We start from the raw sequence: 57,458 nt of genomic DNA on the forward strand, positions 1-57,458 counted from the left end.
ATCCGCGGTAGTCGAAGGCCGCGCTGTCGTCGAGAGCGCAAGAACCCGATAGCGCTCGTGCAGAATGATCCCGGCGTTCGACGGCAGATCGCCCACGTCGTCACCGCAAAGCAACGCCGCGGCCAGCCGTCGACGAGCTTCGTTCGCGGGACCGAAGATCGTCTCCTGGACGTCGACGTAGGTCTGGGTCATCGCGGTACTGAGCAGTTCGATGTATTCGATCAGTTGATCGCCGAACGCAGCGAGGTCGGCTGTGTCCTCAGGTCGAGCGGAAGCAGCGACGATGCGCCAGATTCTCCGCGTTCCACTGAACAAGGCGGAAGCGAGAGTCTCGAAGGGAATCATTTCTTCGGCGCGTCGTGTCGCGTATTCGACAATGGCCTCGACCTCCGCCGGGTCGAGGGACCCTTCAGCGATGAACGACTTCACGAATCCCGCGCAGACCTGCACCACGGCGGGGAGTATCTCCTCGGCGAGTATCTCTGGAGGGATGTGTGCATAGGCAGGCACCGCCGCCACCGTGTCCGCCATCGCGATCTCGGCGATTTCCGTAAGACGCGGCAGCAAGCGTTGCACGATCGGAGCATCGAGGGACAGACGCGGAAACGGTTCAGTCATCCTTTCATTGTCACAAGAGACAAGGTTCGACACACAACTTCTCGCTCTCGTGCAGTGACCGCTGCCTCGTTTGCGTTGATACTTGTCGAATGCCCAAAAGGGGTCGCGTTCCTCTTTCCCCGGTCGAGAACGCTGCGCTCGGCTCCTCGTTCGGCGCAGCCGTTGCGCTCGCCGGTCGATTGGATCCACCGCGGTGAAGTGATCAGCGGTCTGTTCAATATTCGCCCGTACAACCGCGCACCCGCGTAAGAACAAGCATGTCGACTACCTCTTGTGCCCGTTATGGAAGGCCGTTCGTATGACGCCCATTACCCCGACTCCGACAGCTTCGACGAAGCCGTCGCCCGGGCGTGTTCTTCGGGACAATTTTTCCGAGACAGTTGTGTCGAGTCTGCGTACGTTCGGTCGGGCTGTGGATGTTGCGATCGAGACTGTCACCGGGACTGTGGCCGATGTTGCGCGCGGCAAGTTTCAGTGGAAAGAGACGTTGCATCAGAGTTGGTATCTGCTGACGGTGACGGCTATTCCGGCGATTTTGATGGCTGTGCCGTTCGGTGTAATCGTCTCGATCCAGGTCGGCAATCTCATCCACACCCTCGGCGCGGATTCGTTGCTCGGCGCGACCGGTGGTCTGGGGGTGATCAAGCAGGGCGCGCCGATGGCGACGGGGTTCCTGCTCGGCGGTGCCGGCGCGGCTGCGATTGCGGCTGATCTGGGTGCCCGCACCATCCGTGAAGAGATCGACGCATTGAAAACGATGGGCATCAGCCCGATCAGTCGACTCGTTATTCCGCGCGCGGTGGCGATGCTGATCGTCGCCCCGCTGTTGAATGTGCTGATCATCTTCGTCGGCGTGCTAGCGGGCTATGCGATCGCGATCGGCGGACAAGGTGTCACTCCGGGTAGCTACTGGGCGACGTTCGGCTCGTTCACCACGGTGATCGACGTCTGGATCTCCATCGTCAAGGCGATGATCTTCGGCTTCCTCGTTGTGGTCATCGCCTGTCAGCGTGGCCTCGAAGCGAAAGGCGGCCCTCGCGGGGTGGCCGACGGCGTCAACGCCGCTGTGGTGCTGTCGGTCGTGTCGATTGTCGTGGTGAATCTGCTGATCACCCAGGTGACGACGATGTTCGTCCCGACGAGGCTTGCCTGATGACCGCGGCACCGCACACACCACGCGGCTTCGGTTGGGCGGGGCGACTCTACGTGCGCAGGCGCGGGCTCCTGTCGCCGTTCGAGTCGTTCGGGTTTCTGCTCGGCTTCATGTGGCAGGTGCTGTCGTCGATACCCTTGACGCTCAGTCGATATCGCGCCGAGACCATGCGGACGATCACCAACATGACGTGGGGTCGAGGGTCGATCATCGTCGGCGGCGGGACTGTGCCGATGCTCGTCGTGCTTGGTTTGGCGATGGGTGCCTCGGTCGGTGTGGAATCGTTCGCGACGCTCGACATGATCGGGATGGGTCCCGTCACCGGAATCGTCTCGGCCTTCGCGACGACGCGTGAGCTTGCCCCGATCGCTGCGGCGATCGGCTTCGCGGCGCAGGCCGGGTGTCGTATGACCGCCGAGATCGGGTCGATGCGGATCTCGGAAGAGATCGATGCCATCGAGTCGCTCGGGCTGCGGTCGGTGCCGTTCGTTGTGACGACACGGGTGATTGCCGGTGCGATCGCGATCGTTCCGACGTTCCTGATCGCGCTGATCCTCAGTTACATCTCGTGCCGCACCTTGATCACGGTCGTGCACGGTCAGGCCGCAGGCGTGTACGACCACTACTTCTTTCAGTTCGTGACCGGTGCCGACATCATCGCCGCCGTCATAAAGGTGATGATCTTCGGAATCGTCGTGATCATGATCCATTGCTACCACGGCTTTTTCGCCTCGGGCGGACCCGAAGGTGTGGGGATCGCCTCCGGTCGCGCAGTTCGCGCAAGCTTTGTCGCGATCATCGCCATCGACATGGTGATCAGCATGGTCGTGTGGGGCTTCAACAACGCAATCAGTTTCACCGGATAGCCGCGATGCCAACTTACGGAATGCCTGGAGTCGAATCCGATCGCGGGAAGTCGCTGCGCACTGGCATCGTCGCGGCCGTCGTTGTTGCCGTTGTTGTTGCGGGCTGGTCGATCTACAGCAGCACCCGCACGGACGACCGCCTCGAGATCGCCTTGCAGACCGAGCAACTCGGCGACGGCATCACCGACACAACGCAGGTGCGACTCGACGGAGTTCAGGTCGGAAAAGTTACCGACATCGAACCGGTCGGCGAGGGTCTGCAGCGAATCACCATGAGGCTGAACAAATCCCAGCTATTCGGGATCGACGACAGCCTCGCTGTCGACTATGCGCCTGCGAACCTGTTCGGTATCAGCGAAATCGAGCTGAAACGTGGGAAGGGTGGGTCGCCGCTGGTCGACGACATGGTCATCGACCTGACGGGTTCGCGCGCGGACGATGTGTACGACGCGACCATGGGTAGCCTGCTCCGCAGTCTTGCTTCGGTGAGTAACGATGTGCTGACGCCGCAACTGTCGACCGTGCTCGAGAAGCTGGCCACGAACGTCAAGGCGTTCACCCCGCTGTTGCAGGCGATCATCACCGGCGCGCGGACCGTCTCCGAGCAGCAACGCTACGAATTGTCATTCCTGTTCGGCGAATACGGATCTGCGCTGAGCGGGGCCGCGCCGTTCGTATCCTCGACCATCGACGTACTCGATCGGGTCAACAACATCGACGTGTTGCGCACCGACCGTGCTCATTTCGATGCCACGATCGCCGCGGTCATCAACGACATTTTCCCGGCGTTGAGCGGAATGTTGTTCAGCGCGCGTGACGCCCTGGGTGCCTACGCCGACATGTTCACGCCGTTGCTCGGTGCACTTGCGCAGACGGTGTCCACACCGCAGCAGTCGAGTGCTCAACTGCGGGAGATCTTGGTGCGACTCGGTTCTGCCATGCAGGACACGCCCGATGGTCCGGTTCTCAACCTGGCAATCGATTTGCGCGGTGTGCCGGGCCTCGCAGTGCCGTTGCTGGCGGGGCTGCCCGTGACCTATCCACAGGAAGGGCCGCGATGAAGTCCGTTCTGAAGTCTGCGGTGAAGCTGAGCGTTTTCGCACTGGTCATGGTGCTGTGCCTCGTGGTCATCATCTCCGCGATCAAGCGACCGGTGTCCGGTGACACCGAGTCACACCTGGCGTTGTTCACCGACGCGAACGGGCTCAAATCCGGTGACGACGTCCGTATGTACGGTGTGCAGGTCGGCAAAGTCGAGTCGGTGTCGCTGGAAGACAATCTGGCGAACGTCCGTCTCGTGGTTCAAGATTCGCACGCGATCTACGAGAACAGCGAACTTGCGATCCGGTACCAAACGCTGACTGGCCAGCGGTACTTGGACATTCAGCAGCCGCCGATGCCGACCGAGCGGATCGAAGACGGTGCGACGATCGGTACCGATCGTACGATCCCGTCGTTCGATGTGACGTCGCTGTTCAATGGACTCAAACCCGTTCTCGCGAACCTTTCACCCGACGACCTCAACCGTTTCGCAGAAAGTTTGGTTGCGGTCATCGAGGGCGACGGCAACGGAATCGGCCCAGCACTCGATGCCATCGGCACCCTCTCCAGTCATGTCAAGGACAGGCAAGCGGTGATCGCCACCCTGGTTCGCAACCTGTCGGAGATTCAAAACCAAATCGGTGGCCGCTCACCGCAACTGGTTGTCCTGCTCGCGAAAATCGCCGACGTTTTCGAAGTGCTGCAACAGAAGATCGATGGTCTCGTCGTCTTCGCGCTTACCGCGCCGGAGGTGTTGACGCCGCTCGACAATCTGTTGGACACGTTGGGACTGACCCGGTCGTCGAACCCCGATATCGACAACATCGTAGCCAAACTGTTTCCCAACCCTGGCGAAGCTGTCGAGGTACTGTCCCGGCTGCCTGGACTGCTCGATTCCCTGAACGCCGCTATCCCACAGAATGTTTCGGGAGTCGAATTGACCTGTTCCCGCGGTAACGCCGACCTTCCGCCGGTCGTGTCCGTTCTTCTTTCCGGACAACGGATTTCGATATGCAACTGACCAAGCGCAGCTGGATGCCCGGCAACAAGCCAATCCGAACCGCAGCCGAGACCCGCCGACGCGAAATTCGGCTCGGCATCATCGGTGCCATCGGCGTGGCAATTCTTCTCGCAGTCAGTGCGGTTCTCTACGTCGTACCGATCGGACAAACGACATACACCGCATATCTCGACGAGGCGCAATCAGTCAAAGCGGGGGACGACGTGCGAGTGGCTGGCATCCCGGTCGGCTCGGTCAAGTCGCTGACGCTGGAACCCGACAAGGTCGTGATGACATTCACCGTCGACAACGACGTATTCGTCGGCGATCAGACAAGTCTCGATATCAGAATGCTCACAGTCGCAGGTGGGCACTACGTCGCGGTATTCCCCGCAGGTTCAGAGCCTCTGGGCGACAACGCGATTGCCGCGGATCGTGTGCGTTTGCCCTACAGTCTCGTGCAGGCCTTCCAGGATGCAAGCGATCCAATTCGGGAGGTCGACGGCAATAAGCTTCGCGAGAGTTTTGCGGCGATAGAATCGGCAACCGTAGAAAGCCCGGACGGATTGCGCCGGATGTTGGGCGGCGTCGAGAGCCTCATGGACGTGCTCGACAAGCAGAATGCCGATGTCTCGAAGGCTCTGGCCTTGGCCGACGAGTACGTAAGCGGGCTGGAGTACGCGAAGTCCGAACTCGGCCGATTGATCACGAAGGTCAACGTTCTCGAAACAGTCTTGACCGACAACCGCGCCGAAGTGAAACAAGCTGTGCTGGTACTGCGCAGCGTGATCGAGCGGCTCGCCGCGCTTGCGCCCGCCTGGAACAGCACCTTGAAACCCATGGCACTGGAATTGGCAAACGCGCTTCCCGCGCTCGATGCACTCGGGGCCAAGTTGGACAGCCTGATCCGTTCGGTCGATGGACTCGGCGCCAAGATGACCACGCTGATCACACCGGCAGGCGGGATCGGACTCGATCAGTCCGACGTCGCGATCACCGCACCGCCGCTGTGTGTCCCCGTTCCGGGGAAGGCGTGCTGATGCTGAACAAGATGCTCGGTGCACGTGCGTTTATGTCGGTCGCGGGCGTCGTTGTGATCGCAATGGTCACGGCGGTCGCGTACTTCGTGATCATGAAACCGACCAAGGAGATGACGTCGTACTGCGCGGTGATGGCTGACAGCATCGGCCTCTACCCCGGCAACCACGTCACCATGCGCGGCATGCCGATCGGGACCGTGACCGCCACGCAACCGCAAGGACCGACTGTGCGTGTCGAATTCGAAGTCGATGCGAAGTACGCTCTGCCAGCTGACGTTTCGGCGACAACGATGTCCGACACGCTCGTCGCGGACCGCGATCTCGCCGTGCTCGGCATGGGAACCACAACCGAAGACTGGGACAGCGGCATCTGCATCACCAAGACGCTCACACCGAAGAGCTTGACCGAGACTCTCGACTCGCTCGCGAAGCTGTTCGACGAGACACTCGGACCCGAACCTGGATCCGCTCGGACCGTGCTCGGCGACGGAATCACCGCACTCGACAACGCGACAGTCGGTACGGGACCGCAACTCAACGACATCATCAACAAGCTCGGCAGCGCCCTGAAGTCCCCCGACGCGGCCATCGGTCACATCGGCTCGCTGATCGACGTGCTGAGTTCGCTTGCGGCGAGCATCACCAACGGGTGGAGCGACATCAAGTCGATGATGACCCGATTCACTCCCGTCATCGATCAGGTCAACAACGAACTGTTCGTCGAGGTGCCGCCCATCGTCGACGGCTTGCGGAAACTGCTACCTGTCCTCAACGACATCACCACCGTATTCGGAGATCCGATCTTCAAAGCCCTCGACAGCACGGTGCCTTTGCTGCGCTGGATATCGGCGAATGTCGGTTCCCTGCAGGAGATCATCGCGATGATCCCCACGATCGGCACCGCGTTCACTCGGTCCGTCGATCCTGCGACCGGGGCGACCCGCGATGTCCTACGCGACGCCGACAGTGGCGATCGCCCAACCGCAGGCCGACATCGCCTGCGCCGCCATCAACGTGATGTCGCCGGGACAATGTAGAGCTGAGGAGATGATGCGCGTTCCGCTCGCGCAGCTGCTGCTCGGGATTGCGGGTGCACGATGAATTCACGGACGCCACACAAGCTTCGACGATCGCTGGTTGCGATGGCGGTTGCGGGCACACTCGCTGCACTGAGTGGCTGTGCGATCGATCCTTCGACAGTCCCCGTGCCAGGTACCACCGTTTCGGGTCCCACCTACCGTGTGCAGATCGAACTTGCCAACGCTCTGAATCTTCCTGCCCGCGCCAAGGTCCTCGCCAACGGTGCTCAAATCGGCACTGTGGCAGGCGTGCACGTGGTCGACCCGACGGCCGACGCTCCGGTCGGCTATGTAGTCGTCGACATCGACGTGTCGGAATCGGTGCGGTTGCCCCGAACAACACGTGCCGAACTGCGGCAGAACACCATCCTGGGTGACATTCACATTGCGGTGACGACCCCACCCGGTGGGTTCGGCGATCCGATTCCACCGGACGGTGTGATTCCGATCGAGCAGACGAAGCCGCCGGTCCAGATCGAAGACACGATGGCCGGCATGGCGCTCTTCGTCCAAGGCGGCGCGATCTCGCAGTTGCAAGACATCGTCAAACGCGTCAATGCGGTGCTGCCTGCGGACCCGAGGGAGACCGCTCGCATCGCGGATACGGTCGGGTCCGACATCCAAGACCTGTCTCGCAACCTCGACCAAGTCGACGCACTCATGGATTCTCTCGTCGCGACGTCGGAGGCGGTGCAGGAAGATCTACCCGTTTTCGCGGACATCCTGACCGAACCGACGGTCCAGCACCTCGGCGACGCTGTCGCTTCCATCGCCGAAGTCGTCGGTGTCCTCGGCGCGTTGGGTGAGATCGGGCTTTCGCTGCAGTGGTTGGGACCGCTGATCACCGAGGGTGACGCCGCGGCGAAGGCCTTCGTCCCGTTGGCGTTCACCCGTCGACCATTCGATCTCGACGCACCGTCGAACCTGAACCTCCTCGTCTCCTTGTTGCGGGACAAAGTGATTCCGTTCGTCGAACGTGGTCCGAAGGTCAACGTCGTCGAGGTGACGGCAACCGATGCTGCAGCTCCGGCGGTGTCCACCGACGACCAGGTCGATCGAATTCTGCAGACGCTACGCATGATCGGGGCAGTGCGATGAAGATCAGTTCGATCGCGTCGTTGGGATCCATCCTCGCAGTACTCGTCTTCGGGTCCGCCTACCTTGCCTTCGGAGTGGTCCGCGTCGATACGTTCACCGAATTCGATTCCATGTCGATGGTGTTGACCAATTCCGGCAGCGTGGGTCCACGGTCGCCGGTGCTGCTGACCGGAGTCGAAGTCGGCGACGTAACCTCGGTCGCCAACGTCGAGGGCGGTGTGCAGGTCGACTTCCGCGTCGAACGTAAGTTCAGCATTCCGACTGCGAGTGTTGTTCGCATCGAGAATATTTCGGCACTCGGTGAGCCGTATATCGAGTTCACCCCACGCACCGCCGACGGACCGTATCTCACCGATGGCGCGCAGGTCGACACCAGCACCATCCGGATGCCGATTTCCATTCCGGAGGTATCCAGGCTGGTGACCGAGGTGCTCAATCAGCTTGACCCGAAGGCCATCTCGTCGTTCATCAACACTTTCGACGAGGCGTTGTCCGGGACCGAATCGATCGTTCCGCAACTGTCGAGATCCACAGATCTGCTTGCCGCAACTCTGCTAAGTCGAACGCCGAAGTTCGCGGGCATGCTCATCGATCTACAGGCGATCGCACCGGACATGGACTGGGTCGGTCCGGCTCTGGTGTCCGGGTCCCCGCTGTGGCGGCAGTTCGCGGAACGCGTCGACGAGATAGCGCAATCGGTTCAGCGGTTGGCCGATACGGGCGACACGCCGGCAATGTATGTGCAGGGCAACGGACTTGCGCCGTTCCTGAACCGGCTTGCCGACTACTTCCGCACGACGGGACCTGACTTCAGGGCTCTGGCTCCATCGGTGCAACCGCTTGCAGAACTGGCAACCACCAGCTTTCCGCAGGTGGACATCAGCGCACTGATCGCGCAAGCGTTGGAGTCGACAAGTCCCGACGGCGCCGTCCATTTACAGATCAACGTCAAGTAGCACTGATTTAGGAGTCATCGATGACAACCGACGAAACGAACGATGTAACGAGCGCGGACAAGGTCGCGCCCGCACCAAGTTCGGCCGAGCCACGCCCACCCGGACATTGTCGCTACGGATGTCGACGATCGCCATCACAGCGGCGATCGTTGCTCTGATCGTTGCGGTCGCGATCCTGGGCTTCCTCCTGATCTCGGCTCGCGGTGAAGTCGACGACAACGCGGCCGCGGCTGCCGACGATCGACGTGCCGAGCAGGTCGCGACCGACTATGCGATCGGGGCCTCGAACATCGATTTCCAGAACGTCGACGACTGGCTGGCGAAGCTCAAGGCAAACACCAGCCCGGAACTTGCCAACAAATTCGACGCAACCGCGCCGAAGCTGCAGGAGATTCTCGTACCACTCAAGTGGACGTCGTCTGCCACTCCGATCGCCGCGAAGGTCGCGTCCGAGACCGGCGGTATCTACGTGGTGAACGTCTTCGTCAACGTCACGTCGACGAGCGCGCAGACGCCCGACGGAGGTCAGACCACCGTGACCTACAACGTCACCGTCGACAAGAACTCCGATTGGAAAATCACCGACGTCGGCGGCATGGAAGGTGCACTTCCGGTCAGATAGGGCGACAATTATTCGGATGAATCGCCGGGATAGGCAGGAGTAGCTATGGCAGCTTTGCCACCCCTTCGCATCGGCGCTGCGCTGCCCGATCCGCCGTTCGAGTTGTATGTCGACGGCACCGCAACGGGATTCGATATCGAATTCACTCGAGCGATTGCACGGGTCCTCGGTCGGGCGTGGGAATTGGTCCCCTACAAGGGAACCGATTTCAACGGCATCTTCGCAATGCTCGACGACGGCGTGGTCGACTGCATTGCATCGGGAACGACCGTCACCCCAGGGCGACGTGAGATGGCCGACTTCTGTTCTGCCTATTTCCAGTCAGGTCAATCCATTGCCGTCGACACCGAGCGATTGCCACACGTGCGAGGCATCGACGATCTCGACGGTCTCACGATCGGTGTTCAGCAAGGCAATACAAGCCAGCCGATCGCTGACGCGCTTGTCGCCAAGGGGCGCGCGGCCGCAGTCCGTGCTTACGACTACCACGACATCGACAAGGCGCTCGATGATCTGTCCTCCGGCGGGTGCGACGTTGTGATGAAGCTTGCGCCCGTGCTCACCTGGTTGGTACGAGACCGACCGAAGGTCGAAGTGGTGCAACGCGACATCTCCCACGAGGAGATCGCGATCGCTGTTCGGAAGGGCGACGACCGCCTACGCGGCCTTATCGACGACGCGCAACGTGCCTTGGCCGCTGACGAAACCCTTGCTCGACTCGCCGAGCAATGGCTGGACCCGCGGCCGACATAGGCGTCGAGGCACGAGGCAGCCGGCGCGCTGTGGTGCCACTCACAGGCGAGATTTCGTTCAATGTGCAACGATTCGATATTGTCTACAAACTCGCTGACACCCCGGTCGGCTAAGTTCGTGTTGAGGGAAAGTCGAGAACCCCGTGACGAATGCCCGCAGTCGGACGGCGGGCTGCCGGTGTTGATATGACCTGGCCACGCGCAGCTTTTGGTATCGCGCTCGTGTGCGCTGTTGCGTCGCTCGTGCGACCGCAGAGCCTGGACTTCCTACTGGTAGCAACCGCCTTCTGTGCTGCGATCGCATGTGTGCTCGGCTCGACGAGGCAGGTTGCGGTTGCTCGATGTGGCTGGCTTCTGATCGGGTTCGGTCAACTCTGCAACGGGGTCGGGAATCTGTGGGTCCTTTCGGATCCGAACTCGTGGTTTGTCGGTTCCGAATGGACCACCAGCATCGTTTTCAACGTTGCAACTCTCGTAACAGTCCTCGGATTGACGGCGTTGGTGCTGCCGCAGGACTCGATGGAAAGCTCGCGGAGGTATGTCTGGACCTGCTCGCGATCACGGGTTGCGCGTTTGTCATCGGGGTTCAGTGGGACATAGTTCGGTTCTTCGGAGAAGGCGGGAACGAGACGACTTCCGCATTCGGGTTGATGGGATTTCTCGCCGTCGTTGTGGACTGGGTTGGGCTTGCCGTTGCCGCGATCGTCTGGGGGAGAAAGCCGTTCGGTCAGGTGGCGGGTCGATATGTAGCCGCGGGACTCTTTCTGGCGATGCTCGGCGACTCGCGGGTCCTCGGCTGGGCTGTCGACGTGTCCGATTCGGTTGCCGCCTACCTATGGGTGTCGTCGTCGCTGCTGATCCTCATCGGTGGGGTGTGCATCACCTCAAAACCGGAGACTGTGCGACCGCTCGACGACGGTCACGTCGTTCGGATCGCGACAGTGCTCGAGATCGTCACCGTGTGCGCGGTGATATTCGGTGGCGCAACCTCGCCGGGGACTCGAATAGTTCTTGCGATCGTTCTGCTCGTCATCACCGCGCGCCAGTGGCGGGTCGTTCGAGCGAACCTGTGGCTGCATCGCCAGATAGAAGCGAGCGAACGGCATTTCCGCGCGCTCGTCGACAGCACGGGCGACGTGATCGTGCGCGTCGGTCCGTCCGGTCTCGTCGAGTATGCGAGCCCTGCGGCACGGCGAGTACTCCTGCGGAATCCCTCGTCGATGAACGGACGCCGAATCGACGAGTTCGTACACGACCTACATGACACGGATGTGCTGGGGTGGCTGACGAGTCCGAGTCGAACGGCGTCGGATCATCTGTCGTTTCTGGCGGCCAGGTCAGACGGGACAACTGTCCATATCGAGGCAAGTTGGGCACGGCTCAGCAACGGCTACATGCTTGCGTTGCGTGATGTCGACGACCAGATACTTATGCGCACGCAACTCGAATTCGCCGCCCGCACCGACAGTTTGACTGGTTTGGCGAATCGCGCCTATTTCGAGGCGGAACTCGGAAAGAGGCTGCTGACGTGCGGAGCGGCGACGGTGATGTTCTGCGACCTGGATCGGTTCAAATCGGTCAACGATATGAACGGACACTCGGTCGGCGACGCACTGTTGGTCGAGGTCGCGAAACGTCTCAGCGGAGCAGTCGACGACGCACTGATAGCGCGCTTCGGTGGTGACGAGTTCACCGTCATGCTGCAAGCAGGCCTGAGTCGATCCAGGGCAATGGCCGCCGCCGAACGTATCAAGGCGGCGGTGGCGGGCCTGTACGACCTCGGCAGTATGGCGTTTGCAGTCAGCATGACAGTGGGCATCACAGTGGAGCAGGAAGGTTCGGTCGACGAGGTACTGCGTTGTGCAGATATTGCGCTCGCAGCCGCCAAGGTTGCGGAGCGCGGGTCGATCGCAGAGTTCGAAACGGCCATGTACGAGACCGCGATCCATCGGATTCATATGGACAAGCGTTTTCGGTCGGCGTTCGCAGCGAGGGAACTGTCGTTGGTCTATCAGCCGATCGTCGACTCCGTGGGCGGTGCGGTTGTGGCAGCCGAGGCGCTGCTCCGCTGGCTGGACGAGGACGGGAACCCCATCCTCTCCGCGCCGGAGATCGTAGATCTTGCCGAATCCTTCGGCACAATGGCCGAACTCGGCGACTGGGTGATGCGCACCGCCTTCGCGCAAGCCGTGACGTGGGCCGAACTTGGTTGGCCGATCCGAGTTTCCGTGAACGTGTCCAGTCAACAGATCACAGATGCGGCATTCGCGGTTCGTGTGACGAAGGCACTACTCGATACGAAACTAGATCCGACCCAGGTGGTCCTCGAGATCACCGAAGATGCATTTCTCGAGGGCAACGATGCAGTGCTGGCGTCGTTGGAGACACTGCGTGGTTCGGGTGTTCGGTTCGCCATCGACGATTTCGGGACGGGCTATTCGAATCTCGGATACCTCAATCGCTTACCGATCTACGGCATCAAGCTCGACCGGACTTTCGTTGCTGGCCTTGGCGAACGACCCGAGCAGGAGCCGATTGTTCGAGCAGTGGTCGGACTTGCGCACGAACTCGGCATGGTCATCTGCGCCGAAGGCGTCGAACGCATCGACGAGCTGCAGGTGTTGCAGGAATTGGGTGTGCACTTCGTGCAGGGCCATCTCACGGGATATCCATTGCAACCGAACGAGTTCCACGATCTACTTCGTCGTGGTCCCTACGACATGAGACCTGCGAACTCGGCCGACAGCCTTCGGCAATCAGGGTTATCGGATCGGGCTACCTGAGGATGCGTTCTTGGCCGGCGTCGGTACGATCGTCCTCGTGCCAACTTCTGAGTCCAACGCGGCGGAACGTCGCGTCTACGGTGGACGTTCCGCTGCCGAACGTGGCGACGAGCGGCGCCGTAGATTGGTGGACGCAGCACTCGAATTGTTTGGCACCAAGGGCTTTTCGGCTACATCGATCGAGCAGCTTTGCTCCACCGCGAATGTCTCTACCCGCAGCTTCTACGAGGACATCGGGAGTCGCGAGAAATTGCTCATCGCGCTGGTCGAAGATCTGACTTCCAAGGCGACCGAATCCAGTCTCGAAGCTTTGGCGGCGACTCAGGGCGAACCGATGTCGATCAGGATCAGCCACGCCTTCCGCGCCTACCTCGCGGTGACGTGCCGCGATAGGCGTTCTGCGCGGGTCTGCTACGTCGAGGTCGTCGGGGTGAGCCCCGTTGTCGAAGAGTGGCGCAGGGGGTGGCGTGAGCGTATTGCCGCAGTGGTCGTGTACGAGGCGACCAGTGCCGTTGAACGCGGTGAGGCCAAGGACAGGGAGTATCGCCTGTTCGCGATAGCAGTGATCGGTGCAGTGAACTCCTTGGCACAGGAACTCGCACTTGCCGATGAAATTGCCGGAGCAGCAGTGACACTCGACGATATTTGCGAAGAAATCACACACATGGTCACGGCGGGTCTCACCGTCTGAAGCAACCGATTCGGTTGGGCGAGGCCAGCCTTGACCTTCAGGCCGAGGTCACGGTCGGCGACACCGCGAACTTCCGAACCATTGTTATCGCAGTATCGACGTAGCGTTCGCGTTCGGATGCCGTGACGTCTCCGCGTACACCGCGGAGGAGTCCACCGATCGCATAGCCCGTCAGGATGTGGGCTACGGAGTCCGCGTCGAGGTCGGGATCGAGGATGCCGTCTGAGAGTCCACGTTGGACGAACATGGAGAGCGTGACTGTGAAGCCGTCCAGCAGGCCGAGCATTCGGGCAGTGATCGCCTCGTCGATCGTGCCGTTGCGAACCACGACGGTGGTCAGGTCGGGATTTGCATCGAGTAGTTCGTAAAGATTGTTTGCGGCGGTACGCAGGAAGCGCTCGTAGTCTGCATCAACCGAATTACCGGCTGACACATCAGTCAGATAATGTCGGTGGACCCGGAAGCGATCCGCTCTGGAAACGATGTCTTGTTGTAAACAAGGCATCGTGTTGTAATCGGACTTCACAAAGAAGTGAAGGAGTTGCTGTGCCGGGGTTCAGCTCTGCAGGTATCGGACGGTTCGCGACCGTACTCTTGGTCGCGATGTCGTGGCTCGTCGTTTCGGCAGCCGGGGCGTCTGCGAAACCTCTGCCCGCGTCCGATCCGCTGCCCGTTCCGTACGGGAACGGCTACGCCTTCGGAACGGTCGCAATCAACGACTGGAACGGGAAGGTGCCAGGCGCCGACGACTACGAATGCACGCCGTCGGAAGCGCATCCGAATCCCGTCGTTCTGGTTGGTTCGACCTTCCTGTCTGCTGCGGTGAACTGGACAGCATTGGCGCCGTACCTCTACAACCAGGGCTATTGCGTCTACACGATCAATTACGGACGCAAGATCTACAACGTGCCGCCGGGGATCATCGGCCTCGACCCAGTGGCCAGTTCCGCTCGTGAGGTTGCCGATCTCGTCGCACGGGTGCGACAGGCAACAGGCGCCGCGAGGATCGACATGGTCGGTCATTCGCAGGGTGGTTTGGTGTCGCGGTACTTCATCGAACAACTCGGCGGCGCTGACATCCTCGACAAGATGGTGTTGCTCTCCTCGCCGTACAAGGCGACCGGCCTGCCCGTGGACGTCGCCGCAATTGCACGAAACACCATCCCGCAGAGTGTGTTCGACGTGATCGAAAACAACGGCGTCGTTCCGCCCATCCCGTTCAATTTCATCAACCCCTACGCACTCGGTCTCGCGACCGACCATCTCACCCCATCGATCACGTACACGCAGATCACCGACATCGCCGACGAGGTCGGTCTCTACGGTGGACTGACTCCGCCGGCAGGAGCGACCAACGCAAGCATCGAGTACATCAACCAGGCTTGCCCCACCGACTTCTCGCAGCACTTTGCGCAGCCGTACTCACCGACGGCCGTCGCGATGATCGGGAACGCTTTGGGGACAGCCGAGCAGCGCCAGCCTGTTCCGTGCACGTTCGTGCCGCTGTACGCGCTCTGATTGTCCGTGGCCGCTCGACACCGTCTTCGGATGGACTGCGTGTGAACTAGAGTGCGACGAGTGGCGAAGGACAGTACTTCCGCGCGAGGGCGCCTACCCGAATTGAAGGGTGACGCCCGGACGGACCGATGGCGCGAACATCGGGCCGGCGTGAAGGCTGATCTGATCGAGTCGACCTTGCGTGCCATCGACGAGTTCGGGCCGGACCTGTCCATCGATGACATCATCGGCACCGCTGGAATTCCGCGCCCAAAGTTGTATCGCTTCTTTCGTGACAAGGAAGAATTGTTCGAAGGCGTCAGCGAACGGGTTCAGGAACTGGTGCTGGAACGGTTGACGCCGCACCTGGTTGTTGCCGGAGCCGCCCTCGAAGCAGTTCGATCTGGCCTTCGCGCCTATGTCGATCTGGTCGTTGAACGGCCGAATGTGTTTCGCTTCGTGGTCAATTCGCAGTTTTCCGGCTCCCATTCGGCGACGGATTTGCTGGAGCGTGGGATGGCGCCGGCGGATGCAACCGTCGCCATGCTCGGCTCCATCATCCGGATGCGGGGCGGAAACGGTGACAACATGGAGTACTTGGTCGATGCGATACTCGGCGCCGTGGCGCTGAGCGTGCTCCGCTGGTTGAATACGCCGACCATCGAGAAGGATGCTCTCGTCGACGAGTTGACTGTCATCGTGTGGGGCGCACTGTCTGCATCGGCCGCATCCCGCGGTGTCGTTCTCGATCCCGACGAGGAACTCTCCGTCGTACCGAATCTCTTTGACTGACAGAGCGTTCCGGCTCGCTTGAGTTGGCCGGTCCGCTCGGTCGTAGTCTCCGCGTCCGTTCTGAGCCGCGCGCGTAAACCTCTAGGTCTCGAGCACTTGCCAAACCTTCACTGTGGACTTAGCCTCGTTTAGTACGAACTCGTAGTACTAGATACTTACTGTTCGAGGAAAGGCCACGTTCATGGTGACAACGTCGACACCGCCTGCTGCCTACCCGAAGACGAGGCGAATTCGCTTTCGTTTTGGCGAGGAAAGTGCGGCCGCCAAGTACTTCGTCAACAACGATCCGGTGTTCAACCACTTCGTGGCCGGACTTTCGGCATCGTTCCCGCCAGGGGAGGAGTCGTTCATCCGCTCTGTCCGACGGTTTGCCGATCAGATCACCGACCCGGTGTTGAAGAAGCGGGTCGCAGGGTTCATCGGGCAGGAAGCGATGCACGGACAGGAGCATCGCCGCCTGAACCAGCAACTCGTCGAGTTGGGCTACCCGATCGAATGGTTCGACCGAGACTCGGTGAAGCAGAGGCAGATTCGGTTCGAGGATCGCATCCCGGACCGGCTGCATCTGGCGATGACCGCTGCCGCGGAGCATTACACTGCCGTTCTCGCCGAGCGCGTGCTGTCCAATGACGAGGTCCAGGCAATTCCAGGCGAACCGGAAATGTGGAATCTGCTGAATTGGCACGCCTTGGAGGAACTGGAACACAAGTCGGTGGCGTTCGACGTGTACCGAGCAGTCGGCGGATCCGAGCGAATGCGTATCGCAGTGATGGCGGCTGTGCTCGCGCTGACGATTCCGCTCACATTCACCTCTTTGACGGTGTCGCTTGCACGGGACCCGTATGCCCGTCGCAGTCCCGTAAGACGGGCACGGGAGGCGTACGCGTTGTTCCGCGGCCCGATGTTCAAAGGCCTGATGCCAGAACTGGCCAAGTACCTTCGCCGCGGCTTCCACCCGGACGATATCGAATCCAACGAACTGCTCGAGCGCTGGCAGAAGGAACTCTTCGGCACCGAGGGTGTCCTCGTCGATCACCTCAAATAGATTCCATCGCTACAACTTAGGAATAGTCATGGTTTCACACCACAACGGAGTGGTTTCGACCGAACATGTCCAGTCCCGCCCGTACCCGAAGGTGCGACGAATGAGATTCCGGTTCGGTCAACCCGAACCCATGCATCATCATTTCGTCGAAGGTCACATCGTCTGGAGTCACCTGGCCGCGATGCTGTCGGCCAGCTTTCCGCCCGGCGAGGAATCTTTCATCCGCTCGGTTCGACGGTTCTCCGATCAGGTCACCGACCCGGTGTTGAAGAAGCGGGTCGCCGGGTTCATCGGCCAGGAGGCGGTGCACGGCCACGAACACCGGCAACTCAACGAACAACTCGTCGAGGTCGGATATCCGATGGTTCGCCTCCTGATGTTCGGACCGGAGAGCAGGCGCCAGAAATGGTTGGTCCGAGGGGAGAACGTACTGCCGGGCTACGTTCACCTTGCGTTGACCGCCGCGGCCGAGCACTACACCGCGACTGTCGGGGAGCGATTGCTGTCGAGCGAAGAGCTGCAATCGATTCCGGGTGATCCCGAGACGTGGCATTTGCTGAACTGGCATGCCATGGAAGAGCTGGAGCACAAGTCCGTCGCGTTCGATGTCTATCGCGCGGTCGGTGGCCCGGAGTCGGTGCGCATCGGCGTCATGGCGTTTATGTACTTCTTCACCATCCCGTTCGTGTCGGCAGGGGTGTTGGCGTCGATATTGACCGATCCCAGCGCGTGGCGACCGATCACGGTCACTCGACAGGCTGTCGACGTCTATCGCGGGCCCTTGGTCCGCGGGTTGATGGCAGACCTGCGCAAATATCTGAAGCCGGGGTTCCATCCAGACGACATCGATACCAACGAGGTCCTCGAGAAGTGGCAACGGGAGCTGTTCGGTACCGACGGCGTCCTCCAAGATCGCGTCAAATAGGCCCTCGGGCAGGACGGAAACCCATGAGCACAACCACAGACGTCGAGCCTGCACCCACAGCGCAGCGACGCATCCCCGACTACGAAGTTGTCGTCATCGGCGCGGGATTCGGCGGTATCGGTACCGGCATCGCGTTGCAACGCCAGGGTATTCACGACTTCGTCATCCTCGACGAATGGGATCAGGTCGGCGGCACGTGGCACGCCAATACCTATCCCGGTGTCGCGGTGGACATCCCGTCGTTCATCTACAGCTTCTCCTTCGAGCAGCGTGGCAACTGGTCGCGTGTCTTCGCTCCAGGTAGCGAACTGAAGGACTATGCGGACGACGTCGTCGACAAGTACGGGTTGCGAGACAAGTTGCGGCTGAACACAAATGTCACGTCCGCGGTGTACGACGAATACAACGGAGTCTGGCGGCTCGCGACCGACGGCGGCGGCGAGATCACCGGTCGCTACATCGCTATGGCGATCGGCGGCCTGGAGCGGCCGAAAATGCCGGCGATACCCGGACTCGACAGCTTCGGTGGCACGCTGATGCACACCGCGCTGTGTGATCACGACGTGGCGCTGGCCGGCAAACGGGTGGCGGTGATCGGAACCGGCGCCACATCGCTGCAATTGGTGCCTGCCATCGCCGACGAGGTCGGTCACCTCACCGTCTTCCAGCGGACTCCTATCTGGGTGTTCAAGAAGCGCGACGCCGAGGTCGGTTCCGTCGGCCGACAAATCATGGAGCGCAAACGAATTCGGTCGGCAGTCAGGCTCATCGGCACAGTCGCTACCGAGCTCGCTATGAGCGGAATGCTCACCGGACCGAGCTGGATGGTCGATTCGACGCGAAAGATGTTGGAGGGTCCGGCGCGGAAGTGGATGCGCAGCCAGGTCGACGATCCGGTCGTTCGCGAAAAGCTCATCCATACCTATGGGCTCGGCTGCAAGCGACCGTCGATGTCGAACGACTATCTGAAGACCTTCAACCGACCCGACGTCAGTTTGGTGACCGACTCGATCGACCGCATCACCGAAAACGGGGTGGTGACTGCCGACGGCGTCGAACACGAAACCGACGTCCTGATCTGCGCGACCGGTTTCAAGCTGTGGGAAAAAGGCGCGGTGCCACCGTTCCCCGTCGTCGGACGCGATGGCAAGGATCTCGAAGAATTCTGGGATACGAACAGATACCAGGCGTACCAGGGTGTTTCGATGCCGGGCTTCCCGAACATCTTCACGATCACGGGTCCGTACGGGTTCGTTCTCGGCTCGTACCTGTGGATGATCGAAGCGACAGCAGCGCATCTGAGCCGCGCGATCGCCGAGACGAAACGCCGCGGCGCGACGACGTGTGAAATTCGGCAGGACGTCCACGACGACTACTTCCAGAAATGCCTGAAGCGGCAGGAACGCAACTTTCTGTTCACGCCGACCTGCGCAGGGTCCAACACCTATTACATCGACGACAAGGGGGATTCGCCGTTCCGGCCGTCGACACACGGCGAAATGTACTGGGAAAACCGACATTACGACCTCGACGTATACCAGTACGGCGTCGCGGCCGCCGAATCGCTCGACCGCTCGGTGGCAGCCAAGGAGACGGTGTGAAGATCAATGGTTTGAGACCGACATTGGTAGTTGTGACCGGAGCGGGCAGTGGCATCGGTCGCGCGACCGCGATCAGGTTTGCCAAAAATGGCGCCCACGTGATCGTTTCCGATCTCGACCTCGATGCAGCGCTGGCAACGACCGCGATGATTCGGGCGCAGGGCCATACCGCGTCCGCGTCCAGGCTGGATGTCACCAAGCCGGACGAGTGGGAAACCTTCGCCAGAGACGTTCTTGCCGACCACGGCGTAGTGGACGTGTTGGTGAACAACGCGGGCATGCTGGTCGGCGGTGCATTCCTCGATCTCACGCCGGCCGACTGGGACCGTCAGCTCAGCGTCAACCTCATGGGTGTCGTCCACGGCTGCCGAGTATTCGGTTCGCAGATGATCGAGCGTGGCGAAGGCGGCCACATCGTGAACATCGCTTCGGCCGCGGCGTTCACACCCACTCCGGTCATGTCGCCGTACTCGGTGTCCAAAGCTGGCGTGAAAATGCTGACAGAGTGCCTACGACTCGAGTTCGGCCCCAAAGGCATCGGCGTCAGCGCCATCTGCCCCGGCGTAATCAATACCAACATCGGACAGAACTCGATCACGGTCGGTGTCGACAGCGAGCTCGTCGAACGCGGAAAACAGATCAGCAAGCAGATTCAGGAGTTCGCCGAGCGGCTTCCTTTCTCTCCCATGAGTCCCGATCTCGTTGCGCGGGCTGCTGTTCGAGCTGTTCGGTTCGACCTTGCCGTCGTTCCGGTTCGAACCGAAGCCTGGCTCGGCTACTTCATGCTCAGGATCGCGCCGGGAATCAACCGGCGTATTGCGCAACCCTTCTCGATCGAGACGATGGAGAAGGTGGGCACGCGCGTCTTGAATCGCTTCGCGTCGCCGCCCGACAAGCGCGAAGCCAAGCCGACGAGCGTGCCGATCGGAAGCAGCCGATGAGCAAGATAGCGCGGATCGCGCAGCGGACGGAGTATCGGTTTCCGCGTCCCGACGACGCGTGGCTCCATGTCACCGAATGGGGTTCGCCCCAACCTGATGTCACGATCGTCCTTGCCCACGGTTGGACGTTGTCGAGTCAGGGTTGGGAAGACGTTGCAGAACTTTTGATTGCGGCAGACCCGACCCTTCGTGTGATCGCATACGACCATCGTGGGCACGGTAAGTCAGCGAAAACGGTTGCATCGCTGGAGCTTCTGGCAGACGACCTCGCGGCTCTCGTCGATGCGGTCGTTCCGGTCGGACCGATCGTCTTCGGTGGACACTCGATGGGTGGCATGACGATGATGGCGCTCGCCGAGCGGCATCCACGGTTGGTTGCGGAGCGGGCGGTCGGGGTTGCATTCGTCTCTACCGCTGCGGGAAATCTGTTGGGGCAGTACCGAACTCTGCCGGGCTATCAACGCTTGGCGGCGGCGGTGCTCGCGATCTCGGCCCGGGTGAAGCTGCCGAGCAGGCCGCTGTTCCTTGCGCGGCAGGGAACACGACGCGGACTGTTCGGTGCCCGGCCCCGGCGACATGACATGGACCGGGCGGTTCTACAAGCGGCACAGGCGAATCCCCGTAGTGTCGCAGCGCTCGGCGGCTCGATTCTGGACCATGATCGACACTCCGTTCTCTCGGCGTTCGACGGTCTGGAAGTGGTGGTCATGACCGGCTCGCGAGACCGTCTGACGACAGTCGAGCACGCTCGCATCATCGGGCAGCACGTCGCGGGCAGCAGGGTATTGATCTTCCGCGATTCCGGACACTATCTGCCCTACGAGCGGCGCGAAGAAGTCACGGCACAGTTACTCGGGATGGCCACGAAAGCACGCGTAGCCGTGCCGGATTGGGCGGGAGCGGCAGGATGAATGCCCGTGCACATCAGGTCACCGTGTTCGAGGTGATCAAGGAGACCGCCGATGCCGTCACCCTCGTCCTCGATGTGCCCCAGGCTGTTCAGGCGAAGTTCATCTATTCACCCGGACAGTTTCTGACGCTGCGAATCCCGAGCGAGCAGGAGGGCCGCGGCGGGTCCGTCGCGCGGTGCTACTCGTTGTCCAGCAGTCCACACAGCGAAGACAGGCCGGCGGTCACCGTGAAACGCACGGCGGGCGGATACGCGTCCAACTGGATATGTGACAACGTCGCCGTCGACACCGTTCTCACCGTATTGGAACCGTCCGGCTCGTTCGTCCCACGTTCTCTCGATGCCGACGTATTGCTGTGTGCTGCGGGTAGCGGAATCACCCCGGTCGTGTCGATTGCGAAATCCATCTTGACGGCGGGGTCCGGCGACGTCGCGCTGTTCTATGCGAACCGTGACCGGGAGTCGGTGATCTTCGCCTGGGTGTTGGACGAGTTGGCGGCGAGCTTCCCAGGCAGGCTGACGATTGTCGACTGGATGGAAGAAGATCAGGGTCTGCCGGGAAGTGCGGACATCGCCGCGCTCGCTCGCCCCTTTGCCAACCGTGACGTATATATTTGCGGGCCAGCGGGTTTCACGGCTACCACGCGCACAGCTCTTGCGCAGTTGGCTGTCCCGCCATCGCGAATCCGCAACGAGGAGTACCGCTCGTTGGAGGTGGATCCGTTTGCCGAACCCGAGGTCAGGGTGGCGTCGTCACCCAAGGCCGGCCGCACCGCCGCACCCGGAGCTCACACCGCGACAATCGAATTCGAAGGCGAGACTTACGACATCGATTGGCCGAAGAACGAGCCGTTACTCGATGTGTTGCTCGCCAAGGGGCTCGACGTGCCGTACGTGTGCCGGGAGTCAGCCTGTGGGACGTGCGTGTGCTCGGTCCGCAGTGGACGAACTCGTATGTTGCTCAACGAATCTCTGATCGACGAGGAACTCGACCGCGGGTTGACGTTGGCGTGCCAGACCGTTCCGGAGGCTGATGGAGTGCACATCGCGTTCGATCAGGATTGAACCCAGCGAAATAGTGTTGGTTTCCTCCCGGAATCCGGGAGTAAACCAACACTATTTCCGTCTGTGCTAGCTGGTGATGTCGGTTCGCGTTGCAGCGAATCGTCCGATCGCGGGCATCAACCTACTTGCGTGGTACTGCAAATGCGCTTCGGGTGTGACCGGGACGATCGATTTGTTCTTCCGGACTGCCTTGACGATCTGCTTCGCGACCTTCTCGGGGCCGTACCTTCGCATCTTGTACAGGCGGTCGAAACGCTCTTGCTTCTTGGCTTCGTCCTCCTTCGAGACACCGGAGAAGGTCGTCGTAGCAACGATGTTCGTATGAACGATGCCGGGACAGATCGTGCTGACGCCGATATCGGCGGAAGCAAGTTCCGCACGGAGGCAGTCGGAGAACATAAAGACCGCAGACTTACTGGTCGAGTAGGCGGAGAAGCCCTGCTGAGGTGAATAGGCGGCCATGCTCGACAGGTTGACGATATGACCGCCGAGGCCGCGGGCGGCCATCTTGGAGCCGAAAGCTCTGCTGCCGTTGATAACTCCGTACAGGTTGATATCCAGCACGCGCTTGAATTCGGCGGCAGGAGTGTCGAAGAACTGGCCTGCCTGGCCGATGCCTGCGTTGTTGACGAGTATGTCGGGAACGCCGTGCCGCTCTATCACCTGGTCGGCGTGGGCGTTTACCGCCGTCTCGTCGGAGACATCGAGTTGGTAGGCATGGGCTGTCCCACCACCCTCGGCAATCAGCGCCGCGGTCTCCTTCGCTGACGCGAGGTTGATGTCGGACAGCACTACCTCGGCGCCGTCACGTGCGAATGCGAGCGCGGTCTCCCGGCCGATGCCGGAGCCGCCGCCGGTGATCACCAGCAACTGATCCTCGAACGCACGCCGCTGCCTACCCATCTCGGCACGTCGCAGGGCGCGAGCAGGCGTCTTGCCTGAGACGGCGTCGATCAGTTCGGTTGTCGCTGTTGCCAACAACTCCGGATGGGAGAAGGGGAGCCAATGCCCGCCCTTCACGACGCGGCGCCACACCGAGGCTGCCCACTTGAGCTCGTCGTCGTAGCCGGACTGTCGAACGGCTGGGTCGCGGGTGCCGATGATGACCTGGACGGGCACCGAGGTAAAGCGCTCACGTGGCTGGGCAAGCGCTGGAACGGCGTTGGCACGGTAGACGCGGAGGCCGCTTCCGATGTCGTCCTTGAACGTCGGGCCCAGATGAATATCGTCGAGCGGTGCACCTTCGGCCTGCGAAAGGCCTTGTCGCCAGCGTTGTTCGGACATACCAACGGCGAAGGCCGCTTTCGGAACTATGGGCAGCATAAAGAAGAACATGTAGCCGATGGAGCCGAGCTGAGCGAGCACGAGCCCCACGTTCTTAGGGGTGGGGCGGGCCAGCCTGTTGCGTGCCCATTTGCTCAGATGCTCGGCGTTCGGACCGGAGACCGACGTGAACGACGCAATCTTCGACTCGGCGCCGGACTCGCATACCGCCTCCCACATCGCGACGCTGCCCCAGTCGTGGGCCAGCACGTGCACCGGTTTGTCCGGGCTCACCGCATCGATCACCGCGAGGTAGTCCGATGCCATCGCCGAGAGGCTGAAGTCGCGAAAGCTTTTCGGGTTCGTGGATTCTCCGTGTCCCCGATTGTCGACGGACACAACGTGAAATCGCTCGATCAGGTGCGGGGTCACCCCGTCCCACAGGTGGTGCGAATCCGGCCAGCCGTGCAGTAGCAGAACGGTCTCACCGTCGAGATTGCCCTGCTCGAACACGGCAATGTCGATGTCGCCGTTGCGGACCGTCCGTTGGGTGATGCTGCCGGTGGCTTGCGGGGCCGGCGCCGATGCGAGCCCTGTTACCTGTTTGGAATACATACCTCGGAATGTACACGGAACCGTCGGTATTGGATACTACCTGTTTGAGATAGGCGGCTTCGCCGCTCGTGAGTCCTTTCGGCGCGCCTGACCTCCGAAAAGACTCACGAGGCGCGGGGAGCCACCAGGGCACGACGGAGCAACTTGCCCGTTGCGGTGCGGGGTAATTCGTCGACGAAGTGCACGTCCCTCGGCACCTCGAACCGTGCCAAGTTCTCCTTGACGTGACTGCGGACAGTGTCGGAGTCGAGGGTGTTCGAGCCGGCCCTGCGGACGACGTACGCTGCCAATCGCTGGCCGAATTCGTCGTCGGGCACGGCCACGACCGCGGCCTCGCTGACATCGGGGTGTGCGTAGAGAAGTTCCTCCACCTCGCCCGGGAACACGTTTTCGCCGCCGGAGACGATCATGTCGTCGTCCCTACCGTCGATGAACAACCGGCCACCGTGATCCCAGTGCCCGACATCGCCAGAGCTCAGTAGGCCGTCGATGCCTTTCTTGCCGCCGCCGCCGGAGTACTCCTCGAACGAAAGCATGCTCGCGACATAGATCGTGCCTTTGACGTTCGGTTCGGTCACGAGGTTGTCCTGCTCGTCGTAGAGCCGAACCTCGACGCTGGTCGGCGGCTTCCCTACAGTCCCTGGTGCGACCTTCCAATCGGCAGGTGTCGAGATGGCCGCGACGCCGACCTCGGTCGAACCGTAAAAGTTGTAGATCACGTCACCGAATGCGCGGGTTGCTTCGTCACCGAGCGCCGCGGGTAGGGCAGAACCGGCACTGAAGATGATCCGCAGAGCCGAAGTATCTTAGCGCGCAAGGACTTCGGGTCCGAGGTCGAGGATTCGTCGCAACATCGTCGGAACAACGACCAACGCGGTTGCGTGGTGGTGTGCGACGCCGGCGACAGTCGCCTCGGCATCGAAGCGTCGCCCAATCACGACGGTGCAGCCGAGCGAGAACGACATGATGAACTGCGTCAGTGCGGTGCCGTGGAACAGTGGAGCGGCAAGATAGGTGACGCCGTTGCGCCGCAGGGGAACTCGTTCGAGAAATTGTGCGGCAGCCAACGGCGACCTGACCTGGCGTGGCACACCGCGCGGCGTTCCCGTGGTGCCGCCGGTGAGCAACACGAAACCGCCTTGCGACGCCGGTGGTTCGAGGTCCGAGCTGTCGTTGGTGTCGATCAGGACCTCGACGGTCGTCGTCGGTTTATGGGTCGTATCGTCCTGCCACGCGAGCACACGCGTGATCGCGCCGGGCAGATCGCTGACAAGGTTGGTGGACTCCTGGTCGTAGACGATCGCCGTGACGCCCTCGCGGACAGCAACATCGGCGAGTTGTCGGGCGCTGAAGCCTGTGTTGAACAGCACGAGCTTGGCACCAACCTTCGCGGTCCCGAGCATGGTGTCGACCAGGCCGCGGTGGTCGCGGCTGAGCGACGCGACAACAGAGTCTCCTCCGACTCCGAGCCCGGACAGGCCGCGCGCCAACGCATTCGAACGCGCATCGAGCTCTGCGTACGTCAGCGGACCTGATTCGTCGATGAGGGCGACGGCATTCGGTGTGCGGTTCGCAGACGCTTTGGCCACGCCTGCGATCGCGCCGTAGTCGCGCATCGACTTCGATGCATTCGCAATGGTGCCGGGACGTTTGAGGTCGATCACTCCCGCGCGCTGCAGCACGCCGATGGAGTGCAGGTTGACACGTGCGGTGCGTGCGATGCGGCTGAGTGAAGTCAAGGTGGTGTCCTATGGTCGGCCCTATTTGATAATGTAGATTACCAGATAGTTCGGATTGCGAGAAGTGCCGAGGCTCTCGGACAAGATGGACAGATGGAAGAACTGGCCCGATACCAGGAGATCTACGCCGCGGTGGTTGTCTCGCGCGACGGTGACGAACTCGTGTTCTGGTCCGACTTCGACGACAACGGCAGATCGATCGTCTCGGAATCGCGAACGGCCATAGCTGATTACGTCGCCAAAGGTGATGGCCCGTGGCCCTGGTACGACCTGCGTGACCGACGATCGGGCGCCCTGCAGGTGTTCGCCGCGCTCGGCGTGACTCGCTCCTGGACCTCGGTGCCGACCCGGCCCGCGCAGTCACCGCAATGTTGGTGTGGTGGGCGGCGAACGTCCGTTGGGCCGGATACCGTGCCGCCGACGTCGTCGAGGTTGTCGAGCTGCTCCGGATCGGGGGAGCGGCGATCACCGACCGCGACCGCGAGCTTGCTACGCAGGCCGGTAACGCGAAAGTGGCCGCGGCGCTGCAGGGCTGGCAGGCTACGGGCTGGGAGGGTGGAGTCGCCGTCGGGTTCGCCGCGCTGCTCTACATCGGTCCGGTCTGGATCGCGCAGCTCGTGCTCACAGTGCTGGCGACAATCGACGACGCAGGCATCGCCGCGGGTTGGCTGTGGGCGTGGTTATTCGCCGCGCCAGCGATCGGAATCTCGCCTCCCGCTACAGGATTGGTCCGCCTGCTCCGCCGCGGTCGACCTGGCGTGGACTGACCTGACGCTCAGCTCTCCTTGGGGCCGTAATCGTCGACCAGCCACGTGCCGTCGATGTGGGCGACGGTGACCGATAGCAGATTCGGCACACTCGCAGGCTCAGGCTGCTGCACGTTCTGAGTCTTCTGCGTCGCGAAGACGGTCACGATGTAGCGATCGGTACCCGACGAGTCGACAGCCGTGGCTGCGATGCTGCCGGACGCGACAACCTGTGCCTCGGTCATGATCGCACTGAGGGTATCGCGGACCTGGGTATATCTGTCCTGCAACGTATTCGATGCATCCTGAGAGACGCCGGCGAAGAAGCCGTCGAGGTTCTTGTAGTCGTAGGTCAACGACCGCAACACGTAATCGTTCGCGAGTTGCGCTGCCGCGGCGCGGTCGGCCTGTTCCGCGGTGATGGCATTCAGGTCGTTGGAGGCCGCGTGCCACTTCCAGCCGAGGACCGCGACGATCGCGACCATTGCAATGGTGAACGCGACTGCGAGAGTCGTCGTCCTTCTACTGACGCGGGCTGGTTGGAGCGTTGGTTCATCGTCGGATTCGTCGGCGATCGTCGGATTCTCTTGTGTAACAGTCATTCGTCTCACCTCATCTGTTGGGCACTGCCACTGCGACACGCGCCGGACCACCGTCCGGGAAAACTGTGAGCAGGATGTTCATGATCGAGCCGAGATCGACTCGAAGCGGCCGGAGTTGCGATGTCGCGGGTTTGACGACCGTCGAAACCAGCGCAAGATCGGGCGCAAGGATGTCGAGATACTCGCCGATCTTTGCTACTAGAGGTCCGATCGGGTGATCCCAGACGTGCTCGGCGACGTGGGAGTATTCCTCGAATTCTTGGATGATCTGAACACCGTTGGGAGTCAGGGCCGAGACCACAGGCGTCGTGTCACCGAGCACACTGCCATAGCCGTCGAAGTTGTCGCCGAGTGTCTGCAGGTTGACGTAGAGCCGCGTGATCGGGTCCTTCTTGTCCTGCAGCATCTGCGCGAAAAGCATGGTTGCCCGGCTCAGGTTCGCTATGTCGGCCTCGCGCCCCTTGTTGCCGACGGACACCGTGGTCACCAGCCGTTCCAAGGTTGCCGCATCCAATTGTCCAGTCAGCGAATCGATTTTGGTCAACGTGTCGCTGACCGTCGCGGAGGCCTTCACCTGCGTTGCTGGAACAATCGCGCCGTCGTCGAGGTAGGGTCCGTCGGCGGAGGGTGGCCGGAAATCGAGGTACTGCTCGCCCGCGGCAGACAGATTGCCGATCCGTACTTCGCTGTCGACAGGGATCGGGTAGGCGGCGTCCACCTCGATCTCCACCGCAAGGCCGTCGGCAGTTGTCGAAATCTGCTGTACGCGGCCGATTTTCATACCTCTCAGGTCGACTTCGGAGGTCTCCATCAGACCGCCCGACGAATCGACGAGGACGGTGATCGTGTTCGTGACCCGGCGCGGATCGATGTCCAGGACCGCAACGGCCATGTAGGCCGAACACACCAGCGTCATCGCGAGCAGCATGACAAGTGAGACAGGTGCCGGAATCTTCATCTCACAACCCCGATCGAACGGAGGATCTGGATAAGTTGATCAGCTTGCGCGGATGCGTCGATGTGAATGTTCGGCGTGGTCGAGAGGAAGGGAATGAGCTTGTCTCGCAACAACTGATTGGTCTTGTCGATATTCATCGGAACTGTCGTGTCGGCGTTTCCTATCGTCACCAGCGCTGGTGCGATGACAGCAATAACGTCGCGGAGGTCGCTCGAGATCGGAACAAGGATGTCGCCGAGCGGTTGTGCAAGGTCGCGCAGCCGGAAGATCAACTCGACGACGCCGAAGACGACGCCACTGAGTCCTTCTGCACGTGCCGGACCGTACTGCAGCATCTGGTCGACACGCTCCTTGTTCGCGGCCAGATCGGTCGAGATCGACGCAGCCGAATTCAGAATGTTGTCGATATCGTCTGTGTTGACCGTCAGGTCGTGCAGAGCGCTCTGACCTGCGACGAAGATCCGTTGAAAGTCTTCGTCCGTCGCAGGGAATGCCGAATTGAACTGATCGACGACGTCCTGCAATTGCGCGAGCCGCCCACCGGACACGATGCTCGACATTCCTCTGAGTAGATCCTCGATGTTGTCGGCCGGTGCGGTCTGCGCTCGGGGAATGGTGTCACCGTCGGCGAGGTAGGGTCCCGACGAATTGTCCGGGGGCTGCAGCGACACATAGATCTCGCCGAGAATTGTCGCTTGGCGCAACTCTGCACGCGTCGAGACAGGAAGGCGGACAGCGCTTTGCAGGTCGATCGCTGCCACTGCGGAATCGCCGACCAGATCGACGCTGTCTACTATTCCGACCTCCGCCCCTTCGGATACAACCTTCGCTTTGTCGGGAAGGTTCAGTGCGCTGGAGAACTCGACGCGCACCGAGTATTTGTCGCCGTCCACGTAGGTGCCTGGAATCGGCAGTTCCGCTGGGTTGAAACCGCAACCGGCGATGCCGAGTGCGACCAACGCGAGAGTTGGTGCCAGGCGCTGTTTCATCGCGGCACCGCCTGACCGAGAAGCAGTGTCAGCAGGTCGACCTGAGTCTGTTGGCCGTCGCGGCGTACTTCGATCTGCGGTGGTAGATATTGCACGCGAACGGCATTCGAGACCGGGTCGAACATTGCGAGCAGATCCCGCGACGCCTCGGGAAGATAGGCGAGGAGATCTCGGATATCACCAGCGCGGCTGAGCAATTGGTGTGCGAAAGGAATCGCTTTGTCCAGGAACGTGTACGACTGCTCGTCGTACTTGTCGATGGTCCTCGCCGCGACCGGCAGCAGCTCGTTCGCCCGTGCAATTGCTGTGCCGAGACCCTGGACAACGCCGTCGACCGTTTCGAGACCGTTCCCGAGATTGTCCAGCAGCGTGCGGAAATCGGGCCAATTGGTGACGAACATGGTCGTCAAGCGGTCGAGGTTGTCGATGAGACGCCGGACCGTGACGTCGCGACCCGCCGGATCGCCGACCAACGTCGACAAACGCTGCAGCAATGAATTGAACGTTGGGCCGGTGTCGACGAGCGCCGCGTCGAGTGCGTTGAGGGTGTCCGAAAGGATCGGATCCGGCTGTGTCGCTGGAGTTCCCGATGCGGTGTTGGTACCGAGTAGGTCTGCGGCGACTGTGTTTACCGCGTCGAACGTCTCGCTGATACCGATCGGCGTCCTGGTGCGTTCGAGTGGGATGCATTGTGCAGCAACAAAACTGGGACCGTCGCGGTGTATGCCGGTCAGCTCGACGTGCCGATCGGTGACGATCGAGCTGGACATGGTTACTGCACCGACATCATCGGGCAGATCGATGTCGTCGTCGACCTTCATCGTCACCCGCATTCGATCGCCGAGCGGTTCTATCGCGGTGACACTGCCGATCTCGATGCCCATGAGGCTGACGTTGTTGCCTTCGTACAACCCGACCGTGTCCGTGAACTCCGCACACAGCGTTCTCGTCGAGTAGAGATCGACGCTGTTTGCCGCGGATGTCGCTGCTCCGCTGAGGACCACGACAGCAACTGCGGCGAGGGCGACGTAGGCGAGCTTTCGACGGTCTGCCATGTCAGCAGGCCTTCGCTGCGGTCGGAATGCACAGGCCCGTGCCGGTGATCGCGTTGGCAGACTGATCGATGGTCACACCGTCGACGCCGAGCATGGCAGAGATCTTTGCCATGAACTCCTTGATTCCGCCGATGACGTCGTCGATCTTGGCCTGGTCCGCGAAGACTTTCTGCACAACAGCTTCGAGATCGGCGATCGGCGGCTCCAGTCCCTCTGCGTAGGCCATGACCGGGCGGTGCACGACATCGGCAAGTCGACGCAGGAGCTGGAAGGTCTGCACTACATCCGCTTTCTGGGAACCTAGTTTCACCGCGACGATCCCGAGTTGTCGGACGAAGTCGGCCAGGATCGCCTGGTCGTCGGCAATAGCGGCCACGAACTCGTCGGAGACTGCGAGTCCTTTGTCGAGTTGGTCGGAGCGTTGCGCAAGAACCCCTGTCAGGTCGTTCACGTTGGTCAGCAGGTTGCGAATCGAATCGGGTTGGCCCGCGATCGCGTTGTTGACCTCGGTGATCGTTGCCTGCAAAGTCTGGCCGTCGACGTCGCGCAGCACGGGGGTGGCGTCCTGGAGAATATCGGTGATCTCGTACGGAGTCCGAGTTCGCTCCGGTGGTATGTGATTCGTGCCGAGGTCGTTGTCACCGGCCGGAGACAACGACAGGTAGTGGCCACCGATCGGTGTGAGCATCTTGATCTCCACGGCGGAAAGATCGCCTACGTGTGTCTCTCGGTCGACACTGAAGCGAATCTCTACGTGGTCGTCGGCCAAGCGCACCGATTCGACTGCACCGACCTTGATTCCGGCGACGCGGACCTCGTTGACGCTGCGCGCACCTGCGGCGCTCGAGAAGTCGGCGACGTAGGTCTTGGTGCCGAACGGTACGAGGTAGACGACGGCGCTCGCGGCGAGGGCGAGTATCGCGACGACGATACCGATTGCACCCCAACGGAGTTGGGTCCGCGCCTCGTCTCCGGCGGTTCGGCGCGTCCTGATCGTGTGCTTGCGGACCGTCAGCTTCCTCATTTGCACACCACCAGGCGTTGGTTCCCGAGTACGACGTTCCCGATTCCGGGGATGTCGGCGCCGCCGCTGGTGCAGTTGTAACTCGCGGCGTCGGTACGACTGTCCAGACCACTCAGCAATGACGGCACGAGCGACAGAATCTCGACCAGTTGGTCGGCGCGGGGAGTCAGTCGTCTGAACAAACCGTCGAGCGGGAGATAACTCTGGTCGTAGCTGTCCTCCAACTGCTCGAGCAATTCGACAGCCGGCTGGAGCGCGCGATTGGCAGTCTTGGTCGAGGCAACGATTTCGTCGGCCTTGGTACTGAACCTGCTGAGCAGGCTGCCGAGCTGCTCGACGAGATCGCCTACCTGTGCCGATTCTCCGGCTATCTGGTTGGAGATTTCACCGAGATTCTTGATGAGCAAAACGATTACGGCCTCGCGGTCCTTTGCATACTTGGTCAGGCTGTCCAAGTCGGCGAGGACAGGGCCGATCCCAGCGCCATCACCCTGCAGAACTCGAAGGATGTTCTCGCCGAACCGATTGAGCTGTGCCGAGTCGAGTGTGTCGAACAAGGGCCGAAAGCCGTTGAACAACTTGGACACATCGAAACTCGAGATCGTGCTTTCGAGCGGGAAGGTGTGATCGCTCTCGACTTGTACGTCCGCGCTTTCCGGTTGGACGAGTTCGATGTAGCGCTGTCCCAACAGGTTCTGATAGCGAATCGCGGGTTGCGTCGTGCGGAATACCGGTCGATCCGTCTGCACCGTGAATCGCACTCGCGCAACGATGCCGTCGAGTTCGACAGTCTCGACCTTTCCTACCTGCACGCCCGACATTCGGACGTCGTCACCTGCGAACAAACCCGACACGTCGGCGAACAGGGCGTCGTATTCGAATTGCTTGCCTTCCACAGGTGTTCTGAGGGCAGTGACGATGACGATCGTGCATGCGGTGACAACTGCTACGAAGATCGTCAGCCGCACGACGGCCGCGCGGACGGTCATCATTTCGCCACTCCGACAATCGAATTCACCAGATAGGGCAGGTCCTTCGAGATCAGTTCGAGCTGCAACTGCACTCGGTCGTCGACGACAGGGAACGCGGCACCTATCCGCTCGAGCAGTTGCGGCAGTCGGTGATATGTCGGCGCGACCGTGCCTATCGACGCCGCGAGCGGTATCACCAGGTCAAGGACGGTGTCGACGATGGTCGAGATGTCGGTCTGGTTGTCACACAAGATGACCGCAAGCGGGGTGAGCGCTTGATCCGCCAGACCCGAGATTGCCTTGTTGGTTCGATCCTGGTTCGCTGTCTCGCCGAAATACGCGCTTGTGTCCAGTAATCGGGCAATGAGATCGACGACGGGTGGTGTGAGTTCGGTAGCGCCTGCGCTGACCTCGCCGCCGATCCGCAGGTATTCCGCAACAGGTGCGCGCTTGTTGTCCGCAAGCAACTTCGCGGTTTCGAAGAACGCCCGAACCGTTGGACCGAGTGTTTCCGTGTTCGTTATCAGCAGATCGAAGAGCTGGTCGACCTCGTCGGTGTCGAGTACCCGGGTTAGCTGTCCGGCCTTGCGGAATACGCTCGTGATTGTTGCGTTCGCGCTGTTCTCACCGATGTGCAGGGTCGCGCCATCGGCGAGTGGAGCACCCCCGCCGCGGTTGACGAGTTCGATTGCGGTCGAACCGAATACGTTCGACGAGGTGTACTGCGCCGTCACGTCGTCGGTCAGGTGCTCGGCTTGGGATCGATCGAGGGAGAGCTCCAACTGCTGGTGGCCGAACCCGAGCGTGTCGATCTGCGTGACCTTTCCGATTGCGAAGCCGTACAACTTCACCTCGGCGCCGGGGGCAAGGCCTTCACCCACTGTCGATGCGTCGATCCAGACGGTGAAACGGTCGCTGAACTTGCCGTCGCTGTATGCGGTGAGCGTGACCGCCGCAACCGCGACCACGGCTGCGACAGCGAGACCACGGAGCCGCAGCGAGGCTCGACCTGCTGCTCGACCCGAGAAGTCTTGGAATACAGGCACAGCTACCCCGAGATCCTGATTCCGGAGTCGAGTCCCCAGAAGATCAGCGTCATCACCATGTCCGCGATGACGACGCCGATCAGACTCGCGCGGATCGCTCGTCCTGATGCACGCCCGACGCCCTCTGGTCCGCCGCTTGCGTAAAAGCCTTGGTAGCCATGGATGATGATGATCATCACGACGAAGACGACCGCTTTGACGATCGAGAAGAACACGTCGGACGGCGCGATGAAGGCGCCGAAGTAGTGGTAGTAGGTTCCGGACGACTGACCGTGCAGCACGTTCACGACGACAGCGCACGATAGGTAGCTCAAGATCAAGGTGAGCAGAAACAGCGGGACGATGGTGATGACGCCTGCGATGACCCGGGTTGTCACAACGAACGGAATCGGCCGTACCGCAGTGGCTTCCAGGGCATCGATCTCCTCGGAGATGCGCATCGCGCCTATCTCGGCGGTCATACGGCAGCCTGCTTGAGCTGCGAAGCCGATCGCGGCGATCATCGGCGCCATCTCGCGGGTATTGGCGTACGCCGAGACGAAGCCCGTCAGTGGACCCATGCCGACCATGTCCAGCGTCGCGAAGCCCTCGACGCCTATCGAGCCGCCGACCGCCACACCGAGAAAGGCAAGTACCGCAACCGTTCCGCCGCCGACGATGATCGAACCGTTGCCCCAGGTGATGTCGGTGAGGATGAGCATCGTCTGGCGTCGATACGACCGGACCGTGTGTGGCACCGCGACGAGTACCTGCCAGGCGAACGTGAACTGGTGTCCGAGGTGCTCGGCGACGTTCGCTGGCGATCGTGCGATCTTGGACGCTGCGTCGACAACGTGTTTGGTGCCGTATGGCCGCACCTTCGCCGTCGTATCGATCACGATCAGCCGATCCTGGTTGGCATGAACATCGAAACAAGTTGAGTGATAACCAGATTGACGCCGAACGCGGCCATCACTCCGATGACCACGGCGGCGTTGACGGCATTGGCAACGCCCTTGGGTCCGTGGGTGGCCTCCAGGCCGCGCTGGCACGCGACGATCACGACGATCACGCCGAAAAGGATCGATTTTGCCAGGGCGACAAACAGATCGGAGATCGTTGCGAACGATGCGAAGGAGGAGAGATAGCTGCCGGGTGTTCCGCCCTGCGCGCCGACATTGATGAGGTAGCCGGTTCCTACCCCCATGAAGACGATGACGAGGCAGAGCAGCGGCGCGATCGCTGCCATCGCTGCGAGTCGTGGTGCTACGAGCCTGCGGACGGGATCGATTCCCATCGTGCGCATGGCGTCGATTTCCTCGCGGATGGTTCGGGCGCCGAGGTCGGCCGCGATTGCTGATCCCGCGGCACCACCGAGCAGCAGGGCCGCAACGATCGGTGCGCCCTGCCTGATGACGCCGAGTCCGCCTGCAGCGCCTGCGATCGACGTCGCGCCGACCTGCTGTGTGAGGCTGCCGACCTGCACGGAAACGATCACTCCGAACGGTATGGAGACCAGCACAGCGGGAAAGGCGGTCACGCTGACGATGAACCACGCCTGCAACAGCGTCTCTCTCAGGGGATGTCGAAGCCGCACTGTATCGACGGCGAGATAGATGCCGGCGTCGAGGCCGAGGCGGAGCGCGCGTCCGACTGTGCGTGTCGCCGACAGACCGAGATCGATGCCCCAGCGCAGCGTCCGTGCGGGAGTCCGGGCGACTGTGTCGAGCATGGATGCGCCCCTCTTCCTGGAGTGATCTCAGTAGCCGGCGCAACAGCCGTCGGGCGATGTGAAACGTAGCACATTAATAGGACTGATTCATCAGTCTTGTATTAAATGTTCCGATCCCAGCGAGGACAATCGTCAGAAGAGAGCTGGATTCGCGCCTACGCTGCAGTTCGTAGGCACCGTCGGACTCCCGTCAGCGCGATCGTTAGCAGACACGCGCCACGATCGCGCGTGGTTTCACCGACCCGCGCCGATCGCCTGGCCGACGAGTGCCTGCGCGGCCGCCGGCAAGATTGCTGCGAGTCCCGGTCCGAACTGCGGATCGTTCACGAGCGTCTGTGGGCTCGTGCTCGTGCAGCCTGCAGGTGCGGGAACACCCTCGAGCCGGTCCTTCAGCCAGTAGAAGCCGCTCGGCAACTGCGTGAAGATACCGGAGATATGTTCGGCCAGGAACTCTCGTACGTACGTCACGCTCGGTGCGCCTTCATTGCAGTACTTCTCGTAGATGCGATCGGTGCCTGCGATCGGGATGATCTCGTCGTTCTGTGCGTGATACATGAACACGGGCACCGTCGGAGTGCGCTGACCGAGCGAGTTGTCCATGATCGCGTGCTTGATCTCGGGGATGAGCAATGGGTCGGCGCCCTGGAATGTCCCGAGGTAGTTGAGGCCCGGGAAGACCGCCGTTCCCATCGGGTGGCACAGGAACTTCTTCGAGGCGAGGACGAACTGGCCGACGATGTCGACCCGCTCGCGAAGCACTCGTTGCATGTCCGGGTATTCGGTGGCGATTCCGACGAACGCGCCGCTGATCAGCCCCGCATACAGACCGTTGTTGTTGTGCCGTACAACGGCTTCGAAGTCTGCGGCAGCGACGCCGCCCGATGCTGCACCGACGATGTTCAGATCCGGTGCGTACTCGTCCTTGATCTCGGCCGCGAATGCGGTCGGAATGGTGCCGCCGGAGTAGCCCCACAGCGCTGCCGGGGTCGACGGACCGTTCAGCTCCGATGGAGCGAAGTTTTCCGCGGCGCGGATCCCGTCGAGTGTGGCCTGAGCGCCGAGGCGCGACGCGCCGTACGCCGAGTTGGGGCCCTCGTAGTCAGGCATCGCCACAGTCCAGCCCTGGCCGAGGCCCGCCGCGATGGGGATGAGAATCTCGGCTGCGTTGACGTAGTCGGCCGGGATGGCGCCGGATTGCACGACGTACGACGGCGCGCAGTATTGCGCGGCCGAGTCCTCGGCTATCTGATAGGACAACAGCTTTCGTCCGCCGGCAGGGGCGGGTCCGCGTGGGGTCAAGATCGTGGTGACGGTCGCGATCGGTTGGCCCTGGCTGTTGTTCGTGCGGTAGAGCAACTGAAACGCGTCGACGTCCATGTGCAGGATGCCGAAGAACGCGGGCAGGATCGCGCGCGCACGCAGAATCTCACCTGGTTCGGCGTCGGCGACAAGGCCGGCCGCCGGTCGATAGAACTCGTCGAACTCTGGCGGAAGGGTCACGGCGGGTGCGGGTTCGATCGCGACACCGGACGGCGCTGGATCGGCCCCGGCCACCAGGCCGGACATCAGGGTCGTCAGCAACGCGACTGCGGCACCGAACGCCACGAGGCGGGTCGATCTGCGGGCATTCATCATCGAAGGCTCTCTTTCGGGGGAGACGCCGCCACAGCACGACGTGGCATGTGCGGGTCGTCGCAACAGCGATAACGGTAATTTAGATTTTCAGATTGTCAATGCACGAGGCCGTGAGTGCTGTCGACGCACGGCGCAGTGGCTCGCTACAGCTGGCGAAGCAGCCGCGGAACCACCTTTCCTGTCGGGTTGCGGGGTAGGGCGTCGATGAAGTGAACTTCCCGAGGCACGCTGAACCGCGCAAGGCTCTGCTTCACGGCAGTTTTTACGAATTCTTCTGTGGGAGTATCGGATTCGGAATCCATACGGACGACGAAGGCGACGAGACGTTGGCCGAATTCTGCATCCGGAACGCCGATCACCGCGACCTCGCGCACGCCGGGCAGCTCGGTGATGAGCCGCTCGACCTCTTGCGGGTAGACGTTCTCGCCACCGGAAACGGCCATGTCGTCGGCTCGTCCGGCCAGGAAGAGGAGTCCAGTCGAATCCAGTCGCCCGAGGTCGCCCGTATCCATCAGCCCGTCGATAACCTGTTTCGACTCGCCCGCACGGGTGTAACCGTCGAACAACATCGAGTTTCCGACGAATACGCGACCGACAGTTCCCGACGGAACTGGGCGGCCGTCGTCGCCGAGTATCGCCAGCGTGGTCCCGAACGGAGCGCGGCCGGAGGTAGTCGGATGCGCTGCAAGCTCTTTGGGTGTCGCGATGGAGGCGAACGACACTTCGGTGCTGCCGTAGATGTTGTAGAGCGTGGGTCCGAAACGACTCAGGGAGCCGACCACGACGGGTGCTGGAATGGCGGAACCGCACGCGATGATCGCGCGCAGCGTCGAAGTATCCGCTGCTTCCAGTTCGTCCTTCGGTAGTTGGAGTATTCGACCTAGCATGATCGGGACGACGAACAGCGAGTCGACTCGATACTTCGCTATCGCGTGCAGAGCAGCAGCGGGATCGAACTGCCGCTGCAACACTGCGGTCGAGCCCATCGCGATCGCACTCATCAAGGCGCCGAAGCCCCACGAATGGAACACCGGCGCACAGATGAGGTCGATACTGCCTGCGCGCAACGGAATTCGCGATAGCAGCGCTGCTGCCGCGAGCGGATTGCGCGGTGCGCTTCGTTTGGCGCCTTTCGGTGTTCCCGTCGTGCCGGAGGTCAAGATGATGGAACGACCGACCCTCGGTCGGAAGGGTAGGCGCGTATTCGACCGGTTTGCAACAAGTTCCGCGATCGTCGGAATGTTCGTCCCGAGGCGCGCCGCATCAGCCGGGGTCCAGGCTTGAATCACCTTCAGACCCGGTATGGCAGCGGTCTCGGCAAAGTCGGCGTCGACGATGAGAACGTCCGCCCGCTGTTCGCGCAAGACCTCGGTGAGCTGAGCGCCGGCAAGGCCGGTATTCATCAGAATGTGGTCGGCGCCGATCCGCCCGGTAGCAACCACCGCGTGCAGAAAGCCTCGATGATTTCGGCACAGAATCGCGACCCGGCTGGTGGCGTCGACCCCAAGACTCGCGAGTGCCTTTGCAAGCGCAGTGCTTTCGTCGTCGAGCGTGCGATAGGTGATCGGGCCGGCGTCGTCGATCAGCGCGATTCGATGCGGGAAGCGTCGTGCGCTCACCGCAAGGGCGGCAGCGGGAGTGACGTCCCATCGCAGTGCCGCAACACCCATTTTCGCCAATCGTGCAGGCGAGGACGGGCGGAGCGCACCGGACCGGATGACCGGTCCAGCCGCTCGAGCGAGCCCGAATGCTGCGCTGAACGGCTCCACGTCAGGCGGTCAGTTCGAGGGTGCCGCGCGGATTCCACGGCATCGGCCCGGTCGGAAAGCTGAATCGCAGCAAGCGATGTGAGTTCTCGGCCTCGAAATGCGCGACGAAGGGCGGCAGGAACCCTGCGATCACCTTGTCGAGCAGGCCGTTGATATGACTGAAGCCCGGCCGGATACGGACCTGCCAGGCGTCGAAGCTGCCTGCCGTGATGTCCACCCTTGTTCGCTTCTCGATCTTGACTTCGAGCGGCCAGTAGATCGAGAACGCAAGCCAGATATTGTGTTTCGTCTTCGCGCCTTTGGTGAAGTCGAGCCCTCTCAGCAGAGTCATACCGCCGATCAGCGGCATGACACCCTTCGGGAACGGTTGGAGTTCACCGCCGAACTGCAAGTGTTGGGTGTCGACGAAGTAACCCTCTTCGCGGGTCACCAGTTTGCCGTCGAAAAAGCTTGCTGCTTTGTAACTTTCGGCATGGATCCGGCCGCCGACGCGGCGAAAGCGTTGCTCGACCTGCATCGAGAGCTGATCCTTGACGCCGGCTTCGACTGCCGAGACGTACGAGGCGCCATCGTGCTCGACGACGCTGGAGACCTCGTACATCGTCGGGTCGTCGCCAACTCGGATTCCGTAGACCGACTTCTCGCCGTCGGCTATGTCGGGGTCACGGAACGGACTGGTCATTGCGTTCTCCTGAGCGGTCTCGAGCACTGCCACGGCTGCGGGGCAAGCATCAGCTGATTAAACCGACTGATACATCATTCGTCAAATATCCGTGACCTTTCCCACTCGGCATGAGCGGTACCGAGCGCGGTCTGCGGCGGCTCGTCGTAGACCCACTCCCTGGCGATTCGATGCCAGTTGTTCGTTGCGCCGAGCTGGCCGAGGACGCCGTAGGTCAGGAACTCCGCTCTCCTGGAAAAGATATGCTCGGGCGGCAGGTTCTGATGCCGCATACCGGAGAATTCGGAGATCCGCGGATCTATCGCGAGCAGCATGCTCCCACTCGCCATCGCGGGAGTTATCTCGATCGATTCGTCGCTCAGATGCCAGCCCGCGGCGCCGTAAACGTAGTCGAGACATTCGTCGACCGATACACCTGCGTCCGCATTGATCACGCCCCTGCGCACCATCAGATCGAAAAGGTCTTGGCTGCGATTTTCCGATGCGGCACGTAGACATTGTTTCTCGAAGTCGACGTGGACCGGATCCATCTTGTTGTAGAGCCCGAAGTCGATGAAGCCGACCTTGCCGTCGGAACCGAGCAGAATATTGCCGGGGTGTGGATCGCCGCAGAACTCGCTGTAGCTGAACATCGAACCGATGTAGAACCGGTAGATGATCTCGCCTACTCGATCTCGATCCTGCTGCGGCAGTGCGCGAATCGCGTCGAAGGGTTGTCCGTCGAACAGTTCTGTGACAACCACACGCCGACCGCTTGCCGACGGAACTCTGTCGGGTACCTCGATGAAAGGATGGCCTGCGAACAACTGTGCAAGCTTGTGCTGTGTGCGGGCTTCGCGCTCGTAGTCGAGCTCGCTCTCCATGTTCAGCTTGATTTCCCTCGCGAGTTCGGGAGCGGCAACGGTGGGGATCGTCGAACGCCAGAACTTGAGAAACATGGCGAGGTTCTTCATGTCGGCACGGATCGCGACGTCGATACCGGGGTATTGCACTTTGACCGCCACGCGACGTCCGTCGTGGAGTTGGGCGGGGTAGACCTGGCCTATCGAGGCTGCCGCGATCGGCACGTCGTCGAACTCGGCAAACACGTCGCTGATGCTGCGGCCGAGGTCGTCTTCGATGATCGTCCGCATTGCGTCGAACGAGACCTTGGGTGCCTGGTCCCGCAACACCGCGAGCTTGCGCTGAAAGTGCTCGCGATGGGATTCCGGAACGAGGTCGAGGTCGATCACCGAGAGCATCTGTCCGATCTTCATCGCCGCGCCCTTCATGCTGCCAAGCACGGTGACGAGTTGATCGGCAGCTTGCAGCACTGCTTTCTCCGAGATCCTGGCCTTCGCCTCATCGGAGCGGCCGAGCATGGATGCGCGTGTGCCTGCATTGCGTATTGCCTGGCCAGCGGCCGCCTTCCCGATCTTCGAGCCGCGCGCTACTCGGGAGGTCGGTACTCGGTCGTTCATATGGACCCTTCGGTAGCCCCATGAGTCGTGCTATCGCAATAATTAGACTGACGTGTCACTCTATCTACACCGGCGAACTTCGAGCCTAGCCGTTCGCCGCAACAAGAGCATTCGCCACGAAAGGAACGTCGCAGATGAACCGACGCAAAAGCAAGGCCAAGCAAGCACTCGTGTCAGGCAGGGCATTGAAAACGCCGGTGGTGCTCAAAGTACGCACGCCCGACAGCCTGCCCGCACGGGTGATCGGGCTCGGCCTTGCCGGAACGGGCGCCGCGCACTTCACTGCGCCGCGCGCTTTCGACACCCTCACCGCCACTGCCTTTCCGGAGAAGACGCGCCAGTGGACCTACCGAAACGGGCTGACCGAACTGCTGCTCGGCCTGGCCATCACCTTCCGCCGAACGCGCCCGGTCGGTGCGATCGGTTCGGTCGCCTACGTGGCATTCCTCGCGAATCGTGAGTCTTCGCAACGCTGAACGACCAGGCCGGTACGGTTCGCAGAAGTGATAGAACATGGCGGTCGACGGCAATGCGAGGCGGTGAACAGGTGACGGGCGAAACGACAGACGCCGACGTGGTGCGCCCACGCCGCGGAAGACCCAAACAGGAGGGCCTCGCCGAACGCCGTCGAGAGCAGATCGTCCAGTCTGCGTACCACGTTTTCGCCGCCAACGGCTACGAGTCGACGACCATCTCCGACGTCGCCCGGCATGCGGGTGTCGGACAGGGCACGGTCTACCGGTACTTCGAGAGCAAGCGCGAAATCCTCGACCACGTCTTCGATTACGCGGCGGGGCAGTTCGTCGGCGTGATCATGACCGACGATCTGATGACACCGATCGACTCGCTCGACGAATTCTCGGATCGACTGGTCGATATCGCGAAGCGGATGGCTGCAACTCTCGAAGAGCAACCGGATCTGCTGAAGCTCATCCTCGTCGAGGCCAGCGCGGCGGATGCCGAGTTGAACGCGCGCATGCTGGGCTTGGAAGGGTTTCTCGCAGAGGCGATCGCGAACGTCATGCAAGACGGCCAGGAGAAGGGCTGGGTACGCGCGGAGGTCGACACTGCGATGTACAGCCATTACGTCATCGCTCTCGTGATGCCGGGTGTGCGGCACGCGATTCTGGGCACCTTGACGCCAACGGTGAGCGATCGGTTCGCGACCGCAACGGTCGGCATACTTGCCGCGGCCCTTCGGGTTCCCGAGGCCACGGCGTCATGACCGCGCAGGAAGCCGTCGATCGGCTGGAAGCACGCCGAGCCGACCTGGTGCACGCAGCGTCGGATCTGATTCTGAGCAAGGGCTACCGGAATACGTCGGTGGCCGACATCGTCAGCGCGCTCGGCTTGAGCCACGGCACGTTCTACAACTACTTCGACAGCAGGCGCGACGTGCTCGACGCCGTGATCGACTACGGCAGCCAACGACTCGCCGATCGGCTCGTCGGGTCGGACGATCCGGGTTCAGCTACCACCCTCGACGACTTTCTCGCACAGCTGGACCGCATCAACAGGCGGCTGCACGAGTTGGTTGCCGACGAGCCGCGGCTGGTGCAGTTCATCGTTTTCGAAGCTGCCTCGATCGACCAGGAGCTCGTGCAGCGCATGCTGACGGCGTATCAGGGATTTGTTTCCTCGAACCGGAGCTACGTCGAGAACGGTATCGAAAAGGGTTTCCTCCGTAGTGATCTCGATTCCGAGGTGGCAAGCGAGGCGCTGTTGACGATGTTGCTGTCGAGCACGGTCGGCGCGCTCGGCGGGCAAGGCGTCGCGGCAGACGTCTCGGTGTCCAGCGCTGCGCTCGTCGACTTCGTGCGACACGGAATGGGAGCGCAGTAGCGCAGGGCTGTTCTATCGCGCTATTCGACCTCGCTCAGTTCGGTCGCAACGTGGAACGGCGGCGTGCTCTTACCCATGATCCGGTAGCGATTCCACGGATCGGGATCGCCGACGAACGCCTCTCGTGCGCTGTGTGTCGTTCGGACAACGACTTTGGTTCGGGGTTCGTCGCCGAGTAGCGCGGTCAGCTCCTGGTTCGGATCGATGCGGCCGATCCGCCGAAATATCCCGTCGATGGGTTCGCGGTAGCCCCGCAGTTCGATACGTGCCGCAATCTCCGTGCCATTGACGACGAGTGTCGCTGGACCCAGATAGTCGGAACCTTCGTGCGGGCTGTGCGGAACAACGCTGTTCATCGGTACTCCCTCGACGATCGCTGCCAAATCAATTGCAGCTGAGCAGTATTCACTGTTATCGAAACTCCGCGCGACGGTCAGATCATCCGTTGACAAAGGGGGCGATCGGGGTCACACTTACGAATGTACATGGAACTGGCAGTATTGGATACTGGTTGTTCGGATGCTTGTTGTTCGGATACTGCTTGTTCGTACTCTGGCTCGAGAGAGTGGTGAGGACAACGATGTCCAAGGAATCCGGGTCTCCGGACAGTGACTACAACTTCCGACGCGTGACGACAACGGTCGGTGGACCGGTGAGCCATCGACGACGTGTCGGTGACCGCCAGGAAACCGCTAGACGGCTGCTCTTCGCAGCAACCGAAACCAAATACGATGCCGATCTCGATATCGATTGGGATGCGGCTCCAGATCCCGAGAAGTATTGGCTGCCTGCGGAAAGGGTGTCACTCCATGGCACTCGGCTTTGGCACCGACTCGACGAGGCGCAACGCCGAGAACTCGGTAAGCACGAACTGGTTGCCATGCTGAGCGCCGGCATCTATGCGCAGTCCATTCTGTCGATGCTCACGTTTCGCGACATCGTCGAAGGCGCCGGACTCGTCGACGATCGAACCCGGTTCATGTTGGCATCCATCCAGGATGACAGCCGCAGCACGACGATGTTCAGTCGTCTCGTGAATGCCACAGGAGCGCAGCCGTACAACTTGCCCGCGCCACTGCAGATGCTGACCAAGCTGACGCTGATGGCACCGTCCGGACCGCTCGGACGTGGCTTCCGGCTCCTGCTGGAGGAGATGCTCGACTCGGTCCTGCAGGATCTGGCAACCGATCCTGGGGTGCAGCCACATGTGCAGCAGATCAACAAGATTCACTCGCAGTCCGGTGCCCGCCACATCGAGTTCGCTCGCGACGATTTGCTGAGGGCGATCGAGGCGCAGGGACCGATCCGCAACGCGCTGCATCGTTGGGCTCTCGCAGCTGTCACCGCTATGTGTTACGCCGCCGTCGTGAACCCGGCTGCGTACAGATCGGTCGGGATTGCCCCACTCCGTGGCGCATTGGCGGCGTTCGCCAGTGCCAACTACGGAAAGAACGCTCAGCGCGCAACCGCATCTTTTCGTCGGTTCGCCCGCGAAGAACGAGTTCTCGACGGTCCTGTCGCCGCAGCGGTCATGCGGCTGGGCCGAGTCGAGCAGGGTTCGAGATAAGCAGGGTTCGAGATAAGCAACGACGCAGATGGATCAACGAGGAAGGGACTGCCATGACGATCGAATCGACGAAGAGACGAACACCTGCGGTCACCACCGCAGGAGCATCGACGGTGCGGCGCAGGACCGTTGGCGATCGACAGAAGACGGCACAGCGACTGCTGCGGTCGACCGCGGACCGCTCCTACGACGGTGAACTCGACATCGACTGGGACGCCCCGATCGATCCGGACAAAAAATGGATGCCCGAGCACAGGCAGTCGCTCTACGGAACGAAGCTGTGGGACAAGCTGACTAAGGAGCAGCGCAACGAACTCGGCAAACACGAGGCCGCGAGTGTGCTGAGCTTCGGCATCTACGCCGAATCGGGACTTTCGACGATGCTCCTGCGTGGAATCCTGGAAAGCGGCAGCCTTGCCGATGACCACGCTCGGTACGCACTTGCCGAAATCGGTGAGGAAACAAGACATTCCACGATGTTCAGCCGGCTTGTGAACATCACCGGGGTCAAGCCGTATCTGATGCCGAAGGGAGCGCGCAAGTTTCTCCGTCTCGCCGGTCTCATTCCGATCGGACCGTCGTCTTTCGCGGGAACACTTCTCATCGAAGAATTGCTGGACAGGCTGCAGCGCGAGGCGATGAACGATCCCGAACTGCAACCGCATATGCGGCAGTTGATGAAGATTCACGTTTTGGAAGAGGCGCGGCACATCACCTATGCCCGCGAAGAGTTGGTCCGAGCCATCGACGCACGCGGCAAGGCGTCGAATGCTTTCCACCGCTTGGTGTTCGCGGTGATGGTGCTCGGTGTCTATCCGGTGCTGGTGAATCCTTTGGTCTACCGATCCGTGGGGATCAGTCCGTTGGAAGGCTTCCTCGCAGCGATGACCTCCCCGAACTACCGTGTAAACGCAACTTTCGCAGGCGAACCGCTGCTGCGATTCGGCCATGAGGTCGGCATGTTGGACGGTGCGGTCACCCGTCGCATCTTCAAACTGTCTCGCTCTGTGCCGCAAGACATTCTCGCCGAACTCGACCGCAACAGGAAAGCATCGTGACGCAATCGAAACCTTCTCGCCGCACCAAAAAGGCAGCAGCACAACTGGAAAGCTCCCCGCCGATACACGCCAGAGTGCTCATCATCGGCAGCGGATTTTCCGGACTCGGTATGGGAATCTCCCTGCAGAAGTCCGGTATCGACGATTACATCATTTTGGAAAAGGCGTCGGAGGTCGGCGGAACCTGGCGCGACAACACCTACCCGGGCGCAGCGTGCGACGTCCCGACCCACCTGTATTCGTACTCGTTCGAACCGCGCGACAACTGGTCGCAGCTGTTCTCCAAGCAGCCGGAAATCTTCGACTATCTCAAGGAGGTCGCCGACAAGTACAACCTGCGGCCGCACATCAGGTTCGGTCAGAACATGACACGTGGCTACTGGGACGAGTCCGAAAATCGTTGGCATGCATTCGCTTCCGACGGCCAAGAGTACGTCGCGCAGTTCGTCGTCTCGGCGATCGGCGCACTGCACGTCCCGAGCATCCCGGCCCTGGACGGTATCGAGGAGTTCACCGGCGCCGCGTTCCATTCCGCGCAGTGGAATCACGACTTCGACCTGACCGGCAAACGTGTCGCCGTCATCGGAACAGGCGCCAGCGCAATCCAGTTCGTACCGGAGATCGTCGACCGCGTCGGGGCGCTGACCCTGTTCCAACGCACCGCACCCTGGGTACTTCCGCGGTCCAACGTCGACTTTCCCGCAGGCTTCCAGCGGGCGCTACGACGTGTACCCGGCCTGCGGTTCGCACTGCGGAACGGGATCTATTGGAGCGCGGAATCAGGCGCCTACGCGATGAACAGGCGACCCGGACTGCTCAAGGGAGTCGAGTGGATCGGTAAGCGGCACATCAGGCGTCAGATCTCGGATCCTGTTGTGCAAGAAAAGCTCACGCCGGACTACCGGGCGGGGTGCAAGCGACTTCTCGGCTCCAACACCTACTACCGGGCCATCGAGAATCCGAAGACCGAACTTGTCACCGACGCCATCGAACGGGTCACCGCCGACGGCATCGTCACCAAGGACGGCGTCGAACACAAGGTCGACGCGATCATCTACGGCACCGGCTTTCACGTGATCGACTCGTTCACCAACCTGAGTATCAAAGGCCGTGACGGCGAAGACCTGACCGACCGGTGGACCCAGGAGGGTGTGCAGGCACATCGCGGCATCACGGTCGCGGGCGTGCCGAACGCGTTCTTCCTGCTCGGACCCAACACCGGTCTCGGCCACAACTCGATCGTGTTCATGATCGAGTCGCAGATTCACTACGTGATCGAGGCGATGAAGTTGGTCGAAGCGAACGGAGTTGCAGCAATCGCACCGCGCAGAGAGGCCCAAGACCGGTTCAACGAGAAGTTGCAGAGCAACCTCGCGGGTTCGGTGTGGAACACCGGTGGTTGCGAGAGTTGGTATCTCGACGAACACGGCAACAACAGGACACTCTGGGCCGGCTTCACGTGGCAGTACTGGTTGCAGACCCGTCGGGTTGACGTCTCGGAGTACGAGTTGATCGGTCGGCAGCCTGCGCCGGCAGTGCGGCCGACCGTCCCGGCCGCGGACTATCCGCCGCAAACCTTCCCCGACACTCTTCCCGTCAACGCGTAAAGGACAGAGCAACATGAAGAACTTCAAGAACAAGGTTGCAGTGATTACTGGCGCAGGGTCGGGCATCGGGCGCAGTCTCGCGCTGAACCTGGCCGAACGAGGTGCCGAACTCGCTTTGTCCGATGTCGACACCGCCGCCGTGGCTGATACCGCTGGTCGCTGTGAGAAGTTGGGGGCCAAAGCAATTCCGTTCGAGCTCGACGTTGCGAACCGTGCGGCGGTTCATGCGCATGCAAGTGATGTTCGCGGTGAATTCGGCAGAGTGAATCTGGTGTTCAACAACGCGGGTGTTGCTTTGAACGCGGATGTCGTCGACATGTCGTGGGAGGACTTCGACTGGTTGATGAACATCAACTTCTGGGGCGTCGCGCATGGCACGAAGGCGTTTCTGCCCGACCTCATCGATTCCGGTGACGGGCACATCGTCAATGTCTCGTCCGTCTTCGGGCTCATCGGCATACCGTCGCAAAGTGCCTACAACGCAGCGAAGTTCGCGGTCCGTGGCTTCACCGAAGCATTGCGGCAGGAACTGAAGATCGCACGGCACCCGGTCGGAGTCACGTGTGTGCATCCCGGCGGCATCAAGACGAACATCGCGGTGAATGCGCGTGGCATTCCGGAAGGTGTCGACACCGAAGATATTCGTCGCGGGTTCCAGATGATCGCGTTGACCAGCCCCGAAGCGGCGGCTCGAATCATCCTAAAGGGGGTGGAGAAGAACAAGGCACGGGTTCTGATCGGTGCCGATGCGCGTGGTTTCGATCTGATCCCACGCGTTGTCGGTCCACGGTACGAGGATCTCGGGGTGCCGCTGTACCGGATCGGCCGACGCGCAGCGGGACGCCTCGGATTCGAGCTGTAGCGGCCTGTCATGTCGAGTCGTGTGCACACGCTGGAAGTGGTCGAGGTGATCAAGGAGACCGACGAGGCCGCATCGTTGGTCTTCGCCGTTCCGGACGAACTCGTCGAGCGCTTCCGATATCACCCGGGACAGTTTCTGACGGTGGAGATTCCGAGCGATCGAACCGGCTCGGTCGCACGGTGCTACTCGCTGTCGAGCTCGCCACACCTCGACGACGAACTCGTCGTCACCGTCAAGCGGACGATCGATGGCTACGGCTCGAACTGGTTGTGCGACAACGTCTCTGTCGGTACCCGACTGCGGGTGCTCACGCCGTCGGGGGTCTTCGTACCGGAGACGCTCGATGCAGATCTGCTGCTTCTCGCGGCAGGCAGTGGCATCACGCCGATCATGTCGATCGCCAAGTCGGCGTTGCTCGCAGGAGCAGGCAACGTGTATCTGGTTTACGCGAACGTCGGAGTCGAATCGGTGATCTTCGGTGCCGAGATTGCCGAGATGATCGTCGAGTTCCCCGATCGGTTTCAGGTGGTGCACTGGCTCGAATCGGAGCGTGGTCTGCCGACCGTCGACGATCTCGCCGAGTTGTTGGTTCTGTGCGAGCGATACGACACGTTCGTCTGTGGCCCGACGTTGTTTATGGCGGTCTGCCGCGCTGCGCTGCAGGTGATCGGGACGCCTGACAAGCATGTCCACATCGAGAAGTTCCTGTCGCTGACCGGTGATCCGTTCGCCGACATCGTCGTCGCCGACTCGTGCACAACCGCCTCGACCACAACCCCTACGGCGGTGGCGACGGTCGAGATCGACGGCCGCAGCATCGACATCGAGTGGCCGCGCGACACTCCGCTGCTCGACGTGTTGCTCGGAAAAGGTGTCGACGCGCCGTACTCGTGCCGGGCGGGGGAGTGCAGCGCGTGCGCATGCACCGTGCGATCGGGTGAGGTGCGAATGCGCAAGAACGACACCCTCGTCGATGCCGATCTGGCGCTCGGACTGACACTCGCGTGCCAGGCGGTGCCCGTCAGCGAGCGGGTCGAGATCGCGTTCGATCAGTAGCGAGTACCGACAGCTCAGGCGGGCGTCCAGTCGATGACCGCTCTGATGTGAGCCTCGCCCGCACTGTCGGCGACGAACAGCAGTTCGTCGCCGGGTTCCAGCACGTCGTCGGGCGTTGGAAGAATGATCTCGGTACCACGGAGCACGGTAACCAACGCGGTGTTCTCGGGTAGTACCAACTCTCGCACCTGCAGCCCGACGATCGGACTGTCAACGGGCAAGGTCAATTTGGCGAGATTCGCCTTCGCCTTGCCGAGTCCGCGCAACCTGATGAGATGCCCGACATCGATGGCACCCTCCACTCCGGCGACCATCGCGACCGGCGTCGAGACCGCTACGTCGACGCCCCACGCCTCGGTGAACAGCCATTGGTTGTCGGCCTCGTTGACTCGGGCTACGACCCTGTTCACCCCGAACTCGGTCTTCGCAAGCAGAGCCGCGGCGAGGTTCACCTTGTCATCACCGGTCGCTGCGATCATCACATCGCACAGTTCCATCCCGCACTCTTCGAGTGACGCGAGCTCGCATGCGTCGGCGAGCAGCCAATCGGCAGCGGGAACGGTGTGTGGCTCGTAGCGGCGAGGTGCGATCTCGATGAGCAGGACCTTGTGGCCCGCGTCGAGCAGTTCCTGCGCGACGGACCGACCGACCGCGCCGGCCCCCGCAATCCCGATGCGCATCATCGGCCTCCTCGCCGCACCGTCGACGGTGCACAGACACATCATGGCCCATCCGCTCGAGCCGACTAGCTCGGCTGCGTGGTCACCGTTGGCGTTCCTACTGATTTACTTGGCGGAGCCACATCTCTTCGATGGCTCGAACGGGGTCGAAATGACGTTGCAGCAGCTCTACCTCGCGTTGCTCGCCGGTGGATTGGTGCTGCTCGCGAGCATCGTCGCCACTCGGCTGGCGACTCGAGTCGGGTTGCCGAGTCTGCTGCTTTTCCTGGCGGTCGGCGTTGCCCTCGGAGAAGATGGCATCGGCATGCAGTTCGACGACGTCCAGCTTGCCAGGGATCTCGGAACCATCGCGTTGGCCGTCATCCTTGTCGAAGGTGGACTTACGACGCGGTTCGGCGACATCCGCAACGTGCTTGGGCCCGCCGGAGTGCTGGCAACTGTCGGGGTGGGGGTCAGTACTCTCGTCGCCGCCGCGGGCGCGCACCTACTGCTCGGAATCGACTGGCAGCTTGCGCTGCTGCTCGGCGCGATCGTATCCTCGACAGACGCTGCCGCCGTGTTCTCGGTTCTCCGCGTGCTGCCGCTGCCGAGGCGAGTCGCAGGACTGCTCGAAGCGGAGTCGGGTTTCAACGATGCCCCCGCGGTCATACTCGTCTTGATATTCAGTGCAACGCCGATGGCCGTCTCGCCGCCGAGTGCGCTCGCCGAGTTGATCTACGATTTGGCAGTCGGTGCCGCAATTGGTTTGGTAGGCGGGTATATCGGTGCAATTGCACTGCGCCGCATTGCCTTACCGGCGTCCGGTCTCTATCCACTCGCAACCTTCGGGCTCGGCATGGTGTCCTTCGCCGCTGCGGGCAGCATCGATGCCAGCGGGTTTCTCGCCGCTTATCTCGCTGCGGTAGTCCTCGCGAACTCCGGGCTGCCGCATCGTGCTGCGAACCGCTCGTTCGCGGAAGGTCTTGGCTGGCTCGCCCAGATCGGCTTGTTCGTCCTACTCGGATTGCTGGTTTCGCCGAGCGAACTGATCGACGAGCTTGTGCCTGCCATCGTCGTCGGAATCATCCTGCTGCTCGTCGGCCGACCGCTGTCCGTTGTGATCTCGCTGGCCGGATTCCGGGTGCCGTGGCAGGAGCAGGTCTTTCTGTCATGGGCTGGGCTGCGTGGAGCGGTCCCGATCGTCCTCGCCACGTACCCGATCGTGGAAGGTGTACCGGACGCTGGCCGCCTGCTCAACATCGTCTTCATTCTCGTCGTGGTCTTCACCCTGATCCAGGGCCCGAGCCTGCGGCCCGTCGCTCACCGAATGGGCCTGATCCGTCGCGACTCCACACGCGAGATCCAGGTCGAATCAGCGCCACTGGACGTGTTGGAAGCCGAACTGTTGACGATGACAGTTCTGCCCAAGTCACGCCTGCACGATGTCTCGGTTCTCGAACTGCGGCTGCCAGACCCGAGCGTCATCACCCTGATCATTCGCGAGGGTCACACGTTCGTCCCACAGCCGGACACTCGCATCGAGGTCGGTGACGAGCTGCTGATCGTCACCACGAGCAAGACTCGGGAAGTGGCGGAACGTCGACTCCGCGCGGTGAGCCGACGTGGCAAATTGGCGCACTGGTTCGACGAATACGGGGAACGAGACTGAGCTTCGCCTGAGGCCGCGCTGACCGACTTGGGCGGACTTGTCCCCTGAAACGAGAGCCCTCGGATACCCTCGATGCAGGGGGTCCCACCCTGGTCGGGGCCGAGGACTTGGAGCACGAATCGGTGATGTGAACGGAATCGGTGGCTGGCTGCGCCTACGCGGCACCCGCGCCCCCGGCGTCGTAAGCCCGGCGGTCATGGCACGCACAACAGGTGCGTTCTTCACCTTCGGCGGCGTGTTCGGCTTGGCTCAGACAGCTGTCATGCCCGTCGACATGCGAGGCAGCCGACTTGTCTGCGGCCTGCTCGCCGCCGCGTGTCTGTTTATGGGAATCGTGATCCTGGCGCTCGGTGATCGTATCCCCGTCAGACAACAGCAATGGTTGCTCTTCTCGCCGACGCCGTTTGTCGCCGCTGGGGTCTGGGAGTCGACGAGCAACATTGCGGCGATCGGCGTCGCGGGCTTCTTCGTGACCGTCACGTGCACCGGGGCTTTCTTTCTGTCGTGGCCGGCCGCGTCGGCGAATACGGTGATCGGTGTCGTGTGTTGTATGACGACGCTGGGCCTTCGGCCCGGATTGCAATGGTGGGCTGGTCTGGTGACCTCAGGGGTGGTCATCGCCGTGTTTTTCGTTGTCGGCGTGCTGATGCGTGTGGCGTCGGAAGCCGACGTCGATCCACTGACCGGGCTATTGAACAGGCGCGGGTTCGCCCGACAGTTGGAACTCGAAATCGCCCGCGCGACGAAGAGTCGAACCGCTCTCGCTCTGATACTCGTCGATCTCGATCGGTTCAAGGACATCAACGACGAAAGTGGTCATGCCGCCGGCGACGTCGCCCTGCAGGAAGTGGCCGATACGTGGCGAAAGATGTTGGGCACCAACGCAATACTTGCCCGAATCGGAGGCGACGAATTCACGTTGCTGCTTCCCGGATGCTGCGAACGCGATGCGGTACGCGTCGCCGAAAGCATGCGTAACGCGATATCGGTGGGATGTTCGGCCGGCATCACAGCCTGGCATCTCGGCGAGTCCGCATCGTTTATGGTCAGCCGAGCAGACGTCGGCCTGTATCGCGCGAAGGAGGCCGGACGCAATCGATCCGTCGTCGAGACGTCACACCAACCCTTGCTTGCAGCAGAATTGGTCGAAGCCATCGAAAACGACAGACTGAACGTCGCCTTCCAGCCGATCGTCGCCGTCGACGCCGGTGCTTCCGTCATAGGTTTCGAAGCCTTGCTGCGTTGGTGCTCCGCGACCCAAAAAGGCGTAACCCCAGCGGAAATCATTCGAGTTGCCGAAGAATACGAACTTATCTCGAGCCTGGGTCGGCAGGTACTCGCAACTGCCTGCAGGCAGGCTGTGGTGTTGCAGCGCATGTGCACCGATCGTGCATTGATGTTGAGCGTCAACGTATCCGGCCTCGAACTGATTCGCGCCGACTATGTGCGAAGCGTGAACGAGGTGCTGCAGAAAACCGGATGGCCGAGTGCACAATTGGTGCTGGGAGGTAACCGAGAGCGTCCTCGATCTCGATGCCAGAACTACCTACGCGAACTTGACGGAGCTACGCGCGCAGGGCGTCCGAATCGCAATAGACGATTTCGGCACAGGCTATTCGTCGCTGAGCAGACTCGCGTCGCTGCCGACCGACATACTCAAGTTGGATGCCTCGTTTGTCGCTGCAGTCCAAGCAGATTCGCCGCCGCCGCCGCTGCTGAGCGTGATCGCGAAGCTGAGCGAGAAGCTCGGCCTGCCGGTCATCATCGAAGGTGTCGAGAACGACGAGCAGGCAGCCGTCCTGGAGCCGCTGGGATTCACTCTGGCACAAGGCTTCTACTACGGACGTCCGCAGGAAATGGACATCCTCGTCGCGAGCGCGGATGCTGCTCGGCACGCGGACACTCGTCGGTGAATCAGCGCTCCGGCTTACGCTTTGGGGGAGAAGAGTTCGAGAGCGATGTTGTCCGGATCGCGGAACTCCAGAATGTATCCCGCACCGATATCCTTGACGCCGTCATGCTCGATTCCCTCGTCGTCGAGCAACTTCGCGGCATCGTCGAGTGCGGCCTTGTCCGCGACGGCGAAGCTGAGGTGGTCGAGCCCGGTACGGTCCTCGTCGAACCCGTCCTTGGACACCGGACGTAATCCGAGCAACGAATCACCCAGCTTGTAGATCACGCCGCCGAACAGGAAAGACAGCTGCTCGCGAGTGGCGTCGTCCGCATCGGCCGGTAGCTCGAACGCGACCGGCAGCGCGAAGATGTCGTCGTAGAACGCTCGGGACTTTTCGATATCCGTCACGGTCAGTCGGACGTGGGCAAATGCATTCGTTGCAATAGGCATATTTCCGACCGTACGCCTCGGGGCGCTCCGCCCCTCGTGAGCACTTTCGGAGGTCGGGCCCGCCGAAAGGACGCACGAGCGGCGCAGCCGCCTACCCGAAGCTGTAATCCGACATCTTGAATCGCCTACTACGAATTGCCGATTCGATGGTTGTAGTCGGGCGCAGGGGTACGTCGCCGTTCTTGTCGAAGTAGTAGCTGTTCGCGTTGGCGCAGCTGTCCTGCCAGAAGATTTGGTTGCCGCGCCGTCGGAGCATCTCTGCGAAGAAGCGATCGTTCGCGGCCTGAGTCACTTCGACATAGGCCGCGCGCTCCTTTCTGGCGTGCTCGAGAACCCGGATGATGTGTGCAGTCTGGGCCTCGATGAGCGCGAAGTAGGAGGAGCCGTTGTAGCCGTAGGGCCCGAAGATGGTGAAGTAGTTGGGAAATCCGGGTACGGAGATGCCTTCGTAGGCTTGGAGCCGATGCTCGTTCCATCAGTCGGTGAGGTCGAGTCCGTCGACGCCACGCAAGGTGTAGGTCGGCATGTTGTCCGGATCCATCACCTTGAAGCCTGTCGCAAGGATCAGGACATCGATTTCCCTTGCGCAGCCTTCGGCGCTATGGACCGCGTCGGCGCTGATGTGTGTGATCGGACTCGTTTCGAGTACTACATTGTCGCGGTTGAACGTGGACAGGTAGCTGTTGTGAAAGCTTGGCCGCTTGCAGCCGAGACCGTAACGAGGAGTGAGCTTTTCGCGGGTCTCCGGATCGGTGACCTGCGATCTGACGTAGGCACGTGCGGCCTTCTCGGCGGCGGGACGAAAATGCAGGATCCCTTCGTAGTGTGCGGCGACGGGGAACGTGATTTCGACGAATGCCTGACTCGCGAGTCGGGCAACGGTCTGGCTGCCAGGAATGCGGCCAAGTGCCCACTGCATCGGCCGCGACAGTGCGATGTCCGGTTTGGGCATGCACCAGATCGGCGTCCGCTGATACACGGTCAGCTGATCGACCTCGGGCGCGATCGCGGGAATGATCTGGACTGCGGACGCGCCGGTGCCGATAACGGCGACCCGCTTGCCGCGAAGATCCAGGGAGTGGTCCCAGCGCGCCGTATGCATCGTGTGGCCGGCGAAATCGTCGACGCCTCGGATGTCCGGTGTGTTGGGACGCGTCAGCACGCCGGAGGCGTTGACGAGGTGGCGTGCAGTCAGTTCGTCGCCGGTCGAGGTGACCAACGGCCAGAGACCGCCGTGGCCGTCCCAGTCGGCGGTCACAACGGTCGTCTCGAATCTGAAGAACTGTGCCAAACCGTACTTGGCGACGCACTGCTCCGCGTACTGCTTGAGTTCTCTACCCGGTGCGTACGAGCGTGACCAGTCCTTGCGCTTCTCGAACGAGAACTGGTAGCTGAAGGACGGGATATCAACCGCCACACCGGGGTAGGTGTTCCAATGCCACGTACCGCCGGGCGCGTCCGCGTCGTCGATGATCAGGAAGTCCTCGAAACCGGCTTGGCGTAGCTTGATTGCGAAGCCGATACCGGAGAAGCCTCCGCCGATGATCACGACCTCGTGATGGGCAGACCTGTCTGTGTTCGGCGAAGCGGCCGTCATGGCGTTGTCCCCTTGTTGTCGGTTGCTTGGGTCGAGTCGGTGGTAGGACCCGTGCACTTCCTGATCAGATCGGCGACGACGTTCGGGTTGTCGTACTGAGGGCAGTGACCCGAGCCGGCGATCGATCGGAGGCGGACGTCGGGATGTAGTTGTTGCAGCCGTGCCCCAGCCCGGGGGGAGCAAATCCAATCCTTGTCACCCCAGGCCAGCGTCACCGGCATCTGGAACTCGGCGTTGTCGAGAGCATGTGGATCGGCGAGTTCTGCAAGCGTCTGACCACCGAGTACCAGTTGTCTTCGCAGATCTCCCGGTCCCCAATGCGAGGCGTACCGAGACTTTGCTCTGGCGGACAAGTGACCTGACGCGACAGCGCGAGCGAAGAGGTTGCCCATGATGGCAGGACCGGCGACCGTACCGTGCACCAGCGCCGGCGACGGTAGCGTAAGAACACGATCCAAGAGGGGACGCGTTCGAGTCAACGCCGTCATCCACCACGGGACGATGAGTCCCGCGGGACCGATGGCGAGCACCGACACGATCGGTAGATCGGTTCTTCGAGCCGCACGCAGCGCCGCCAAGCCCCCGATCGAGTTGCCGACGAGGACTACTCCCTGCCCTGTGTCGTATTCGCGGGCAGCAGCCTCGACGAATTCGTCCAAGGCCGCGAGGACCGAACTCGACCTCGGGCGACCGGCACGGCCGAAGTGCGGCAGGTCGACTGCAACCCCATGGTGGCCTGACTTCGCCAACTCACCCAGCACGTCTCGCCAACCGTCGGCGGAATCGGAAAAACCATGCAGGAGCAGCACAGTCGGACCCGATCCCGGACCTTCCAGGACGCGGGTCTGCACACCGCCAACCGAAGCTACTTTTGCTGTGAGGGTGTCTTTCCTCTTGTGCGGGCTGGTAATGGTCATGCCCGAGCCACCAACGAGTTGAGCTGGGGGAGCAATCGCATGGCGTGGTATCCGAGCTGTGTTTCGATTCCCACCGACACCAGCTCACGGTTGTACCGAACGGCCTGGGTGACTGCTTTCGCGACCGACTCGGGCCGGTGGCTGACGCGAAATGCTTTGGCCAGTAGCTCTTTTTCCTGCACCGCGCTCCCACGCAGTCGGGTGTTCTGCAGTATCGGTGTGTTGATCACGCCCGGACAGACTACGGATACCCCGACGTCGAGGTTGGCCCAGTCGGCTCGAAGACAGCGCGACAACATGACCACCGCCGCCTTGGACGCGCAGTACCCGGCGAGGCGGCGGTTGGGCAGGTAGGCGGCGCCGGACGCGATATTCACGATGTGCCCGCGGCGACTGTCCGTCATGTCGCGTCCGAATGTCCGGCACCCGTGGACGACGCCGTCGATGTTGATCGACCTCAGCCACACCCAGTCGTCGACCGTGGTGTCGAGGAAGGGGCCACCAACCCCGACGCCCGCATTGTTGACAAGGATGTCCACTTTGCCGACGTCGACCGAAATTTGTTGAGACAGTTCGGTTACTGCATCGGAATTGGCAACATCACACTGGTAGGAGGTCGCTTCCGCGCCACGTTGTCTGCAGGCCTCCGCGGTGGCTTTCGCCGTCGACTCGTCGATATCGGTCGCAACGACGACCGCACCGAGTCCGGCGTATCGATCGGCGATGGCAGCACCTATTCCACTGCCTGCGCCGGTGACGACGACCACCGCGCCCCGCGGGTCGATCCGGTTCATGATGTGATCCCGCGTCGACGCACGATCATCTTCAACCCGTGCCGCGGTCGGAGCGTCAGCGTCGCCTCCGGGTCGACCGGATGGCCTGGCACAAGGTCGAAAACATAACGCTGGCTGAGTATTGCGATGATCAGTACCGATTCCATCGTCGCAAAGCTTTGGCCGATGCAGACCCGCCTGCCGCCACCGAAAGGTAGGTAGGCCGAGCGTGGACGGTCCTTACCCGCGCCCGGCAGGAACCGTGACGGATCGAACTCCTCGGGGTTCGGCCACCAGCGCGCGTCGTGGTGCACGAGGTGCGCGGGAATGATGACGGTGGTGCCCTTCTTGATGTGATGGGTGCCGATGACGTCGTCGCGAACGGCAACGCGGGGAATGACCCAAGCAGGGGAGAAGTACCGCATCGCCTCCAGAAAAACTGCGGTTGTCCAGGGCAGTCGCGGTAGGTCGTCGGCAGTGGGTGCGCGGCCCTGAAGAACCGAGTCGACTTCGTCGAGCATCGTGTTTCGTGCGTCGGGATGCAGGGCGAGGAGATACCACATCCATGACAGGGCGTTCGCCGTCGTCTCGTGGCCGGCCAGCATCAGTGTGATCGCTTCGTCCCTAACCCTTTTCATCGGCAGCCCGCCTTGATCGTCGGCGGCGCCGAGGAGATGGTTGAGCAGGTCCGGCGTATCGATCGGGTGTGCTCGCCGTTCGTTGATGATCGTCCATACCGAACCGTCGATGAGCTTGACGATCTTCTG

General features: G+C 61.7%; 53 protein-coding genes and 3 pseudogenes (2 of these 56 running past the window's edge). 32 read left to right on the forward strand and 24 right to left on the reverse strand.

Annotated elements, in window-relative coordinates; genetic code table 11:
* On the reverse strand, positions 1-618 hold the 5' portion of the coding sequence (locus ACHIRB_RS12180; protein ID WP_395123980.1) for a PucR family transcriptional regulator. It extends 597 nt beyond the left edge of the window; the window shows 618 of its 1,215 coding nt (coding positions 1-618); the start codon lies at positions 616-618; its stop codon lies beyond the left edge, outside the window.
* Positions 619-916: 298 nt separating this feature from the next.
* On the opposite strand from ACHIRB_RS12180, the gene ACHIRB_RS12185 reads away from it, so the two are divergent.
* The 12 genes from ACHIRB_RS12185 to ACHIRB_RS12240 all read left to right on the forward strand — a co-directional run bounded on the left by ACHIRB_RS12185 (position 917) and on the right by ACHIRB_RS12240 (position 13,699).
* The gene (locus tag ACHIRB_RS12185; RefSeq protein WP_395123981.1) at positions 917-1,771 is read left to right on the forward strand and encodes an MlaE family ABC transporter permease; all 855 of its coding nucleotides are present in this window, start codon (positions 917-919) and stop codon (positions 1,769-1,771) included.
* Positions 1,771-2,637: an MlaE family ABC transporter permease gene (locus tag ACHIRB_RS12190; RefSeq protein WP_395123982.1), complete on the forward strand. Its 867-nt coding sequence runs from the start codon at positions 1,771-1,773 to the stop codon at positions 2,635-2,637. The genes ACHIRB_RS12185 and ACHIRB_RS12190 overlap by 1 nt, the downstream gene beginning before the upstream one ends.
* Positions 2,638-2,642: 5 nt before the next feature.
* On the forward strand, positions 2,643-3,698 hold the full coding sequence (locus ACHIRB_RS12195; RefSeq protein WP_395123983.1) for an MlaD family protein: 1,056 nt from the start codon (positions 2,643-2,645) through the stop codon (positions 3,696-3,698).
* A complete protein-coding gene (locus ACHIRB_RS12200; protein ID WP_395123984.1) occupies positions 3,695-4,699 on the forward strand; it encodes an MlaD family protein in 1,005 nt (334 codons plus the stop codon). The genes ACHIRB_RS12195 and ACHIRB_RS12200 overlap by 4 nt, the downstream gene beginning before the upstream one ends.
* Positions 4,690-5,718, forward strand: coding sequence for an MlaD family protein (locus tag ACHIRB_RS12205; protein WP_395123985.1), 1,029 nt, complete (start codon positions 4,690-4,692; stop codon positions 5,716-5,718). Before ACHIRB_RS12200 ends, ACHIRB_RS12205 begins: the two co-directional genes overlap by 10 nt.
* On the forward strand, positions 5,718-6,755 hold the full coding sequence (locus tag ACHIRB_RS12210) for an MlaD family protein (protein WP_395127695.1): 1,038 nt from the start codon (positions 5,718-5,720) through the stop codon (positions 6,753-6,755). The genes ACHIRB_RS12205 and ACHIRB_RS12210 overlap by 1 nt, the downstream gene beginning before the upstream one ends.
* 60 nt (positions 6,756-6,815) lie before the next feature.
* Positions 6,816-7,895 carry an MlaD family protein gene (locus ACHIRB_RS12215; protein ID WP_395123987.1) on the forward strand — a complete coding sequence of 360 codons (1,080 nt, stop codon included), beginning with the start codon at positions 6,816-6,818 and terminating at the stop codon, positions 7,893-7,895.
* Positions 7,892-8,851, forward strand: a complete 960-nt coding sequence (locus ACHIRB_RS12220) for an MlaD family protein (protein WP_395123988.1) — start codon at positions 7,892-7,894, stop codon at positions 8,849-8,851. The genes ACHIRB_RS12215 and ACHIRB_RS12220 overlap by 4 nt, the downstream gene beginning before the upstream one ends.
* A gap of 118 nt (positions 8,852-8,969) precedes the next feature.
* Positions 8,970-9,473, forward strand: a complete 504-nt coding sequence (locus tag ACHIRB_RS12225) for a hypothetical protein (protein ID WP_395123989.1) — start codon at positions 8,970-8,972, stop codon at positions 9,471-9,473.
* 45 nt (positions 9,474-9,518) lie between these two features.
* Positions 9,519-10,226 (forward strand): ABC transporter substrate-binding protein, encoded by a 708-nt coding sequence (locus tag ACHIRB_RS12230; protein ID WP_395123990.1) that lies wholly within the window; start codon positions 9,519-9,521, stop codon positions 10,224-10,226.
* Positions 10,227-10,662: 436 nt separating this feature from the next.
* A complete protein-coding gene (locus ACHIRB_RS12235) occupies positions 10,663-13,008 on the forward strand; it encodes a putative bifunctional diguanylate cyclase/phosphodiesterase (protein WP_395127696.1) in 2,346 nt (781 codons plus the stop codon).
* A 37-nt stretch (positions 13,009-13,045) separates the two neighbouring features.
* A complete protein-coding gene (locus ACHIRB_RS12240) occupies positions 13,046-13,699 on the forward strand; it encodes a TetR/AcrR family transcriptional regulator (RefSeq protein ID WP_395123992.1) in 654 nt (217 codons plus the stop codon).
* A 37-nt stretch (positions 13,700-13,736) separates the two neighbouring features.
* Here ACHIRB_RS12240 and ACHIRB_RS12245 read toward each other — a convergent pair whose 3' ends face one another.
* A complete protein-coding gene (locus ACHIRB_RS12245; RefSeq protein ID WP_395123993.1) occupies positions 13,737-14,132 on the reverse strand; it encodes a hypothetical protein in 396 nt (131 codons plus the stop codon).
* Between the two features lie 113 nt (positions 14,133-14,245).
* On the opposite strand from ACHIRB_RS12245, the gene ACHIRB_RS12250 reads away from it, so the two are divergent.
* From ACHIRB_RS12250 to ACHIRB_RS12285, 8 genes are all read left to right on the forward strand, one after another.
* Complete coding sequence (locus ACHIRB_RS12250; protein WP_395123994.1) at positions 14,246-15,217, forward strand: esterase/lipase family protein; 972 nt, start codon at positions 14,246-14,248, stop codon at positions 15,215-15,217.
* Between the two features lie 60 nt (positions 15,218-15,277).
* Positions 15,278-15,988 (forward strand): TetR/AcrR family transcriptional regulator, encoded by a 711-nt coding sequence (locus ACHIRB_RS12255; RefSeq protein ID WP_395123995.1) that lies wholly within the window; start codon positions 15,278-15,280, stop codon positions 15,986-15,988.
* A gap of 181 nt (positions 15,989-16,169) precedes the next feature.
* Positions 16,170-17,033: a metal-dependent hydrolase gene (locus tag ACHIRB_RS12260; RefSeq protein ID WP_395123996.1), complete on the forward strand. Its 864-nt coding sequence runs from the start codon at positions 16,170-16,172 to the stop codon at positions 17,031-17,033.
* Between the two features lie 28 nt (positions 17,034-17,061).
* Positions 17,062-17,958: a metal-dependent hydrolase gene (locus tag ACHIRB_RS12265; protein ID WP_395123997.1), complete on the forward strand. Its 897-nt coding sequence runs from the start codon at positions 17,062-17,064 to the stop codon at positions 17,956-17,958.
* A gap of 23 nt (positions 17,959-17,981) precedes the next feature.
* On the forward strand, positions 17,982-19,559 hold the full coding sequence (locus ACHIRB_RS12270; protein WP_395123999.1) for a flavin-containing monooxygenase: 1,578 nt from the start codon (positions 17,982-17,984) through the stop codon (positions 19,557-19,559).
* Positions 19,556-20,500, forward strand: a complete 945-nt coding sequence (locus ACHIRB_RS12275) for an SDR family NAD(P)-dependent oxidoreductase (protein ID WP_395124000.1) — start codon at positions 19,556-19,558, stop codon at positions 20,498-20,500. Before ACHIRB_RS12270 ends, ACHIRB_RS12275 begins: the two co-directional genes overlap by 4 nt.
* Positions 20,497-21,411 (forward strand): alpha/beta fold hydrolase, encoded by a 915-nt coding sequence (locus ACHIRB_RS12280; protein ID WP_395124001.1) that lies wholly within the window; start codon positions 20,497-20,499, stop codon positions 21,409-21,411. The genes ACHIRB_RS12275 and ACHIRB_RS12280 overlap by 4 nt, the downstream gene beginning before the upstream one ends.
* Positions 21,408-22,475, forward strand: coding sequence for a 2Fe-2S iron-sulfur cluster-binding protein (locus ACHIRB_RS12285; RefSeq protein WP_395124002.1), 1,068 nt, complete (start codon positions 21,408-21,410; stop codon positions 22,473-22,475). Before ACHIRB_RS12280 ends, ACHIRB_RS12285 begins: the two co-directional genes overlap by 4 nt.
* Positions 22,476-22,541: 66 nt before the next feature.
* On the opposite strand, the gene ACHIRB_RS12290 is transcribed toward ACHIRB_RS12285, so the two are convergent.
* Positions 22,542-24,353, reverse strand: coding sequence for an SDR family oxidoreductase (locus ACHIRB_RS12290; protein WP_395124003.1), 1,812 nt, complete (start codon positions 24,351-24,353; stop codon positions 22,542-22,544).
* Positions 24,354-24,457: 104 nt separating this feature from the next.
* A pseudogene (locus ACHIRB_RS12295) lies at positions 24,458-26,092 on the reverse strand (AMP-binding protein).
* Between the two features lie 368 nt (positions 26,093-26,460).
* On the opposite strand from ACHIRB_RS12295, the gene ACHIRB_RS12300 reads away from it, so the two are divergent.
* Positions 26,461-26,859: a hypothetical protein gene (locus tag ACHIRB_RS12300; RefSeq protein ID WP_395124004.1), complete on the forward strand. Its 399-nt coding sequence runs from the start codon at positions 26,461-26,463 to the stop codon at positions 26,857-26,859.
* An 8-nt stretch (positions 26,860-26,867) separates the two neighbouring features.
* Here the strand turns inward: ACHIRB_RS12300 and ACHIRB_RS12305 are convergent, their stop codons facing one another.
* From ACHIRB_RS12305 to ACHIRB_RS12365, 13 genes are all read right to left on the reverse strand, one after another.
* Entirely contained in the window at positions 26,868-27,440 is a 573-nt protein-coding gene (locus ACHIRB_RS12305; protein ID WP_395124005.1) for a hypothetical protein, read from the reverse strand.
* A gap of 10 nt (positions 27,441-27,450) precedes the next feature.
* Entirely contained in the window at positions 27,451-28,398 is a 948-nt protein-coding gene (locus ACHIRB_RS12310) for an MlaD family protein (protein ID WP_395124006.1), read from the reverse strand.
* Positions 28,395-29,387 (reverse strand): MlaD family protein, encoded by a 993-nt coding sequence (locus ACHIRB_RS12315; protein ID WP_395124007.1) that lies wholly within the window; start codon positions 29,385-29,387, stop codon positions 28,395-28,397. The genes ACHIRB_RS12310 and ACHIRB_RS12315 overlap by 4 nt, the downstream gene beginning before the upstream one ends.
* On the reverse strand, positions 29,384-30,442 hold the full coding sequence (locus ACHIRB_RS12320) for an MCE family protein (RefSeq protein ID WP_395124008.1): 1,059 nt from the start codon (positions 30,440-30,442) through the stop codon (positions 29,384-29,386). The genes ACHIRB_RS12315 and ACHIRB_RS12320 overlap by 4 nt, the downstream gene beginning before the upstream one ends.
* Position 30,443: 1 nt before the next feature.
* Complete coding sequence (locus ACHIRB_RS12325) at positions 30,444-31,466, reverse strand: MCE family protein (protein ID WP_395124009.1); 1,023 nt, start codon at positions 31,464-31,466, stop codon at positions 30,444-30,446.
* Complete coding sequence (locus ACHIRB_RS12330; RefSeq protein WP_395124010.1) at positions 31,463-32,458, reverse strand: MlaD family protein; 996 nt, start codon at positions 32,456-32,458, stop codon at positions 31,463-31,465. Before ACHIRB_RS12330 ends, ACHIRB_RS12325 begins: the two co-directional genes overlap by 4 nt.
* Positions 32,455-33,483: an MlaD family protein gene (locus ACHIRB_RS12335; protein ID WP_395124011.1), complete on the reverse strand. Its 1,029-nt coding sequence runs from the start codon at positions 33,481-33,483 to the stop codon at positions 32,455-32,457. The genes ACHIRB_RS12330 and ACHIRB_RS12335 overlap by 4 nt, the downstream gene beginning before the upstream one ends.
* 2 nt (positions 33,484-33,485) lie before the next feature.
* Positions 33,486-34,295, reverse strand: a complete 810-nt coding sequence (locus ACHIRB_RS12340) for an MlaE family ABC transporter permease (protein WP_395124040.1) — start codon at positions 34,293-34,295, stop codon at positions 33,486-33,488.
* 68 nt (positions 34,296-34,363) lie between these two features.
* On the reverse strand, positions 34,364-35,194 hold the full coding sequence (locus ACHIRB_RS12345) for an ABC transporter permease (protein WP_395124012.1): 831 nt from the start codon (positions 35,192-35,194) through the stop codon (positions 34,364-34,366).
* A gap of 234 nt (positions 35,195-35,428) precedes the next feature.
* Positions 35,429-36,826 (reverse strand): lipase family protein, encoded by a 1,398-nt coding sequence (locus tag ACHIRB_RS12350; protein WP_395124013.1) that lies wholly within the window; start codon positions 36,824-36,826, stop codon positions 35,429-35,431.
* 146 nt (positions 36,827-36,972) lie between these two features.
* Complete coding sequence (locus ACHIRB_RS12355) at positions 36,973-38,499, reverse strand: AMP-binding protein (RefSeq protein WP_395124014.1); 1,527 nt, start codon at positions 38,497-38,499, stop codon at positions 36,973-36,975.
* Between the two features lie 100 nt (positions 38,500-38,599).
* On the reverse strand, positions 38,600-39,280 hold the full coding sequence (locus tag ACHIRB_RS12360; protein WP_395124015.1) for a hypothetical protein: 681 nt from the start codon (positions 39,278-39,280) through the stop codon (positions 38,600-38,602).
* Positions 39,281-39,354: 74 nt separating this feature from the next.
* The gene (locus ACHIRB_RS12365; RefSeq protein WP_395124016.1) at positions 39,355-40,740 is read right to left on the reverse strand and encodes an ABC1 kinase family protein; all 1,386 of its coding nucleotides are present in this window, start codon (positions 40,738-40,740) and stop codon (positions 39,355-39,357) included.
* 134 nt (positions 40,741-40,874) lie between these two features.
* Here ACHIRB_RS12365 and ACHIRB_RS12370 point away from each other — a divergent pair, with 134 nt between their 5' ends.
* The 3 genes from ACHIRB_RS12370 (at position 40,875) to ACHIRB_RS12380 (ending at position 42,582) form a co-directional block, all read left to right on the forward strand.
* The gene (locus ACHIRB_RS12370; RefSeq protein ID WP_395124017.1) at positions 40,875-41,216 is read left to right on the forward strand and encodes a hypothetical protein; all 342 of its coding nucleotides are present in this window, start codon (positions 40,875-40,877) and stop codon (positions 41,214-41,216) included.
* A 71-nt stretch (positions 41,217-41,287) separates the two neighbouring features.
* Complete coding sequence (locus ACHIRB_RS12375; protein WP_395113408.1) at positions 41,288-41,965, forward strand: TetR/AcrR family transcriptional regulator; 678 nt, start codon at positions 41,288-41,290, stop codon at positions 41,963-41,965.
* A complete protein-coding gene (locus ACHIRB_RS12380) occupies positions 41,962-42,582 on the forward strand; it encodes a TetR/AcrR family transcriptional regulator (protein WP_395124018.1) in 621 nt (206 codons plus the stop codon). The genes ACHIRB_RS12375 and ACHIRB_RS12380 overlap by 4 nt, the downstream gene beginning before the upstream one ends.
* A 20-nt stretch (positions 42,583-42,602) precedes the next feature.
* Here the strand turns inward: ACHIRB_RS12380 and ACHIRB_RS12385 are convergent, their stop codons facing one another.
* Positions 42,603-42,938, reverse strand: a complete 336-nt coding sequence (locus tag ACHIRB_RS12385) for a DUF4873 domain-containing protein (RefSeq protein WP_395124019.1) — start codon at positions 42,936-42,938, stop codon at positions 42,603-42,605.
* Positions 42,939-43,162: 224 nt separating this feature from the next.
* On the opposite strand from ACHIRB_RS12385, the gene ACHIRB_RS12390 reads away from it, so the two are divergent.
* Genes ACHIRB_RS12390 through ACHIRB_RS12410 form a run of 5 tightly spaced genes read left to right on the forward strand, consistent with a single transcriptional unit; the run spans position 43,163 to position 48,732 of the window.
* The gene (locus ACHIRB_RS12390; RefSeq protein ID WP_395124020.1) at positions 43,163-44,149 is read left to right on the forward strand and encodes a diiron oxygenase; all 987 of its coding nucleotides are present in this window, start codon (positions 43,163-43,165) and stop codon (positions 44,147-44,149) included.
* A gap of 53 nt (positions 44,150-44,202) precedes the next feature.
* Positions 44,203-45,207: an AurF N-oxygenase family protein gene (locus tag ACHIRB_RS12395; RefSeq protein ID WP_395124021.1), complete on the forward strand. Its 1,005-nt coding sequence runs from the start codon at positions 44,203-44,205 to the stop codon at positions 45,205-45,207.
* Positions 45,204-46,814: a flavin-containing monooxygenase gene (locus tag ACHIRB_RS12400; RefSeq protein ID WP_395124022.1), complete on the forward strand. Its 1,611-nt coding sequence runs from the start codon at positions 45,204-45,206 to the stop codon at positions 46,812-46,814. Before ACHIRB_RS12395 ends, ACHIRB_RS12400 begins: the two co-directional genes overlap by 4 nt.
* Positions 46,815-46,827: 13 nt before the next feature.
* Positions 46,828-47,676, forward strand: coding sequence for an SDR family NAD(P)-dependent oxidoreductase (locus ACHIRB_RS12405; protein WP_199703828.1), 849 nt, complete (start codon positions 46,828-46,830; stop codon positions 47,674-47,676).
* A 9-nt stretch (positions 47,677-47,685) separates the two neighbouring features.
* Positions 47,686-48,732, forward strand: coding sequence for a 2Fe-2S iron-sulfur cluster-binding protein (locus tag ACHIRB_RS12410; RefSeq protein WP_395124023.1), 1,047 nt, complete (start codon positions 47,686-47,688; stop codon positions 48,730-48,732).
* Positions 48,733-48,746: 14 nt separating this feature from the next.
* Here ACHIRB_RS12410 and ACHIRB_RS12415 read toward each other — a convergent pair whose 3' ends face one another.
* Positions 48,747-49,412, reverse strand: coding sequence for a potassium channel family protein (locus ACHIRB_RS12415; protein WP_395124024.1), 666 nt, complete (start codon positions 49,410-49,412; stop codon positions 48,747-48,749).
* Between the two features lie 151 nt (positions 49,413-49,563).
* Between ACHIRB_RS12415 and ACHIRB_RS12420 the strand changes: the two genes are divergently transcribed.
* The 3 genes and pseudogenes from ACHIRB_RS12420 to ACHIRB_RS12430 all read left to right on the forward strand — a co-directional run bounded on the left by ACHIRB_RS12420 (position 49,564) and on the right by ACHIRB_RS12430 (position 52,973).
* A complete protein-coding gene (locus tag ACHIRB_RS12420) occupies positions 49,564-51,060 on the forward strand; it encodes a potassium/proton antiporter (protein ID WP_395113415.1) in 1,497 nt (498 codons plus the stop codon).
* 646 nt (positions 51,061-51,706) lie between these two features.
* Positions 51,707-52,498, forward strand: a pseudogene (locus ACHIRB_RS12425) (diguanylate cyclase domain-containing protein); the annotation flags it as partial.
* A gap of 49 nt (positions 52,499-52,547) precedes the next feature.
* Entirely contained in the window at positions 52,548-52,973 is a 426-nt protein-coding gene (locus ACHIRB_RS12430; protein ID WP_395113404.1) for an EAL domain-containing protein, read from the forward strand.
* Positions 52,974-52,987: 14 nt separating this feature from the next.
* Here the strand turns inward: ACHIRB_RS12430 and ACHIRB_RS12435 are convergent, their stop codons facing one another.
* From ACHIRB_RS12435 to ACHIRB_RS12455, 5 genes and pseudogenes are all read right to left on the reverse strand, one after another.
* A complete protein-coding gene (locus ACHIRB_RS12435; RefSeq protein WP_395113403.1) occupies positions 52,988-53,404 on the reverse strand; it encodes a VOC family protein in 417 nt (138 codons plus the stop codon).
* 91 nt (positions 53,405-53,495) lie between these two features.
* Positions 53,496-55,001 (reverse strand): annotated as a pseudogene (locus ACHIRB_RS12440) (flavin-containing monooxygenase).
* Positions 54,998-55,918, reverse strand: a complete 921-nt coding sequence (locus tag ACHIRB_RS12445; RefSeq protein ID WP_395124025.1) for an alpha/beta fold hydrolase — start codon at positions 55,916-55,918, stop codon at positions 54,998-55,000. The pseudogene ACHIRB_RS12440 and the gene ACHIRB_RS12445 overlap by 4 nt, the downstream one beginning before the upstream one ends.
* Entirely contained in the window at positions 55,915-56,712 is a 798-nt protein-coding gene (locus tag ACHIRB_RS12450; RefSeq protein ID WP_395124026.1) for an SDR family NAD(P)-dependent oxidoreductase, read from the reverse strand. The genes ACHIRB_RS12445 and ACHIRB_RS12450 overlap by 4 nt, the downstream gene beginning before the upstream one ends.
* Positions 56,709-57,458: the 3' portion of a cytochrome P450 gene (locus tag ACHIRB_RS12455; protein ID WP_395124041.1), read on the reverse strand. It continues 636 nt past the right edge of the window; 750 of the gene's 1,386 nt are visible here — the last part of the coding sequence; the start codon falls outside the window, past its right edge — the gene reads right to left on this strand; the stop codon is at positions 56,709-56,711. The genes ACHIRB_RS12450 and ACHIRB_RS12455 overlap by 4 nt, the downstream gene beginning before the upstream one ends.

Origin of the sequence: Antrihabitans spumae, from assembly GCF_043944905.1 — a bacterium.
GTDB classification, from domain to species: Bacteria; Actinomycetota; Actinomycetes; order Mycobacteriales; family Mycobacteriaceae; genus Antrihabitans; species Antrihabitans spumae.

Bases quoted from the DNA above. Each gene is read 5' to 3' on its own strand.
- ACHIRB_RS12265 (WP_395123997.1), top strand. From the start codon at position 17,062: ATGGTTTCACACCACAACGGAGTGGTTTCGACCGAACATGTCCAGTCC.
- ACHIRB_RS12260 (WP_395123996.1), top strand. From the start codon at position 16,170: ATGGTGACAACGTCGACACCGCCTGCTGCCTACCCGAAGACGAGGCGA.
- ACHIRB_RS12270 (WP_395123999.1), top strand. From the start codon at position 17,982: ATGAGCACAACCACAGACGTCGAGCCTGCACCCACAGCGCAGCGACGC.
- ACHIRB_RS12385 (WP_395124019.1), bottom strand. From the start codon at position 42,938: ATGAACAGCGTTGTTCCGCACAGCCCGCACGAAGGTTCCGACTATCTG.
- ACHIRB_RS12395 (WP_395124021.1), top strand. From the start codon at position 44,203: ATGACGATCGAATCGACGAAGAGACGAACACCTGCGGTCACCACCGCA.
- ACHIRB_RS12200 (WP_395123984.1), top strand. From the start codon at position 3,695: ATGAAGTCCGTTCTGAAGTCTGCGGTGAAGCTGAGCGTTTTCGCACTG.
- ACHIRB_RS12450 (WP_395124026.1), bottom strand. From the start codon at position 56,712: ATGAACCGGATCGACCCGCGGGGCGCGGTGGTCGTCGTCACCGGCGCA.
- ACHIRB_RS12435 (WP_395113403.1), bottom strand. From the start codon at position 53,404: ATGCCTATTGCAACGAATGCATTTGCCCACGTCCGACTGACCGTGACG.
- ACHIRB_RS12210 (WP_395127695.1), top strand. From the start codon at position 5,718: ATGCTGAACAAGATGCTCGGTGCACGTGCGTTTATGTCGGTCGCGGGC.
- ACHIRB_RS12345 (WP_395124012.1), bottom strand. From the start codon at position 35,194: ATGCTCGACACAGTCGCCCGGACTCCCGCACGGACGCTGCGCTGGGGC.
- ACHIRB_RS12410 (WP_395124023.1), top strand. From the start codon at position 47,686: ATGTCGAGTCGTGTGCACACGCTGGAAGTGGTCGAGGTGATCAAGGAG.
- ACHIRB_RS12355 (WP_395124014.1), bottom strand. From the start codon at position 38,499: ATGGGTGTTGCGGCACTGCGATGGGACGTCACTCCCGCTGCCGCCCTT.
- ACHIRB_RS12220 (WP_395123988.1), top strand. From the start codon at position 7,892: ATGAAGATCAGTTCGATCGCGTCGTTGGGATCCATCCTCGCAGTACTC.
- ACHIRB_RS12360 (WP_395124015.1), bottom strand. From the start codon at position 39,280: ATGACCAGTCCGTTCCGTGACCCCGACATAGCCGACGGCGAGAAGTCG.
- ACHIRB_RS12230 (WP_395123990.1), top strand. From the start codon at position 9,519: ATGGCAGCTTTGCCACCCCTTCGCATCGGCGCTGCGCTGCCCGATCCG.
- ACHIRB_RS12380 (WP_395124018.1), top strand. From the start codon at position 41,962: ATGACCGCGCAGGAAGCCGTCGATCGGCTGGAAGCACGCCGAGCCGAC.
- ACHIRB_RS12445 (WP_395124025.1), bottom strand. From the start codon at position 55,918: ATGACCATTACCAGCCCGCACAAGAGGAAAGACACCCTCACAGCAAAA.
- ACHIRB_RS12290 (WP_395124003.1), bottom strand. From the start codon at position 24,353: ATGTATTCCAAACAGGTAACAGGGCTCGCATCGGCGCCGGCCCCGCAA.
- ACHIRB_RS12315 (WP_395124007.1), bottom strand. From the start codon at position 29,387: ATGAAACAGCGCCTGGCACCAACTCTCGCGTTGGTCGCACTCGGCATC.
- ACHIRB_RS12325 (WP_395124009.1), bottom strand. From the start codon at position 31,466: ATGAGGAAGCTGACGGTCCGCAAGCACACGATCAGGACGCGCCGAACC.
- ACHIRB_RS12215 (WP_395123987.1), top strand. From the start codon at position 6,816: ATGAATTCACGGACGCCACACAAGCTTCGACGATCGCTGGTTGCGATG.
- ACHIRB_RS12235 (WP_395127696.1), top strand. From the start codon at position 10,663: ATGGACCACCAGCATCGTTTTCAACGTTGCAACTCTCGTAACAGTCCT.
- ACHIRB_RS12405 (WP_199703828.1), top strand. From the start codon at position 46,828: ATGAAGAACTTCAAGAACAAGGTTGCAGTGATTACTGGCGCAGGGTCG.
- ACHIRB_RS12285 (WP_395124002.1), top strand. From the start codon at position 21,408: ATGAATGCCCGTGCACATCAGGTCACCGTGTTCGAGGTGATCAAGGAG.
- ACHIRB_RS12300 (WP_395124004.1), top strand. From the start codon at position 26,461: ATGTTGGTGTGGTGGGCGGCGAACGTCCGTTGGGCCGGATACCGTGCC.
- ACHIRB_RS12350 (WP_395124013.1), bottom strand. From the start codon at position 36,826: ATGAATGCCCGCAGATCGACCCGCCTCGTGGCGTTCGGTGCCGCAGTC.
- ACHIRB_RS12320 (WP_395124008.1), bottom strand. From the start codon at position 30,442: ATGGCAGACCGTCGAAAGCTCGCCTACGTCGCCCTCGCCGCAGTTGCT.
- ACHIRB_RS12415 (WP_395124024.1), bottom strand. From the start codon at position 49,412: ATGCGCATCGGGATTGCGGGGGCCGGCGCGGTCGGTCGGTCCGTCGCG.
- ACHIRB_RS12420 (WP_395113415.1), top strand. From the start codon at position 49,564: ATGACGTTGCAGCAGCTCTACCTCGCGTTGCTCGCCGGTGGATTGGTG.
- ACHIRB_RS12190 (WP_395123982.1), top strand. From the start codon at position 1,771: ATGACCGCGGCACCGCACACACCACGCGGCTTCGGTTGGGCGGGGCGA.
- ACHIRB_RS12225 (WP_395123989.1), top strand. From the start codon at position 8,970: ATGTCGACGATCGCCATCACAGCGGCGATCGTTGCTCTGATCGTTGCG.
- ACHIRB_RS12370 (WP_395124017.1), top strand. From the start codon at position 40,875: ATGAACCGACGCAAAAGCAAGGCCAAGCAAGCACTCGTGTCAGGCAGG.
- ACHIRB_RS12330 (WP_395124010.1), bottom strand. From the start codon at position 32,458: ATGATGACCGTCCGCGCGGCCGTCGTGCGGCTGACGATCTTCGTAGCA.
- ACHIRB_RS12365 (WP_395124016.1), bottom strand. From the start codon at position 40,740: ATGAACGACCGAGTACCGACCTCCCGAGTAGCGCGCGGCTCGAAGATC.
- ACHIRB_RS12280 (WP_395124001.1), top strand. From the start codon at position 20,497: ATGAGCAAGATAGCGCGGATCGCGCAGCGGACGGAGTATCGGTTTCCG.
- ACHIRB_RS12195 (WP_395123983.1), top strand. From the start codon at position 2,643: ATGCCAACTTACGGAATGCCTGGAGTCGAATCCGATCGCGGGAAGTCG.
- ACHIRB_RS12390 (WP_395124020.1), top strand. From the start codon at position 43,163: ATGTCCAAGGAATCCGGGTCTCCGGACAGTGACTACAACTTCCGACGC.
- ACHIRB_RS12205 (WP_395123985.1), top strand. From the start codon at position 4,690: ATGCAACTGACCAAGCGCAGCTGGATGCCCGGCAACAAGCCAATCCGA.
- ACHIRB_RS12185 (WP_395123981.1), top strand. From the start codon at position 917: ATGACGCCCATTACCCCGACTCCGACAGCTTCGACGAAGCCGTCGCCC.
- ACHIRB_RS12310 (WP_395124006.1), bottom strand. From the start codon at position 28,398: ATGAAGATTCCGGCACCTGTCTCACTTGTCATGCTGCTCGCGATGACG.
- ACHIRB_RS12305 (WP_395124005.1), bottom strand. From the start codon at position 27,440: ATGACTGTTACACAAGAGAATCCGACGATCGCCGACGAATCCGACGAT.